Genomic DNA, 55,853 nt, shown 5'->3' on the forward strand with positions numbered 1-55,853 from the left:
ACCAGGCGCCGGTGGCGGGCGTGGTCGACTTGACCTACCGCTGCTGGGCGGCGGGCTCCCGGCGCGCAACCCCGACTTCACCGGCCGCGACGCCCTGCTCCGCGACATCCGGGCGGAACTGTCCGGCGCGGTGACCTCCCTGCTGCCCGCGGACCCGCGGCGGCTCGGCGGGCAGGGCAAGTCGCAGCTCGCCGTCGAGTACGCCCACCGCCACGCGGGCGACTACGACCTCGTCTGGTGGGTGCCCGCCGAGCGGACCACGCTCGCCAGGTCGTCGCTCGCCGAGCTGGCCCGGCGGCTCGGCACGCCGCTCAGCGACGAGGTCAACCGGACCGTCGAGCACCTCCTGGACGCGCTGCGCGCGGGCCCGGGGCGCCGGCGCTGGCTGCTCATCTACGACAACGCCGCCGACCCCGACGAGATCGTCCCGCTGATGCCGGTGCGCCGGGGGGAGCCCGGCGGGCGGCTGACGACCGCCGTCCCGGGAGGGCACGTCCTGGTCACCTCCCGGGACCACCGCTGGACGGAGCTCACCGCCGGCAAGGAGGTGGGCGTGTTCGAGCGCGCGGAGAGCATCGCGCTGCTGTGCCGCCGCGTGCCCGGCCTCACGCCCGCCGACGCCGACCGGCTCGCCCGGCGGATCGGCGACCTGCCGCTGGCGGTCGAGCAGGCCGCGGCGTGGCACGCCGTGACCGGCCGGACGACCGCGGAGTACCTGCGGCTCCTCGACCGCCGGCTCCGCGAGAAGGCCCGGCCGGCCCTCCCGCCGGACTATCCGGCCGAGCTGGCCGCGACGCTGACCCTGGCGTTCGAGCGGCTGCTGGAGGACGCGCCCGCCGCGGGGCGGCTGCTGGAGCTGTGGGCCTTCTTCGGCCCCGAGCCCGTCACCCGGAACCTGCTGTCGGCGGGCGCCGCGGACGGCCTCCCCCCGGAACTGGCGGAGACGCTGGGAGACGCCGGCCTGCTCCGGACGGCGATGGCCGACATCAGCCGCTACGCCCTCGGCCGGTTCGACCCGGATCCGTGCAGCCTCCAGGTCCACCGGCTCGTGCGGACGATGCTGCAGACCAGGCTCTCCGAGACCGACCGCCGGACCGTGCGGGACCGGGTGCACCGGATCCTCGCCGCCGCGACGCCGCAGGCGACGCCGGAGGACGAGACCACCTGGGGGATCCGAGCGGAGATCGCCCCGCACGTGGTGCCGTCGGGCGTCATCGGCGGCGCGTCCACCGAGGTCCGCGGGGTCGCGCTCGACCAGATGCGCTACCTGTACCTGCTCGGCGACTTCGAGGGCAGCCGCGTCCTCGCCGAGCTCGCGCTGGAGCGGTGGCAGCGAGAGCTCGGCCCCTACGACGAGTCGGTGCTCATCGCGGGCCGCGAGCTCGGCACCGTGCTGCGCGCGCTCGGGGAGGTGGCCGCGGCGAACCGGCAGAACGCCGACATCCACCGGCGGACGACCGAGCGCTTCGGGCCCGGCCACTCGCTCACCATGCGCGCCGCCCGCAACGTCGCCGCCGACCTGCGGCTGAAGGGCGACTTCCGGGCCGCCCTCGCCCTCGACCAGGACACGCTGCGCCGCACGGTCCGGCTGTTCGGCAACGGCCACGTCGAGACGCTCGTCGTCGCCAACAACGTCGGCATCGACCTGCGCCTGCTGGGCGAGTTCGAGCGGGCGCGGGCGATCGACGCCGGCTCGGTCGAGCAGCTCCGCGCGAGCCTCGGCCCGCGCCACCGCAACACCCTGCTGGCCATCAGCCAGCTCGCCCGCGACCTGCACGGGCTGGGCGACTACCGCGAGGCCGCCGCGCTGCAGCGGGAGGTCCTGACGACCATGCGGGAGACGCCCGTGTCCGAGCACGCGTTCGTGCTGCACACGGAGATGAGCCACGCCGTCACCCTGCGGAAGCTGGGCCGCCACGGCGAGGCGATGGCGCGGGCGGAGGCGACGCTGCGGCTCCACACGCAACGCTACGGCGAGCGGCATCCCGACACCCTCGCCGCCCGGCGCGTGCTGGTGGCGGCCTGCCTGGCGGCCGGCGACGCCGGGAGGGCCCGCGCGCTCGGAGAGGCGGCCCTCGCCGAGCACCGCCGGGTCATGGGCATGGACCATCCGTTCTCCCACGCCTGCGCCGCGGACCTCGCCATGGCGCTGCGGGGCCTGGGCGACCACGAGGCGGCGCGCGTCCTCGACGACACGTCCGTCCGGGAGCTGCGCGCCGCGCTGGGCGCCGACCACTACTTCTCGCTCTGCTGCTCGGTCGGGCTCGTCCACGACCTGTTCCACATGGGCAGGCTGGAGGCGGCCCGCATCCGCTCCAACGAGACCTGGGAGCGGTTCGGCGGCCGGTACGGCCCGGACCACGTCTACACGCTCGCGTGCGCCCACAACCACCGGGTGATCTGCGACGCGCTCGGCCTGGAAGGCCCGGCCGGCGACCCCGTCGGCGCCCTGGCGGACGTCCTCGGGGACGGGCACCCCGACGTGAGGCAGGCCGGGGAGGGACGTCTACTCGACTGCGACATCGCGCCGACCTCGCTCTGAGCCGGATGGAACGGGGCTCGGCGCACGGAACTGAGGAGGGGCAGCGAACATGCTTCCCGATTTCGACGCCACCGGCCCTCTCTGGCGCCCCTCGGGGCCCTGCGTCATCGTCGGCTGCGACATCGCGGGTTTCGGCGACGCGACCCGGACCGACGACGTGCGACGGCACATGCGCGACGCGCTGTACCGGCATCTGGACGTGAGCCTCGCCGCCGCGGGGGTCCTCCTGGCCGACTGCTACTGGGAGGACCGCGGCGACGGAGCGATGATCGCCCTGCGGCCCCATCTGGAGGTGGAGTCGGTCCTGGTGGACGTCGCCGACACGCTGCGGGCCGAACTGGGCCGCCACAACCGGGTCGCCTCCGAGATCGCCCGGATCCGGCTGCGGATGGCGGTGCACACCGGGGAGGCCGTGTTCGACGGCCACGGGCTGGTGGGAACGGCCGTGAACCACACGTTCCGCATCCTCGACGCCCCCGCCTTCAAGGAGGCGCTCGGCGCGTCCGGGGCGTGGTTCGGGCTGGTCGTCTCCGAGCGCGTCCATTCCGACGTCGTCCGGCACGCCAGGGGGAGGATCATCCCGGAGGACTACCGGCGGATCGAGGTGGCGGTCAAGGAGACCGACGCCTCGGCGTGGATCAGGCTGCCGGGCGCGGACGCCGGCCGCCCGGACGCGCACCGGAACCCGGCCACCGCGGTCTCACCGCGGCCCTCGGTCTTCGCGCCGCCGCCGGACGCGCCGGACCGGCCGGCGGTCTTCGAACTGGTCGACCGCATGCTGGAGGTGCCGCTGCTGTCGTCCCCGCAGGGCCGCGACCAGGTGGTCGGCGCCCTCCGGCGGGACGTCGCCGCCGCGGTCACCCGTCACGCGGGCGCCCGGATGGACTGCTTCGCCATCCTCACCACGTGCCTGGACTACCCCGGCGGGCTGAAGGAGCTCGTCGACGTCACCCGGGGGCTGGCCGGAGAGTCGCTCTCCGTCCACCGTCTGGAACAGGCCATGGCCCGGATCCTGTGAGCCCCGCCCGGATCTCCTTCTCCGGGCCCGGGACGCGTCAGGCGTGCTCGGTGCGGAGGTGGTGCTTGAGGGTCGCCAGCTCAAGGTGCGGCGCGTGGCAGCGGTCGCAGGCCCAGACTCCGCTGGGTATCGTGACGCCGCGCGCCGACGCGTCCTCGCGCGCGCACAGCAGGTTGTAGGACTGGACGAGGCGTCGCCACGTCCTCCGGACCGCCGATGACATTCCCGCTCCCCCTCCGAGCCCGGTTCGGTGCTCTTGGGCTCAGCATAGGGTAACGGGAATGTCAAGGCGAAACGCCGGAGATCACTGCCCGATCTTCAGGCCCGGTTCGCCCTGCCGGTACTCCAGGGGCCGGACCCCCCGGCCGCCGGGCACGTTGGCGCCCCGGCGCATCATGCCGGTGGGCAGGATCGTCCGCCCGAAGCTGTTCGCGAACATCATCGCGGCGGCCGCGTACAGGGCGACCACCGAGGCGGCGACGAACAGCCAGCCGCCGACGTCCAGCGCCCAGGTCGTCCCCACCCAGAATCCGGCGGCCGTGAAGCCCGCGCCGACCGCCAGGCAGGCCCAGACCAGGGACGTCATCAGGTTCTCGCCGAGCGCGGCGAGCGCGCCCAGTCCGGTGATCACCGCGAGCGGGATGAACCAGAACGCGAATCCCTGATAGGCCGTGCCGAGGACCGGCGCCAGTGCCACCGGCGCCGCGCCGATGCTCACCAGCAGGAACAGCAGCCCCCAGCCGATGAAGAACGTGCCCCACATGCCGTGCATGGCGGTGGCCACGCCGTCCCGCGCCCGGTAGCCCCACAGGCCGGCCAGCAGCTGCGCGATGCCGCCGAAGGTCAGCACGAAGGGCCACAGGATGAGCGGGGTGCCGACGCCGCCGTACCAGCCGGCCTGCCACGCGCCCACCATCATGGCCGCGGCGGCGAGCCCGAACAGCCCGAGGATCGACGGCGCCGCGATCGGCTGCAGGAAGACGCGGGTGCGGTCCTCCCAGAGCGCGTGCTCGCCGGCCTGGTCCGCGCCCCTCGGGGGCGCCATCGCCGCGCCCTGTGCCGGTGCGGCCGCGCCGTGCGCCGGGGTGGCCGTGCCCTCCGCGGGCATCGCCTGTCCCGTGTGCTCGCCGGGCATCGGCGCGGATTGGTGCTCTCTACGCCTTGCCATGAGATCCCCCTCTGAATCGGAGAGCTGTAAACCCCTCCTAACCGTGTTCAACCAGGTCAAACGGCATATGACGGTTTCCTGAAGAGGTTCGCGTTTGCACCCGGCACCCTTTGCCGCACGCTGACGCGGGCATGGTGATCCGGTGGCTCAGCGGCTCGGGTGGCTCAGCGGGCGAGCGGCCGCGGCGGGCAGTGGATCTCCAGGCCGGGGGTGGCGTTCCAGCCGATCAGCGTGAACAGCCGCTCGATGTGCGGGGGGACCCCGTGCAGGACGAGGAGGCAGTCGCGCTCGTGCAGGGCGCGGGCGGCCTCGCTGAAGGCGCGCAGGCCCGCGACGTCCATGAACTCCACCCCCGACAGGTCGGCGTGCAGGTCGCCGGACACGCGGTCCTGGACGGCGCGCAGGGCGCGCGCGACCGCGGCGGTGTTGGAGACGTCGACCTCCCCGGCGAGCAGGACCCGGGGCACGCCCGACGCGGCCGTGATGCGCAGCAGCGCGGAGTCGTGCTCGACGATGTCGTAGCGGGGAGCCTCCCGCGCACCGGGGTCGGGGGCGCCCTCGCCGCCGGTGATCCGCCAGACCGTCATCTGCTCCTCACCCTCAACGGGGCGCCGCCGCTACCGTGCGCGGCCCCGTATATGCAAGGCTCTCACCTGTCGGGACCTTCTGGACCCCACCAGAGCGGAAAACCACGATCGGAAGCCATTTCATGGACGAGAAGGCGATCCTGGAACGTATCAACGATTTCATCGAGGAGGAACACTCTCTCCGGCAGGCGCACGAGCGGGCCGAGGCCTCCAACGCCGAGGTCCAGACGCGGCTGCGGGACCTGGAGGTGGCGCTCGACCAGTGCTGGGATCTGCTGCGGCAGCGGAGGGCCCGCCTCTCGGCGGGACAGAACCCGGAAGACGCCCAGGTCCGTCCCGCCGGCGAGGTGGAGGGCTACTGGCAGTAGCCCCCTCGCGGCCGGCCCCTCACGGGACCATCCAGCCGAGCACCGCGGTGGACTGCAGGCCGGACAGCACGCACATCCCGGCCAGGAACAGCAGGCTCCACAGCACCACGCGGCGGAAGATGTCGCCCTCGCGCCCGTCCAGGCCGACGGCCGCGGCGGCGATGGCGAGGTTCTGCGGCGACACCATCTTGCCGAGGACGCCGCCGGAGCTGTTGGTCGCGGCCATCAGGACCGTCGACAGGTCGGCCTTGTTCGCGGCGGTGACCTGCAGGGAGCCGAACAGCGAGTTGGACGAGGTGTCCGATCCGGTGACGGCGGTGCCGAGCCAGCCGAGGATCGGCGACAGCAGCGCGAACGCGCCGCCCGCCCCCGCCATCCACGTCCCGAGCGTCACGGTCTGCCCCGACGCGTTCATCACGAACGCCAGCGCCAGGACGGCCATCACCGTGATGATCGCCCACCTGAGCTGGACGAGCGTCGTCCCGTAGGCGCGCAGGGCCCGGCCGGCGCCGACGCCGAGGGCGGCCATGGTGATCAGCCCGGCGGCGAGCATCTGCGTGCCGGGCGTGGTCAGGTAGTTGAAGGTGAAGGTCGGCAGGGCCAGCGGCTTGCCGGTGGGGCCCGTGAGGTGCAGCCCCGGCCAGGAGAACGTCCGGGTCGCCCGGTCCAGGAGGTCCTTGACCGGCCCGATCTGGCAGACGACGAAGACCGCGATGATGATCGCGTAAGGCGCGTAGGCGCGGGCGACCTCGGCGCGGGAGTCCCCGGCCCGTCCCCCGTCCCGGCCCCCGGCGTCCCGGCCCTCGACGCGGGCGGCGAACTCCGGGGTCGGCTCGTCCGCCGCGCCGCCGGCGACCGGGGCGGGCTTCGCCGGCGCCGCCGACGGGCGCACCCGGACGGCCAGGACGACGGCCGCCGCGGAGACCAGCGACGCCACGACGTCGGCGAGCGGCACCGAGACGAAGTTCGCGGTGACGTACTGCGCGGCCCCGAACGCGGCGCCGCACAGCAGGGCGACGGGCCAGGTCTCGCGCAGCCCGCGCCGCCCGTCCACGATGGCGACGAGGACGAGCGGGACGAACACGGCGAGGATCGGGGTCTGCCGCCCCACCATGGCGCCGAGCGTGTCGCTGGACTCGCCGGTGACCTTGCCGAGCGTGAGGATCGGCGTCGCCATCGCGCCGAACGCGACGGGCGCGGTGTTGGCGGTGAGGGCGAGGACGGCGGCCTTGAGCGGCGGGAAGCCGAGCGCGATCAGCATGACGGAGGTGACCGCGACCGGCGTGCCGAATCCGGCCAGGGCCTCCAGCAGCGCGCCGAACGAGAACGCGATCAGCACCGCCTGGAGCCTGCTGTCGTCGCTGACCCGCGCGAACGACCGGCGCAGCACGTCGAAGTGCCCGGTGGCGACGGTGATGTTGTAGACCCAGAGGGCGTTGATGACGATCCACAGGATCGGGTAGAAGCCGAACGCCGCGCCCTCGGAGCCGGCGAGGAGCGCCTGGTCGGCGGGCATCCCGTACGTCCAGACCGCGACGGCCAGCGCGACCGCCAGCGCGATCAGGGACGCGAGCCACGCGCGCATGCGGACGCCGCCGAGCAGGACGAACAGCACGGCCAGCGGCAGCGCGGCGACCAGGGAGCTCCAGCCGAGCGAGTCGGCGACGGGATCGAGGACCTGCTGGTACACGGCGATCACCTCGCGGGGTAGTGGTCGCCCCCGAGTACGTCATCCCTACCCGGCCCGGTGACGGAGATCACCTTGATAGTGAACTTTTCAACCGGTCAGAGCTCCCGGAGGAGCCGGGCCGGGGTGATGGGCAGGTCGCGAACGCGGATCCCGGTGGCGTGGTGGACGGCGTTGCCGACGGCCGCCGCCGCGCCGACGATGCCGATCTCGCCGATGCCCTTGGCTCCCATCGGGTTCAGGTGCGGGTCGGACTCCTCCACCCACGCGGCGTCGACGTCGCGGATGTCGGCGCAGGCCGGGACGTGGTACTGGGCGAGGTCGCGGTTCAGGTAGTCGCCGAACTCCCGGTCCATGACGCTCTGCTCCATCAGCGCCATCCCGACGCCCATCGTCATCCCGCCGATGAACTGGGACCGGGCCGTCGTGGGGTTGATGATCCGCCCGGCGGCGAACACGCCGAGCATCCGGCGGACGCGGACCTCGCCGGTGTCGGCGTCCACCTCCACCTCGGCGAACTGCGCGCCGAACGCGTGCCGGGCGTACTCGGCGCGGGCCTTGAGCTCCTCGCCGGTGTCGGCCGACGCCTCCACGCCCTCCGGCGGGACGGCGCCGTTCAGCTTCCCGCGCAGGGCCTCGCAGGCGCGCACGACGGCCGTCCCCCAGCCGGCCGTCCCTCCGGATCCGCCCGCCACCGACGCCCGGGGGAACGAGCTGTCGCCGATCTCCATCCGGATGTCGGCGAGGTCCTCCTTGAGCGTCTCGGCCGCGATCAGGGCGAGGGCGGTGCGGGCGCCGGTGCCGATGTCGGCGGCGGCGATCCGGATGGTGAACGTCCCGTCGGGCTCGGCCCGGGCCGAGGCCTGGTTGGGCCGCTGGTAGGCGGGATAGGTGGACGCGGCGACGCCCGTGCCCACGAGCTTGCGGCCCTCCCTGCGGACGCCGGGACGGGGGTCGCGCCCGGCCCACCCGAAGCGTTCGGCGCCCTCGCGGAGGCAGGCGACCAGGTTCCGCGAGCTGAACGGAAGCCCGCTCTCCGGCTCGTGATCGGTGTCGTTGCGCACGCGGAGCTCGACCGGGTCGATGCCCGTGGCGACGGCCAGCTCGTCCATCGCCGATTCGAGCGCGTACATGCCGGGCGTCTCGCCCGGGGCGCGCATCCAGGACGGCGTGGGGACGTCGAGCGGCACCACCCGGTGCGAGGTGAGGCGGTGCGGGGCCCGGTACATCATGCGCGTGGGCGTCGCGGTCTGCTCGGCGAACTCCTTGACGGTCGAGGTCTGCTCGGCCACCTCGTGCAGGATCGCGTTCAGCCGCCCGTCCTCGCCGGCGCCGAGGCGCAGGCGCTGGACGGTCGGGGTCCGGTAGCCGGTGGTGGCGAACATCTGCTGGCGCGGGACGGCGAACTTCACGGGACGTCCCGCGACGCGGGCGGCCATCGCGGCGAGCACGACGTTCGGCCGGGGCGTGCCCTTGGAGCCGAACCCGCCGCCGACGTGCGGCGACACGACGCGCACCCGGGAGGGGTCGAGCCCGAAGACCTTCGCGATCGTGGACTGGACGGTCGACGCGCCCTGGTTGGAGTCGTACAGCGTGAGAGTGCCGTCGTCGTCCCACCGGGCGATCGTGGCGTGCGGCTCCATCGGGTTGTTGTGTTCGGCCGGGGTCGTGTAGACGGCGTCCACCCGCACGGCCGAGTCGGCGAACGCCTTCTCGGGCTCGCCCTGCCCGGTGTCCGCGGGGAACACCGGGTTCACCTTGTCCGGCTTGTAGAGGCCCGGATGGTCGGCGCGCAGACGCACGTCCGGCGCCTCCTCGGCGTACTCGACGCGCAGCAGGCGGGCCGCCTCCCGGGCGGTCTCCAGGGTCTCCGCGACCACGGCGGCCACGAACTGGCCGCGGTAGGAGACCGTCCGCGACTGGAACAGGGCCAGCTCGCCGTCCGAGGTGTCGTCGAGCTCGGGGGCGTTCTCGCAGGACAGGACGGCGAGCACCCCGGGCAGCCGCAGCGCGGCCTCGGTCCCGACCGACGCGATCCGGCCCTTGCCCACGCTCGCCTGGACGGCCGCGGCGTAGGCGGCGCCCTCCACGGGGTACTCGAACGCGTAGCGCGCCGTCCCGGTGACCTTCTCGCGGCCCTCCAGCCGGTCGGTCATGACTCCTCCCCCAGCTCGGTCAGCGTCCGGACGATCAGGTTGCGCGCCATCGGCACCTTGTAGGCGTTGTCGCGCAGCGGCTCGGCGGCCTCCATCTCGGCCTCGGCGGCGCGCAGGAAGGACTCCTCCGTCGCCTCCGCGCCGCGCAGGGCCTCCTCGGCGCGGCGCGCCCGCCACGGCTTGTGGGCGACGCCGCCGAGGGCCAGCCGGACGTCCCGAACCCGGCCGTCGGCGACGTCCAGCGCCGCCGCTATGGAGACCAGCGCGAACGCGAACGACGCGCGCTCGCGGACCTTGCGGTAGCGGGACGGGACGCCCAGCGCGGGGACCTCCACGGCGGTGATCAGGTCGCCCGGTTCGAGGGTGGTGTCGCGCTGGGGCTCGTCCCCGGGGAGCCTGTACAGGTCCTCGATGGGGACGGTCCTCTCTCCGCCGCGCCCCCGCACGCGCACGGACGCGTCCAGGGCGGCCAGCGCCACGGCCATGTCCGACGGGTGCGTCGCCACGCAGGCGTCGGAATGGCCCAGGATCGCCAGGTTGTGGTGCTCGCCCTCCCGCGCCGGGCACCCGCTGCCCGGGGTGCGCTTGTTGCAGGGCTTGGAGGTGTCCTGGAAGTAGGAGCAGCGGGTCCGCTGGAGCAGGTTGCCGCCGACGGTGGCGAGGTTGCGGATCTGGCCGGACGCCCCCGCGAGGACGGCCTGCGCCAGGAGGGAGTGGCCCTCGCGCACGGTCCGGTCGGCGGCGACGGCGCTGTTGGTCACCGCCGACCCGATGGCGAGGCTTCCGTCCGGTCGCAGCTCGATCTGGTCGTAGGGGAGATGCGCGACGTCGACGAGCCTGCTCGGCTCCTCCACCCCGAGCCGCATCAGGTCGACGAGGTTGGTTCCGCCGCCCAGGTAGACGGCTCCGTCCTGGTGGCGCTGGAGGGCGTCCTCGGCGCTGGTGGCGCGCTCGTACGCGAAGGGTCTCATGCCTCTGCCCCCTCCCTGCGCTGCGCAGCCTGCTTGAGGGCCGCGACGATGCCGACGTAGGCGCCGCAGCGGCACAGGTTGCCGCTCATCCGCTCGCGTATCTCGTCGTCGTCCAGAACGGGATCGGCCCCCAGGTCGCCGGTGACCGCGCTGGGCCAGCCGCGTTCGGCCTCGTCCAGCATCCCGGTGGCGGAGCAGAGCTGGCCGGGCGTGCAGTACCCGCACTGGAAGGCGTCGTTCTCGATGAACGCCTGCTGGACGGGACTCAGCTCTCCGTCCCGCGCCAGCCCTTCGACCGTGACGACGTCCGCTCCGTCATGGGCGACGGCCAAGGCCAGGCACCCGTTCGCCCTGCGCCCGTCGAGGAGGACGGTGCAGGCTCCGCACTGGCCGTGGTCGCAGCCCTTCTTCGACCCGGTCAGGCCGAGATCCTCACGCAGGACGTCCAGCAGGGACGCTCGGGTGTCGACGTTGAGCCGGTGCTCTGTCCCGTTCACGACGAGGGTGACGTCGGCGTGCACGGGCGTGGCTTCGCTGTCCATGCCGGGGTGCCTACCCCGGATCTTCCGTCGGTCACCGAACCTCGGCGGCCGCGTCGGGGCTCTTCCCCGGCCCTCGCCTCAGTCGTTGTCGGTGAGGATCTCCACGACCTGCCGGGCCGTGTCGGTCGGCAGCGGCGGCGGAAGCCCCTTCCACTTGCGGGACGCGGCCATCGCCGCGGCCCCCGCCCCTCCCCCGTACACGGCGGCGGTGATGAACGACGCCAGCTCGGGAGGGAGCTTCCGCTCCAGCAGCAGCACGTTCATGCGGTAGGTGGCGGCGGTCGCCATGACCCCGAACGCCCCGGCCACGGCCCCCAGGCGCAGCGCCGGGATGCGCTGCCGGGCCTTATCGATCATCTCCTGCTGCGCCGCCTCGACCACACGCCGGGCGAGCACGAGGTTCTGCTCCAGCGGGTCGTTGGCCGCGGCAGGTTCGCGCGACTTCGACATGACCTCGGCTTACCCGCAGTTTGACCGGAGATTCCGGCAAGCAATGTGTCACTTTCCGTGACATCTCCTGTGCTGTAGGTTGCCGAACCGGACCCGACAGGAAGGCCGGTTCATGCAACCCTTCGAGCTGCCCGACTTCTACGTCCCGTATCCCGCGCGGCTCAACCCGAACCTGGAGGGCGCGCGGCGGCACACCATGGCGTGGGCGCGCGAGATGAAGATGCTGGACGCCGACCGGGACCCCGGGACCCCCGACATCTGGGACGAGCGCGCGCTCGAAGCGATGGACTACGCCCTCCTGTGCGCCTACACGCACCCCGACTGCGCCGCCCCCGAACTCGACCTCGTCACCGACTGGTACGTCTGGGTCTTCTACTTCGACGACCACTTCCTGGAGGTCTTCAAGAAGCCGCAGGACCAGGAGGGCGCACGGTCCTACCTCGACCGGCTGCCGCTGTTCATGTCGCTGGACCCGCCCGACCCGGTGAACGCCGTCGAGCGCGGGCTCGCCGACCTGTGGGCGCGGACCGTCCCGGCGCGGTCGGACGCCTGGCGGCGCCGCTTCTCGGTGAGCACCCTGAACCTGCTGCGCGAATCGCTGTGGGAGCTGTCCAACATCAGCACCGGGCGGATCCCGAACCCGGTCGAGTACATCGAGATGCGCCGCAAGGTCGGCGGGGCGCCGTGGTCGGCCGACCTCGCCGAGCACGCCGCGGGCGTCGAGATCCCCGAACGCGTGGTGGCGACGCGGCCGCTGCGCGTCCTGAAGGACACCTTCTCCGACGCCGTCCACCTGCGCAACGACATCTTCTCCTACCAGCGCGAGACCGAGTCCGAGGGCGAGGTCAACAACTCGGTGCTGGTGATGGAGCGGTTCCTGTCGGTCGCGCCGCAGGTCGCCGCCGACACCGTCAACGACCTGCTCACCTCGCGGCTGCGCCAGTTCGAGAACACCGCGGTGACCGAGCTGCCGCACGTCTTCGAGGACCACGCCCTCGACCCGGCGGAGCGGGCGAGCGTCGCGGCCTACGTCAAGGCCCTCCAGGACTGGCAGTCCGGCGGCCACGAATGGCACCTGCGGTCCAGCAGGTACATGAACGACAGGTCGCTCGGCATGTCCGCCGCCCGCATCCCCGCCCTGCTGAAGTCGGCGCGGATCAGCCTCCCCCACGTCCCGTTCCAGAAAGTGGGGCCGACGCCGCTGCCCGCGTTCGACATCCCGTACACAGCGCGCGTCAACCCGCACTGCGAGCGCGCGGGGCGCAACCTGCTCGCCTGGGCGCGGGAGATGGGCATGCTCTCCCCCCACCCCCGCACGCCCGTCCCCGTGTGGAGCGCCGACCGGCTCACCGGGATGGCACTGGAGGTCTGCGGCGCGTCCCTCGCCCCCGACGCCGACCCGGACGCGCTCGACCTCGCCGTCCAGTGGCTGGGGTGCGGCACCTTCGGCGACGACTTCTTCCCGGCCGTCTTCAACCGCGACCGCGACATGGCGGGAGCGAAGGCGTTCAACGCCCGCGTCCCCCGGTTCATGCCGCTGGACTGCGGTCCCGTCCCCGCCCCGGAGAACCCGTTCGAGGCCGGGCTGGCGGACCTGTGGCCCCGCACCGCCGGGCCGATGGACGACCGGGGCCGCCGCGAGTTCCGCGCGGCCGTCGAGCACATGGTCGAGAGCTGGGTGTGGGAGCTGAACAACCACCTCCAGTCGCGCGTCCCCGACCCCGTCGACTACGTCGAGATGCGCCGCCGCACGTTCGGCTCCGAGCTGACGATGAGCCTGGCGCGCATCGGGCGCGCGGACGAGGTCCCTCCGCACGTCTTCGAGACCCGCACCCTCCGCGAGCTCGAAGCCTCCGCGATGGACGTCGCGTGCCTGCTCAACGACTGCTACTCCTACCAGAAGGAGATCGAGTACGAGGGCGAGCTGAACAACGGCGTCCTCGCCGTCGAGAACTTCTTCGGCTGCGGCCGCGACGAGGCGCTGCCCATCGTGGGCGACCTCATCGCCTCCCGCCGCCGCCAGTTCGAGCACCTCGCCGGCGGCGAGCTCCCCGCCCTCTGCGACCACCTCGGCCTGGACGACGCCGCCCGGGCCGCCGTCTCCTCGTTCGTCGGGGAACTGCGCGACTGGATGGCCGGCATCCTCAGGTGGCACCGCGAGACCGACCGCTACGACGAGCGCGAGCCCGTCTTCCGGCTTCCCGAGCCCGCCGGCCTGGGAACGTCGGCCTTCCGCCTCTTCGCGCGCGCCGCCCGCTGAGCGGCGCCCTCCTCAGGTCGCCGCCCCGGCTCCCCGCACCGGGGCGGCGGTCTGGGGGGGCAAGGCGCGAAGCTGGACGGCGCTCAGCTGAAATGCTCTGCGATGTGCGGACATGTGCCCTGCGTCCGGTGAGAACACCGCGACGAGAGGAGAGGGCTTGCCATCCCCATCGCGACCACTGCACCCGCGGGAACCCCGCCCGCCCGACGACCGGCGGCGCCGCTTCGAGGACGTCTACGCGGCCAACCGCGCCCCGATCCTCGGATACGCGCTGCGCCGCACGAACGACCCGCAGGACGCCGCCGACGTCCTGGCCGAGACGTTCCTCACCGCCTGGCGGCGGCTCGACGACGTCCCGCCCGGCGACCAGACCCGGCTGTGGCTGTACGGGGTGGCCCGGCGCGTCCTGGCCAACCACCACCGCGGCGAGCGCCGCAGGTCCGCGCTGGCCGCCGACCTCGGGTCCCGGCTGCGTGACGGCCTGGCCGTCCAGGACCCGCCCGGCGGCGACCTGACCGGCGTCGGCGCCGCGTTCCGCGGCCTGCCCGAATCCGACCGCGAGCTGCTGGCCCTCGTCGGCTGGGAGGGCCTCGGCCACGGCGAGATCGCGACCGTCCTGGGCTGCTCCCGCAACGCGGTGCGGATCCGCCTGCACCGCGCCCGCCGCCGCTTCGCCCGCGCCCTGGCCCGCGTGGACACGGACACCCCCGCCGCCCCGGCGCCCGCCGGCCCGGGACCCGCCACTTCCCTGCACGCCGCGTCCCTGCCCGCCACGGGGCGGCGGATCCCGAACGGAGACCCCACATGAAGCGCGACATCGACCCGCTGATCGGAGGGCTCGCCTCCGTCACCGACCGGCAGGCCGCGGGCCTGCTGCCCGAGGACGCGGCCGCCGCCCTCGCCGACCGCATCACCGCGACCGCGTCCCTCTCGACGGTGGACGGGTCACCCGCCCCGCACCGGCGGCGCTCGCCGGTCATGCGCATCGGCCTCCCGCTGGCCGCGGCGGGTGTCGCCTGCGCGGCCGTCACGGCGGTCGTCGCGACCCGCGACGGCGGCCCCGGCGACGCCCCGGGCGCCACCCCGGGCGTCACCGCGACGAGCCCGCGCGTCTCGCTGGTCTCGGCGCTGTCGTTCACCCGCAGGGGCGGCTACATCGACGTCCGCGTCCGCGACCCGCTGGCCGACCCGAAGCGCTACAAGGAGGAGTTCGCCGCCCACGGCCTCGACGTCACGCTGTCGATGGTCCCGGCGTCCCCGTCCATCGTCGGCACCGTCGTCATGATGGAGACCAGCGAGAACACCGGCGAGCGCGACGTCACCACGATCACCGCCAAGGGCGAGTGCGTGACCGGCGGCGGAGGCGACGTCTGCCCGGTCGGCGTCCGGATCCGCACCGGCTACAAGGGCACCGCCCAGATCGTCTTCGGGCGGGACGCCCGCCCGGGCGAGCAGTACGACAGCACCGCGCCCGCCTCGGCTCCGGGCGAGGTCATGCACGGCATGACCTACCGCAGGCACCGCGTGGGCGAGGTGCTGGCCGCCCTGCGCGAACGCCACGTCACGGTGCCGGAGTACCGCGCCATGGAGGGCAACGTCAGCAAGGCGCTGAAGCCCGGCCAGGTCCCGCCCACGTGGTACGTCCACGACGCGGTTCCCTGGGCCAAGAACCAGGTCCTCCTTTTCGTGGGCCCCGGGCCCACCGAGCAGGCGAGCGGCCAGCCGCCCTCGGCGCCTCCCGGCGTCCCCTCGCCGACCCCGACCGGGTGAGCGGCGGCGGACCGCCCCGACCGGGGCGGTCCGCTTCCTCACGGACCGGTCATCCCCGTCCGCGACGGGAGAGCGCCCGGTCGAGGAGGACGGCCGGCACGACGGCCGCCGCCAGGACGGCGCCGATCCAGGCGACGGAGGTCAGACCCGCGCCGGCGTTCATGGCGGCGCCGGCGAGCGCCGGCACGAGGCTGATGCCGAGCTGGAACGCCGAGACGGTGGCGGCCCCGGCGAGCGTCGGCGCCTCCGACGCGATCGCGAACACCCGCCCGTAGATGGCCGGATTCAGCACGAATCCGGCGATCCCGAGCAGCAGGACGAGCGGGACGACGGCCGCCGCGTGCCCGGCCAGGACCGCGAGCAGCACGGAACAGGCCGAGATCCCCAGGGCCCCCGCCAGGAGCGCGTGCGTGGGCCGCCGGTCGGCGATCCTGCCCCCGGCGGACAGGCCGATGAAGGCGCCGACCCCGAACAGCGCGAGGATCGCGGGGACCCACACGCCCGGAACGCCGGTGACGTCGGTCAGCAGCGCCGCGAGGTAGTTGAACGAGATCATGTAGGCGGCGGTGCTCAAAATGGTCGCGGCGTAGACGACCCAGAGCTGCGGCCGCCTCATCGTGCGCAGCTCCCGCCGCACGCTCGGCTCCGCGTCCGCGCCGGTCGCGGGGATCGCGACCAGGCTCAGGACCGCGCCCGCCGCGGTCAGGGCCACCACGCCCCAGAACCCGCCCCGCCACCCGGTGAAGTAGCTGAGCAGCGCGCCCGCCGGACCACCGGCGATCATCGCCAGGCCGAGGCCGCTGACGACCACTCCGGAGGCCCGCGCGGTGCGGTCGGACGTGACGAGACCGATCGCGGTGACCGCCGCGACGGCCCAGTAACCCGCGTAGGCCAGCCCGCACAGGAAGCGGGTCGCCACCAGCACGGCGTAACCGTCGGCCAGAAGGCCGACCGCCACCGAGACCGCGAAGACGACCTGCGTGGCCACCAGCGTGGTACGCCGCGGCCAGCGCAGCGTCAGGACGGCGAAGGGAGGCCCGCCGACGACCACCCCGACGGCGAACGCCGAGATCAGCGCACCCGCGGAGGACAGGCTGATCCCGAGGTCGTCGGCGATCTCCGGCAGGACCCCGGCCAGCAGGAACTCCGCGCTGCCCATCGCGAACAGGCTGAACGCCAGCAGGTAGACCCCGAGCGGCAGCCGCCTCCCAGAAGAACCCACCCGCCGCGAAGCGGTCTCGACACTCATCGCCCCCCACCCCCGGCGCCTTCCGCCCGCGCCATCACCAGCGCGGCGTTCGGCCCCGCGGCCCCCGCACCGACCACCACGACGTCGTACTCCGCATCGCTCATCGCGATCACCTCCGCCGCGGACGGTGCCCTCCCCGGCGGCCGTACGGCAAACCTTGTTGCCATTTCCGGGACGTCCGCAGTGGAATGGGGGTATGCAGCACGCAACCGCGATCGCCGACGCGCTCGCCGAGGTCGGCCCGCGCCTCAAGCGGCTCCGCAACGAGCGCAACGTGACCCTGTCCGAGCTCTCCGAGGCCACCGGGATCTCCAAGAGCACGCTGTCGCGCCTGGAGTCCGGCCAGCGCCGCCCCAGCCTGGAGCTGCTGCTGCCCATCTCGCAGGCCCACCAGGTTCCGCTGGACGAGCTGGTGGGCGCCCCCGAGGTCGGCGACCCCCGCGTCCGGCTGACTCCACGGCGCGTGAACGGCAACACCGTCCTCCCCCTGACGCGCCAGCCCGGCCCGATCCAGTCGTACAAGATGGTGCTCCCCGCGGCCCGGCGCGTGCCCGACCTGTGCACCCATGAGGGCTACGAGTGGCTTTACGTACTGTCGGGACGTCTGCGCCTCGTGCTGGCCGATCACGACCTGGTACTGGGCCCGGGCGAGGTGGCCGAGTTCGACACCCGGCTGCCGCACTGGTTCGGCACGACCGGCGAGGGTCCGGTCGAGGTCCTCAGCCTCTTCGGCCGTCAGGGAGAGCGCATCCACATCCGCGCCAGACCGCGTCCCCGCCAGACGCAGGCGCCCTGAACGCGCCGGCTTGCCCACGGCGGCCCGTGCTATCTCCGCCCGTCTCAAGCGGTCCGATGTTCGAGCCCTCGGCCCCGGTACCCCGGCGCGGCTTCCGGTGGGAGACCGACGCCGAGGAGGGCGGTCAGGAGGAGAGCGTTTCGCGGACGGTCATCAGGGCGAAGCCCAGGAGGTTCTCGCCCTGCCAGGAGGCGGGGTGCTCGGCCCGGGGGTCGTCGGCGGTCATGCCGATGCCCCAGACGCGGTCCAGCGGGCTCGCTTCCACGAGGATGCGGTCGCGGGTGCCGGCAAGATAGTCGCGGAGATCTTTGTTCTGGGCGAACTTGGCCTCATTGCCCTTTGTGACAATGGTCACACGATTGTCGCGCCACGTCTGCTCGTCGAAGTCGCGGACGCGGCGGCCGAGGTCTTTCGCGCGTCGGGGATGGGACGCGGCGATGACGGCGGCGGCCGTTTCCTCGTCGCCGAAGAGGCGGGCCTTTTCCGCCATCATGTAGTGCTCGGCGGTCGCGTACGTGACTCCGCCGACGGCGAAGGGGGACGGCCACCACTGGCTGAGGTAGCCGCGACCTAGGGTCTGGTGGCCCCAGAAGAACAGGAACCTCAGGTGCGTGCCCTGCTCCTGGAGGCGGGTCAGCTCGGCGACGTCCATGACCGAGAGCGTGCCAGGGACGGCCGCCGCGGTCCATCCGGTTTCCGCCGGGAATGGATGATCGATTGGCGTTGTTGTGAGGTTTGCCGCGGCCCTGGGTGGGAACCGCGGTCTAGACCATTTTGCGGACCCGGCATCTCGCCGGGACCATCTATTGATCCGGCCCGGCCTTGAACAGGAGGACTGCGGTAACAATGGACAACGCCCTGGCGAACCCCCGGCGGACCAAGATCGACGCGTGGCCCGAATGGCGGCCCGCGGAACCGGACTCCGAGCGCCCCGCGGAGGCCGATGTGTCCGAGGACGAGCTCGCCGCGCACTGACGGCCCTCCGGCCGATAGATGAGAACCCGCCCGGCCCCCGGGCGGGTTCTTCGCGTCCGGCCCCGGGCGCCGCGCCGGAGCCGCCCGTCGGTCGGCTCGGGCGGTCAGAGGACGTTGACCGCCAGTTCGCGGACGGTCCGCTCGTCCACCTCGACGCCGAGGCCGGGGGCGTCGGGGACGTGGGCGGTGCCGTCGCGGATCTCGACGGTCGGCCCCGCGTACGGGGACTCGATGAACTGGCGTCCGTTGAGGTCGACCGGGGTGTCGACGCCGAAGGCCGAGAAGAGGTGCAGGGACGCGGCGAGGCCGAGGTCGGAGTCGGTGAGGCCGGAGCCCATGAGCGCGACGCCGCAGTCCTCGGCGAGGGAGCACAGGCGGCGCGACAGGGTCAGCCCGCCGGTGCGCTGGACCTTCGCGATGGCGACGTCGACCGCGTCCAGGCGGACGAAGGTCGCCAGGTCGGACGGGTGGCGGAGGCTCTCGTCGAGGGCGACCGGAATCGGGCAGGCGTCGCGGAGGCGGCGCAGGCCCGCGATGTCGTTGGCCGGGAGGGGCTGCTCGAACGCGGTCACGCCGAGGTCCTCCAGGCGGCGCGCCAGCGTGAGGGCCGAGCGGACGGTGTAGCCCTGGTTCGCGTCCACCCAGAGCGCCGCGGCGTCGCCCGCGTGCAGGCGGACGGCCTCCACGACGTCGGCGTCCTCGGGGCCGAGGCCGACCTTCACCTTGAACGCCCGGTAGCCGAGGTCGCGGCCCTCGGCGACGCTGTCGGCGACCTCGGCGGAGGTCCGGCCGGAGACGATCCACCCGAGGTCGATCGTCTCGCGGCGGCGCCGGCCCCACAGGACGCCCAGCGGGACCCCGGCGGCGCGGCCGAGGAGGTCGTGGAGGGCGACGTCCACGGCCGACTTGGCCAGGGGCGCGCCGATGCTGAAGCCCCGGTTGATCGCGCGGTCGAAGGCGGTCGTCACGCCGTCGAGGTCCCAGGCGGGACGGCCGGTGATCGCGGGCGCGAGGTACCGGTCGATCGTGGTGACGATGGACTCGGCGGTCTCGTACGTCCAGGCCGGGATGGGGGTCGCCTCTCCCCAGCCGTGCGCGCCCTCGGCGCTGACCTTCACCAGGACGCGCAGGCTGGGCCGCCCGGCGACGGCGACCGCGCCGCCGGACACCCCGAACGAGCGCCGGGTGGGCAGCGCGACGCAGAACGTCTCGATTTTCTCGATCTTCATTCACGCCTCCGGGAAGCGGGCGCCCGCGGGTCAGCCGGGCGGTGCGGTGCTGCCGCGCAGCACCACCTCGCCCGCGACGCGCTCGATGCGGCTGCGGCGGGTGGCGGGCTCGCGCAGGGCCAGGCCCATGACGCGCTCCCCCATCGCGTTCAGCGGCAGCGCGACGGTGGTGAGGGCCGGGGTCAGGTCGCGGACGATCGAGATGTCGTCGAATCCGGCGAGCGACATCTCCTCCGGCACTAACACGCCGTTGTCGCGCAGCGCGGCGAGCGCGCCGACCGCCATCACGTCCGTGACGGCGAACACGCAGGTCGGACGGTTCTCGCGGCGGAGCAGCTCGGTCGCCGCCCGGTAGCCGCCGTCGCGTGTGAAGGGGGCCTCGACGATGTGCTCGGGCGCGACCCGGACGCCCGCCTCGGCGAGCGCCTCGGTGAATCCGCCGAGCCGGTCGTGGACGGTCGTCAGGGCGCGGGGGCCGGTCAGCACGCCGAAGCTGCGGTGGCCGAGGTCGAGCAGGGCGCGGGCCAGGGCGGCGGCGCCCTCCCGGTTCTGCGGCAGGATGGCGTCGACCTTGAGGCTGCGGTGCCGGCTGAGGACGGCGACGCGGCCGCCGGTGCGCTGGTAGGGGTCGAGCTCGGCGGCCATCGCCCGCTCCCAGTCGCGGTCCTCGAAGCCGGAGCCGATGAGCAGGATCGCGCGGGCGCGCTGGGCGCGCAGCATCGCCACGTACTCGACCTCGCGCGCCGGGTCGCGGAAGGTGCTGGCGAGCATCACCAGCATCCCGTGCTCGGCGGCGGTGCGCATGACGCCGCGGGCGATGGCGGCGAAGTAGGGGTCGCTGACGTCGTGGCAGACCACCCCGACGGACTTGCTGGAGGAGCTGGCGAGCGCCTGGGCGTGCGCGTTCGGGGTGTAGCTCAGCTCGGCCGCCGCGGCCAGGACGCGTTCCCGCAGGTCGGCGCGCACCTGCGAGGTGCCGTTCAGGACGCGGGACGCGGTCGCCAGCGAGACGCTCGCCTCCTTCGCGACGTCCTGCAGGGTCACGTACGCCCGGTCGCCGGTGCGCTCCCCTTCGGCCGCTTCCGTCATCACCGCCCCCTCGGCCGGCACGGGCCCTCGCGGCGGGTTCCTGGCGAAGACCCTCTTGACCGCGGCGCGCGCCGCTTCTTACGGTACATCAGAAAGCGCTTTCTGAACGCGCTTTCCAAACCACCCCGTCCGGAGGAACCCATGGTGAGTCAGGGTACGACGGCCGCCCCGCCCTCGGCGGACGCGGCGGGCGTCGTGGAACGCGCCAGGCCCGGCGCGGGCGAACGGATCCGCGACGGCCTGGAACGGTCGTGGCGGCCCGTCGCCCTGCTGGTGGCCTGCTTCGCCGCGTGGTGGGCGATCAGCGCCTTCAAGCTGGTCGAGGCCTACCTCGTCCCCTCGCCCGGCGCGACGCTGCGGCTGATGGGCGACAAGTGGGGCTACATCTGGCACCACACGTGGGTCACCACGTACGAGACCCTGATCGGCTTCGCGCTCGCGGTGCTCATCGGCGTCGCGTCCGCGGTGATCATGGTGTACTCGTCGACGGTCGAGCGCACCCTCTACCCGATCCTGCTGTTCGCGCAGGTCGTCCCGAAGATCGCGATCGCCCCGCTGTTCGTGGTGTGGCTCGGCTTCGGCATCGGTCCCAAGATCGTCGTGGCGGTGCTGATCGCCTTCTTCCCGGTGGTGATCTCGATGGTCGCCGGGCTGAAGGCGGTGGATCCGGAGATGCTGCAGCTGTCGGCCACGATGGGCGCGAGCCCGATGGCCACGTTCTCCAAGATCCGGCTGCCGGCGTCGCTCCCGCACCTGTTCTCCGGCCTGAAGGTCGCGGTCACCCTGGCCGTCACCGGCGCCGTGGTCGGCGAGTTCGTCGGCGCGAACGAGGGGCTCGGCTACGTGATCCTGCAGGCCAACGGCAATCTCGACACCCCGATGCTGTTCGCCGGGCTGCTGGTCATGTCGGCCATCGGCGTGGTGCTGTTCGTCGTCGTCGAGGTCGCGGAGAAGCTGCTGCTGCCGTGGCACGCGAGCCGCCGCGGCGACGCCGTCACCACGACGTACTGACGGCGCCGCCCGGCGGTGCGCCGGCGCGCCCCCCGCCACCCGAACCGCCCGCCCGGAATCCGCCGGACGGGACGTCCCGACAGTCCAACGGCCGAGCACGACCCACCCCATCTACGGAGAGCCGTCCAATGAAACTCCGCACCCTCGCCATCGCCGTCATGGCGCCGGCCCTCGCACTCGCCGGCACCGCCTGCGGCGGTGACTCGGGCGACAGCACGAGCGCCTCGGGCAAGAAGCTGACCAAGGTCACCCTGACCCTGAACTGGTACCCCTACGGCGAGCACGCGCCGTTCTACTACGGCAAGAAGAAGGGCATCTTCGAGAAGCACGGCATCGACCTGGAGATCAAGGCGGGCCAGGGCTCGCAGAAGACCGTCCAGGCCACCGGCGCCGGGCAGACCGACTTCGGCTGGGCCGACACGCCCGCGCTGCTCGCCGCCGTCGACAAGGGCATGCCGGTCAAGAGCATCGGCGTGTTCCTGCAGACGACGCCCGCGTCCGTGCAGTCGTTCACCTCGGCCGGGATCAAGAAGCCCGCCGACCTGAAGGGCAAGAAGATCGCCGGAACGGCCGGGGACGCGCTGGCGCGCACCTTCCCCGTCTTCCTGCAGAAGAACGGGATGAGCGCGAGCGACGTCCCCGTCCAGAACACCGACCCGGCCGGGAAGATGGCCGCGGTGCTGGCCGGCAAGACCGAGGGCCTCATGGGCTTCGCGAACGACCAGGGCCCGACGATGGCCGCCAAGTCCGGCAAGGAGGTCTCGTACCTGCGGTACTCCGACTTCGGGCTGAACTTCTTCTCCAACGGCCTGCTGGCCGGCGAGCGGAAGCTGAAGAGCGACGCCAAGCTCGTCAAGGAGATGGTCGCGGCGACGAGCGAGTCGTGGACGGCCGCGGAGGGCGACCAGGCGGGCGCCGTCGCGAGCATGGCGGGCGCGTCCGAGCAGCTGCCGCCCGAGAAGGTGCTCACCGAGCAGTTCAAGACCACGCTGACGCTGCTGCACACCCCCGCGACGCAGGGCAAGGCGCCCGGCGTCAACTCCGAGGACGACTGGAAGCAGACGATCGCCACCTTCCAGCAGGCCGGGGTCATCGGCAAGGCGCAGGCGCCGTCGGAGTACTGGCAGGCGTCGGCCGCTCCGCAGACGTGACGGGACGAGCGATGAGGATCATGAGCGAGAAATCCACCGCGAAGCCGGACACCGGCCGGGAGACGGGCCGGGAGAACGCCGTCAGCCTCAATGAGGTCGCCGTCCGGTTCCGCACCCGCAAGCGCGACGTCACCGCCCTGCGCGAGGTGTCGCTGGAAGTCCCGATGGGCGAGTTCGTCGCGATCGTCGGTCCGTCCGGCTGCGGCAAGTCCACGATGCTGAAGCTGGTCGCGGGGCTGCTGAAGCCCTCGACCGGGGACGTGCGGCTGCGCGGCGACAAGGTCACGGCGCCGCGCCCGGACATCGGCTACGTGTTCCAGCGGGCCGCGCTGCTGGAGTGGCGCAGCGCCCGCAAGAACATCCTGCTCCAGGCGGAGATGCGCAAGATGCCGGCCGAGCAGGCCCGCAAGCGGACCGCCGAGCTGATCGAGATGACCGGCCTGAAGGGCTTCGAGGACGCGCTGCCGCACGAGCTGTCGGGCGGCATGCAGCAGCGGGTCGCGCTGTGCCGGGCGCTGCTGCACGAGCCGCGCGTCCTGCTGATGGACGAGCCGTTCGGCGCGCTCGACGCCCTCACCCGCGAGCAGCTCAACATCGAGATGAACCGGATCTGGCGGGAGACGGGCACCACCGTCCTGCTGGTCACGCACTCCATCGCGGAGGCCGCCTACCTGGCCAACCGCGTCGTGGTGATGACCGACAGGCCCGGGTCGATCGCCGAGATCATCGACGTCGACCTGCCCGCGGAGCGCGACTACGCCGCCACGATGGCCCGCCCGGAGTTCGCCCGCGTCACCAACCGCGTCCGGGGACTTCTCGGCGCGGGCGCCGCGGCGGACTGACCGGCGCCGACCGACCGGGCGCGCCACCGACCGGCGCGCCCTGCTCGGCACGCCGGAGGGCGCGCCGCACTGGACACACGACAGGCTAGGAAGGAACGGGATGGCACGCAGGTCCATCGGGATCGTCATGAACGGCGTCACCGGCCGGATGGGGTACCGCCAGCATCTTCTGCGCTCGATCCTCGCGATCAGGGAGCAGGGCGGGGTCCGCACGGCCGAGGGCACCGTGCTGTGGCCGGAGCCGGTGCTGGTGGGACGCAGCGAGACCAAGCTGCGCGAACTGGCCGAACGGCACGGGCTGACGGCGTGGACGACCGACCTGGCCGAGGCGCTGGCGCGTCCGGACACCGACGTCTACTTCGACGCCCAGGTCACCTCCGCGCGGGTCGAGGCGATCCGCGCGGCGGTGGCCGCCGGCAAGCACGTCTACACCGAGAAGCCCATCTCGGAGGATCTCGACGAGGCGCTCGCCCTGGCGCGCCTGGCCGACGAGGCCGGCATCAAGCACGGCGTGGTGCAGGACAAGCTGTTCCTGCCGGGGTTGCTCAAGCTCAAGCGGCTGGTGGACGGCGGGTTCTTCGGCCGGATCCTGTCGGTGCGCGGCGAGTTCGGGTACTGGGTGTTCGAGGGCGACTGGCAGGAGGCCCAGCGGCCCAGCTGGAACTACCGCGCCGAGGACGGCGGCGGCATCATCCTGGACATGTTCTGCCACTGGCGGTACGTGCTGGACGGGGTGATCGCGCCGGTCCGGTCGGTGCAGGCGCTGGGCGCGACCCACATCGGCGAGCGGGTGGACGAGCACGGCAAGCCCTACGAGGCCACCGCCGACGACGCCGCCTACGGGATCTTCGAACTGGAGGGCGGGATCGTCGCCCAGATCAACTCCTCGTGGGCCACCCGGGTGTTCCGCGACGAGCTGGTCGAGTTCCAGGTCGACGGCACGGAGGGGTCGGCCGTCGCGGGGCTGCGGCGGTGCCGCGTCCAGCACCGGTCGATGACGCCGAAGCCGGTGTGGAACCCCGACCTGCCCGCCACCGAGGACTTCCGCTCGCAGTGGCAGGAGATCCCCGACAACACCGAGTTCGACAACGGCTTCAAGACCCAGTGGGAGATGTTCCTGCGCCACGTCGCCGACGACGGCCCCTTCCCCTGGGACTTCTACGCCGGAGCGCGCGGCGTCCAGCTCGCCGAGCTGGGCCTGCGGGCGTGGCGGGAGGGCCGCCGCCTCGACGTCCCGGAGCTGACCCGATGAGGATCGACCTGCCCGGGGCGCCCGGCCACGTGATGAGCGAGCCGCGCACCTACAAGCCGCCCGCGGGACCCGCCGCGTCGCGCGTCGCGTACGCGGCCGCGCACGTGGTGGCCGGGGACGGGGCGGCGGGCGACGCGGGCCTGGACTGGGACGCGACGCTGGCGTTCCGCCGGCACCTGTGGTCCTACGGGCTGGGCGTCGCCGAGGCGATGGACACCGCCCAGCGCGGCATGGGCCTGGACTGGGCGACGACCCGCGAGCTCATCGTGCGGAGCGGTGAGGAAGCGCTTTCAGCAGGGGGCCGGATCGTCTGCGGGGCGGGCACCGACCAGCTGCCCGCGGGGCCCGCGTCGCTGGAGCAGATCGCCGCCGCCTACGAGGAGCAGCTCGCCGTCATCGAGTCCGTCGGCGCGGTGCCGGTGCTGATGGCGAGCCGGCACCTGGCCGCCGCGGCGAGCGGCCCGGAGGACTACGCCGCCGTGTACGGGCGGCTGCTGGCCCAGGTCAGGCGGCCGGTCGTGCTGCACTGGCTGGGCCCGATGTTCGACCCGGCGCTGGAGGGCTACTGGGGCTCGGCCGACCTGGACGTGGCGTCCGGCGCGCTGCTCGCGCTGATCGGCGAGCACGCGTCCAGGATCGACGGGGTGAAGATCTCGCTGCTGGACGCGGCGCGGGAGATCGACCTGCGCCGCCGGCTGCCGGCCGGGGTCCGGCTCTACACCGGCGACGACTTCAACTATCCGGAGCTGATCCGGGGCGACTCCGAGGGGCACAGCGACGCGCTGCTCGGCGTCTTCGACCCCATCGCGCCCGCCGCCGCGGCCGCCCTGCACGCGCTGGACGGCGGCGACACCGCGTCCTACGAGGAGATCTTCGCCCCCACGGTGCCGCTGGCCCGGCACCTCTTCGAGACGCCCACCTACTACTACAAGACGGGAGTGGTGTTCCTGGCCTGGCTGACCGGCCACCAGCGGCATTTCCGGATGGTCGGCGGGCTGGAGACCGCGCGTTCGGTGACGCACATGGCCGGCCTCTTCCGGCTGGCCGACGCCGCCGGCCTCTTCCCCGACCCCGACCTCGCGGCGCACCGGATGCGCGCCTGGCTGACCGTCCAGGGAGCCGCGTGATGGGGGCGGGCGCGTGAAGAGGTTCAGCCTGAACCAGTGGACGACCAGGCACTGGCCCCTGGAGGAGCTGGCCGCCGGCTGCGCGTCCGCCGGGGTGACGGGTGTCGGGCTGTGGCGCGAGCCCGTCGCCGAGTACGGCCTGGCCCGCACCGGCGCGCTCATGCGCGACCACGGGCTGGCGGTCACGTCCCTGTGCCGGGGCGGCTTCTTCCAGGAGCCGGACGCGCTGGAGAACAACCGCCGCGCCGTCGAGGAGGCGGCCGAGCTGGGCGCGCCCTCCCTGTGCCTGGTCAGCGGCGGCCTTCCGGACGGGTCCCGCGACCTGGACGGGGCGCGCTCGCGCGTCGCCGACGTCCTGGCCGAGCTCGCGCCCTACGCGGGCGAGCACGGCGTCCAGCTCGCGATCGAGCCCCTGCACCCGATGTTCTGCTCGGACCGCTGCGTCGTCTCCACCCTCGGGCAGGCGCTCGACCTCGCGGCGCCCTTCCCGTCCTCCCAGGTGGGCGTCATGGTCGACACCTATCACCTGTGGTGGGACCCGGCGGTGTGGGACGGTATCGCCCGCGCGGGCGCCGAGGGCCGGATCTCGCTGTTCCAGGTCGCCGACTGGGTGACGCCGCTGCCCGAGGGCGTCCTCACCGGGCGCGGCATGCTCGGTGACGGGCGCATCGAGCTGCGCCGCTTCCGCGAGGCGGTGGACGCCACCGGCTACACCGGCCCGATCGAGGTGGAGATCTTCAACGACGCGCTGTGGGCCATGCCGGGCCCCGAGGCCCTCGCCCTGACGATGGCGCGTTACGAGGAACACGTCCTCAAGGAAGACGGGGCGTGACGTCCGCTCCGGCGCGCCCGCGCGCGTCCGGCCCCGGCGGGGGGCGGACGTGGCGGGCGGCGGCCGGGGCGTGGCTCGGGATCGGGACGGCGCCGGGCGCGCTCGTCCTCGGGGCGCAGGTCGGCGGGCGGCACGGCGGCGCGCTGCCCGTCCCGGTCCTGGTGGTCGGCGGGGCGGTCATGGCCGCGCTGCTCGCCGCGCAGGGACGTCTCGGCCTGCGGGAGCCGGCCGGCGAGAACGCCGCCATGGCCGACCTCGCGCCCCGCTACCTCCCCCCGGTCGCCGAGCGCGCCTTCACCGCCCTGCTCGCGGTCGCGATGGCCGGCTGGTTCGGGTTCAACGTCGGCCTCGGCGGGGCGGCCGCCGCGGCGCTCGGCGGAGTCCCGGACGCGGCCGGGGTCGCGGCGCTGACCGTCCCGACGGTCGCGGTGCTGGTGGCGGGCGGCGGGCGGTGGAACGCGGTCGCGGTCGCCACCACCCTCACCGCGGTCGCGCTGATCGGCATCGTCGCGGTGAGGCTCGCGCCGCCCGCGTCGCCGGTCTCGCTCTCCCGCGACGGGCCGCCGGGCGTCCTCGCCGCGGACCTCGCCGGGTACATCGGGTACGTGTCGGTGTTCGCCGTGCGGGCCCCCGACTTCACCGTCGGCCTGCGCGGCCGCCGCGACCTCGCGGCCTGCGTCGCGCTGCTGGTCGTCCCCGCCCTGGCGGCCTCCGTCGTCGGGGCCGGGGTCGCGGCGGCCAGCGGCTCCACCGACGTGGTCGCGGTCCTCGCCGGGCCGGGCGGGCTGCCGGCCGCGAACCTGTTCGTCGCCGCGTCGGTCATCGCCCCGACCCTCGCCGCCGTCCACTCCGGCGCCCTCGCCGTCGACCGCTTCCTCCCCCGCCCCACCGTCCCGCGAGAGGATGCGGGTTCGGGGGACGGGAGGACGCTCGGCCGGTTCCGGCCGCGGGTGGAGGGGCGGCGGGTCGCGGCGGTGCTGGCGATCGCGGTGCCCGGGGCCGTGCTCGCGGCGCTGCGGGTCGACCGGATGCTGCTCGAATGGCTGACGGTGCTCGCGGCGGCGCTGCCGGCGCTCGTTCCGCCGATGGCGGCGGAGTTCGGGCGGAGGCGGCGCGGGCGCGCGGGACGGCCCGTGGCGACGTGGATCTGGGCGCCCGGTGCGGCGGTGGCCGTGGGGCTGACCCTGGCCGGGCACGCGGCCGCCGCCCCCGTCGGTCTCGTCGTCTCCACGGCCGCGACGCTGGTCCACGCGTGGTTCCCCCGGAGCGGTCGCGACGAGATGACCACATCCGGCTCGTCCGAAATTCGTCCTTGACGTCGGCCGAGCCCAGTCGTACCTTCTGGAAAGCGCTTCCAGAAAGCGCTTTCCTGCCACCGATCCCCACCCTAGGACGGCTGGAATGCGAAGTAAGCTCACCTGGTGTCTCCTCGCGATCGCGGCGCTGATGCTGCCGCTGCTCAGCGTGCCGCCCGCGGCGCTGGCCCGGGACGACGCCCCGATCCTCGACCCGATCCCCGAAGACCCCGCACCGTCCGGCCTCGGCCTCGTCCTCCAGGAGGTCGCGCAGCTGCCGAAGTCGACCCCGACGGGCACCCCCACCGACCCGCGGCTGCTGCGGTGGAACCGCATCAACTACGTCGGCGAGGTCCCCGACAACTCGGGGCGCCTGTACGTGCCGGACCTGAACGGCAACCTGTACATGCTCGACAAGAAGACCCGCACCCCCCACGTCTACCTGGACGTCGCCGCCACGTTCGCGCCCGACTTCTTCTCCCAGGCCGGACTCGGGCAGGGCTTCGGCTTCGTCGCGTTCCACCCTGACTTCCGGAAGAACGGGAAGTTCTACACCACGCACGTCGAGGCGGGCGAGGCGCTCAAGACCAAGACACCCGACCTCACCGCGCAGCCGAAGACCGGCTACCACGGCGTCGTCGACGAGTGGACGGCCAAGGACCCGAAGGCCGGCACCTTCTCCGGGACGCACCGCGAGATCCTGCGCATCGGGTTCGCCGGGCGCATCCACAACCTCCAGCAGATCGACTTCAACCCGAACGCCCGTCCCGGCGACGCCGACTACGGCAAGCTCTACCTGTCGGTCGGCGACGGCGGCAACGGCAACGTCGGCGACAACGGCGGCGACCCGCAGAACCTCGGCGTGCCGCAGGGCAAGATCCTGCGGATCGACCCCGCCGGGAAGAACAGTGCCAACGGCAAGTACGGCGTTCCGGCCGACAACCCGTTCGCCGGGCAGGCGGGCAAGCTCGGCGAGATCTACGCCTACGGCATGCGCGACCCGCACCGGTTCAGCTGGGACACCGGCGGCACCCACCGGCTGTTCCTCGCGCACATCGGCGAGCACGAGATCGAGTCGATCCACGAGCTCTACCCCGGCGCGAACATCGGGTGGAGCGAGCGGGAGGGCGCGTTCACGTTCCGCAAGGACGACCGCTGCCACCTCTACCCGCTGCCGGCCGACGACGCCAAGTACGACTACGAGTACCCGCTCGCGGCCTACGACCACGACCCGCCCGCCGACTGGAACTGCTCCAGCGACGTCGGCCGCGCCATCTCCGGCGGCTACGTGTACCGCGGTGCGAAGCTGCCCGCACTGCGCGGCAAGTACCTGTTCACCGACATCGTGAGCGGCCGGCTCATGTACACCGAAGAGTCGGAGATGAAGCACGACTCGACCGGCACCAACCGCGCCCAGATCTACGACCTGGCGGCCTTCGACACCTCCGGCAAGCCCGTCACGATGCAGCAGCTGGCCGGCGACCAGCGCGTCGACCTGCGGTACGGCTCGGACGGCAAGGGCGAGCCGTACCTGCTCGCCAAGGCCAACGGCAAGATCTGGAAGGTCGTCGGGACGAAGCGGGTCGCGGCCGGCGCGGCCGGTCCGGTCCGCGTCGGGAACGCGATGGGCGCCGAGAACTGGACGCCCGTCACGCCGTCCAAGTGGCAGTTCCCTGGCGACCAGGTGGTCCTGGCCGAGGCCGGGGTGCAGCGCCCGGGTCCGCGCCGCCCGTTCGAGTACGCGGTGCTGAACAAGGGCCCCGCCCTCACCTCGGCGCGGATCGACGCGGAGGTGCGGCTGGACACTCCGGTGTCGGTCAGCAACCGGGACGTGATCGTCGTCTTCGGCTACCAGGACGACACGCACTTCTACTACGCCCACCTGTCCAGCGACAACACCATCTACCCGCACAACGGGATCTTCCTGGTGAACGGCGCCGACCGGCTGCGCATCGACCAGCAGTGGAACGCCACCCGGTCGCACGGCGCCCCGCCGGCCATCACCGACGAGGCGTGGCACCGCGTCCGGGTGGACCGCCGGGCGGACACCGGTGAGATCGCCGTGTACGTGGACGGGGCGTCCAAGCCCGTCTTCACGGCCCTCGACAAGACCCTCGGCTCCGGCCGGGTGGGCTTCGGCTCGTTCGACAACATCGGCCGGCTCCGCGACCTGACGGTCCGCGGAACCCCGGCGCAGTAACGGCCTCCTCCGGGCGGGCGCCGCGAGCCTGCGCCCGCCCGGAGGGCCCCAAGGAGTCGACATGATGATTCGCCGCGGCACCGCCGCACTCACCACCGCACTGCTGGGCGCGTCGCTGTGCGTCGCCGCAGCCCCGGCCGACGCCTCGACCGGCGGCGTCTTCCCGCCGCTCCGGCAGAACCTGATCTCCTACTACGACTTCGAGCACCCCGTCCCGGGCGACCCGTCCCGCGAGGCCGACAGCGGACGCTCCGGAACGACGATCAACCTCATCAACGGCGGCGCGGCCATGCGGGTGCGGGACGGCGAGCGCCGGCACGCCATCCAGCTCGGGCAGGTCAACCCGTCCGCGAAGGGCAACGACGACTGGAAGGCGGGGCTCTACTCCGCGTCCGGCGTCCCGTCCCTGCACGCGTTCAGCTCCGCCAAGGGCGCGACCCTCGCGGGCTGGTTCAAGATGACCGGGACGAACCCGAGCCCCAACACCGAGACGTCCAACCCGAGCGACGTCTACAACGCGGTCGGCCTGTCCGGCCTGCTCACCGGCGACTCCGACGGCCACGCCGTGCGCGCCCTGCTGGAGATCATCGAGGTCTCCGGCAAGCTCCACGTCGTCGCGCTGGGCCGCCGCGTGGACGGCTCGAAGTCGCAGACGTTCGCGGCGAGCGAGGACTGGCAGAGCATCCTCCCCCAGAACACCTGGGTGCACCTCGCCGCGACGTTCGACTACGACACCGGCGAGATGGCGCTCTACAAGGACGGGCGGCCGCTGGACGGCTTCTACACCACGGCCGGGGACCCGTGGGGGCTCGAAGGCGCCCCCGAGCCCGACGTCACGTCCGCCACGGACCCCCGCGGCATCAAGATCGGCGGCAGCTACCCGCAGAACACCGCGGAGAAGAACCCCTGCAACTGCCGCATGGACGGCCTGATGTTCCTCGACCGCCCCCTCACCCCGAAGGAAGCGGCCATCCAGTACAAGTTCGCCAACCGCTGACCTCCCACCCCCACCGCCGGCGTCCTACGGGCGCCGGCGGTGCCTTTTCATGTGCGGAGGCAGGCCGTGTAGAGGGCGGTGTCCGTGGCGGCCAGGAGGGTGCCGTCGGGGGCCAGGGACAGGTCGTTGGCGGGGGCGGGGAGCCTGACACGGTGGGACGGGGCCGGGGAGGCGGCGTTCCAGGCGAGGAGGGTGTGGGGAGCGTCCTGGAGAGCGGCGGCCACCAGGAGGTGTCCGTCGACCAGGGCCGCGGCCACATGGTCGCAGGGGGCCGGAGTGGACAGGGTCGCGAGGCGGTCGCCGTCGAGGCCGTGCACGCCCAGGCCCTCAGGGGCCGGGTAGAGGAGCACGAGGCCGTCCGGGGACGGGGTGAGGGCCGTGGCGGGGGGCAGGGACGCGGACGGGGCGCGCGACGGGGCCGTGGCGATCTCCTCGCCGCGTTCGAGGTCGAGGAGCGTGACCGCGGAGTCGCCGGTCAGGCCGGTGATGGGACCCGTGGCGGGCGTCGCGTGCAGGAGCCGGCGGCCGATCGCGCTGCGGTGGCCGAGCCAGAGGTGGAAGCTCGCGAGGCGGTCGCCCGTGAGCGCGTCCCACACGGCGACCTCGGCGTCGTTCGCGGGGCCGAAGACGGCCACGACGGCGCCGCGGCCGTGGTGGACGGTGAGGCCGACCAGGTCGGGCTGGGCGTCCAGGGTGAGTTCGCGGCCCGTGCCGAGGTCGTGGACGTGGAGGCGGTCGCGGTGCGTCCAGGCGACGGTCGGGGACCCAGCGGGGAGCCCGAACGCCCAGTCGGCCCGGTCGGCCGGGAAGTCGGGGATCGGCGGGCCGAGCGGCGCGCCGGCCGCCAGGTCCCACGCCTGGCCGATGTTCACTCCCTGCCCGACGCGGGAGGCGAACGCGAGCGACGGGCGCTCGGCGGTGGCGGCGACGCCGTCGAAGGACCCCCGCGCCAACGGGTCCGCCAGCACGCTTTCCGGCATGCGTCGGAGCGTAGGCCACGCGGCGGAGATCGTTCCAGACAGTCGCGAAATCGGGAGGGTCAAGCCCGAGTCAACCGGGCGGGAGTGGACGGCGGGCGCGCGTCAGCCGAGGGCGCGCAGGCGCGCGGCGACGTCCTCCGGCGGGACGTCGTTGATCCAGGCGGCCATGCCCGACTCCGAGCCCGCCAGGTATTTGATCTTGTCGGCGGCGCGCCGGATCGAGAACAGCTCCAGGTGCAGGCGGAGCAGCTCGCGGCCCTCGCCGACGGGCGCCTGGTGCCAGCCCGCGACGTAGGGCAGCGGGGTCTCGTAGAGGGCGTCGCAGCGGCGCAGCAGGTCGCGGTAGAGGACGGCCAGCTCGTCGCGCTCCCCCGCGTCGAGGGCGGCCATGTCGGGGACGTGGCGGTGCGGCGTCAGGTGCACCTCGACCGGCCAGCGGGCGGCGGCGGGGACGTAGGCCGTCCAGTGCTCGCCGGCCAGCACGACGCGGCCGCCGGCGCGCTCGGCCTTCAGGACGTCGCCGAACAGGTCGGGGTTCGCGGACGCGGACGCCAGCATCCGCTCGGTGCGGGGGGTGAGGAACGGGTAGGCGTAGATCTGGCCGTGCGGGTGGTGCAGGGTCACGCCGATCTCGACGCCGCGGTTCTCGAACGCGAAGACCTGCGCGACGCCGGGGATCGCCGACAGCTCGGCGGTGCGGTCGGCCCACGCGTCGACGACCGTCCGGACGCGGGAGACGGGCAGCTGCGCCATCGAGGCGGAGTGGTCGTCGGTGAAGCACACGACCTCGCAGCGCCCGGCGCCGCGGGACCGTTCCACCCCGTCGATCGAGCCCGCGCCGTCGACCGAGCCCGGCACCGGCGGGGTGCGGACGTCGAAGGACGGGAAGCGGTTCTCGAACACGGCGACGTCGTAGGACGGGTCGGGGATCTCCGAGGCCGGGCCGCCGGGGCACAGCGGGCACTGGTCGGCGGGCGGCAGGAACGTCCGCGTGTTGCGGTGCCTGGTGATCGTGACGTGGTCGCCGGTCAGCGGGTCGCGGCGGACCTCGCACACCGGCTCGACCGGCGGCAGGCCGCGCGGGTCCGCGACGGGGGCCCGGCCGGGGGCCTCGTCGTAGTAGACGATCTCGCGGCCGTCCGAGAGCCGCGCGCGTGTCCGGTTCATCTCGTCCGGCAGCCTACAGCGCCGGGGCGTCCGCCCGCGTCGTCTTCTCGTGCACCGTCAGCAGGTACTTGACCAGCGCCGTCAGCACCTCCTTGCCGGACGTGCGCTCCCGTACGTCGCACATCACGACCGGGGTCCCCTCGCTGAGGTCGAGCGCCTCCCGGATCTCGTCGGGCGTGTAGTCGTAGCCGTCGTCGAAGCGGTTCACCGCGATGACGAACGGCAGGCCCCGGTTCTCGAAGTAGTCCACGGCGGGGAAGCAGTCCGAGAGGCGGCGGGTGTCGGCGAGCACGACCGCGCCGAGCGCCCCGAAGGACAGCTCGTCCCACATGAACCAGAACCGGTCCTGGCCGGGCGTGCCGAACAGGTAGAGCACGAGGCCGTCGCGGATCGTGATGCGGCCGAAGTCCATCGCGACCGTGGTGGTGGTCTTCTGCTCGACGCCCTCGGTGTCGTCGACGCCGACGCCCCGGTCGGTGAGCAGCTCCTCGGTCTGCAGCGGGCGGATCTCGCTGACGGAGCCGACGAGCGTCGTCTTGCCGACGCCGAAGCCCCCGGCGACGAGGATCTTCACCGCGACCGGGGTCGCCGGGCCGACCCCCTCCGGGGACGGCCCCGCGCTCCCTCCGGCGGCCGCACCGGCGTTCTCAGAGGGCTTGAAGACCATGGAGCACTTCCCTCAGCAGACGTTCCTTGGAGAGCGCGCTCTCCTGTTGGGGACGGGTGGCGGTGATCAGTCTGTGGTGGAGCAGATCGCCGAGCAGCACCCGCACGACGACGAGCGGCAGCCCGACCCGCGCCGCGACCTCGGCCACCGGCAGCGGTTGCAGGCACATCTCCAGAATGTCGAGATGCTCGGGACCGATGCCGGGTGAGCCCGACCGCGGCCGCGCCGCGGTCGAGATTATCGTGATCATGTCGAAGGCCTCGCCGGTCGCGGGCCTGGCGCGCCCGCGGGTGAGCGCGTACGACCGCACGATCGGGCCGGCCTCGTCATCGAGCCATTCGCTGCCAGGACCGGTCATGGTCCGTCACGATTCCTCGGTGTCGAGGGACTCGGCGCGGCCGCGCCGGGTGCCCTGCTGGATGGACGACATCATCGACCGCAGCTGCTCGGGCGACCGGTCGGCGCGGGCGGAGGGCGCGGGACCGGCCGGCGCGGAGTTCTCCTCCCGCAGCTGCGAGGCCATGTTCTCCTGCCTGACCCGCTTCGGCAGCGAGGGCCGGTCGGCGCCGGGCGACTTGCCCGGGGGCCGGCGCCGCACCTCGCGGGGCGAGCGCGGCACGCTCGGCGGGGGCGGCGACGGCGCGGGCTCGGCCTCGGGCGGCGGGTCGCCCCACGGCGACGGGGCCGCCCGGGGCGTCGGCGCCGGGCCCTGGATCGGCTCCTCGAACACCGGGAGGGGCCCGGTCAGCGCGTCCGCCTCCGCGAGCGGCTCCCCGGGCGCGGGCACGGGGGTGGCCGGGGGGATGAACGGGCGGGCGGGCTGGGCGAGCGGCTCCCGCGGCGGAGGGGGCGCCGGGGACGGGGCCGCGGACGGGGCGGCGTGCCGTCCGGACGGCAGGTGCAGCACGGAGCCGCCCTCGCCCAGGACCGGCTGGGGGCCGCTGCGGACGCTCGCGCCGCCGTTCACGACCGTGCCGACGGGGACGAGGGCGTCCTCGGCGCGGCGGGTGGTCAGAGCGGGTGCGCTGTGCACCGGCGCGCCCTCGTCGGGGACGACGAGCTCCTCGGGCAGCAGCACGATCGCGGTCATGCCGCCGTAGGGGGACGTCCGCAGGGTGACCTTGATGTTGTGCCGGCGGGCCAGCCGGCCGACGACGAACAGGCCGAGCTGCGCGCTGTCGGACAGGTCGAACTCGGCGGCGGTGGCGAGCCGCTCGTTGGCGGCGGCGAGGCTGGGCTCGTCCATGCTGAGGCCGCGGTCCTCGACCTCCAGCGTGAAGCCGTGCGAGACGGCCTGCCCGTGCACCTGGACGGTCGTGTGCGGCGGCGAGAACGTCGCGGCGTTCTCGATCAGCTCGGCGAGCAGGTGGATGACGTCGGCGACGGCCGGGCCGACGATGGCGGCGCGGGTCATCGGGGCGACGTTGACGCGGGTGTAGTCCTCGACCTCGGACGCGGCGGCGCGGGCGACGTCCACGATCGCGACGGGGCTGCGCCAGCCGCGGCCGGGCGCCTGCCCGGACAGGATGATCAGGCCCTCGGCGTGCCGGCGCATGCGGGTGGCGAGGTGGTCGACCCGGAACAGGTCCTCCAGGTCGTCGGGGGTCTCGATGCGCCGCTCCATCGAGTCCAGCAGCTTGAGCTGGCGGTGCAGCAGCGTCTGGCTGCGGCGGGCGAGGTTGACGAACACGTCGCTGACGTTGCGGCGCAGCGTCGCCTCCTCGACGGCGCTCTGGATCGCGGTGCGGCGGGCGGCGTTGAACGCCTCGCCGACCTGGTCGATCTCGCGGGTGCCGAACGCCAGCGGCGGCGCCTCGGCGGCCACGTCGACCTCCTCGCCGAGGCGCAGCCGGCGGATCACGCCGGGCAGCCGGACGTCGGCCAGGTCGATCGCCTCGCGGCGCAGCCCGCGCAGCTCGCGGATGATGGACCGGGCGACCCAGACCGCGAGGACGAGGGTGGCGACGACCGCGACCAGTCCGAGCGCGCCCGCGAGGACGACGCGGGTGATGATGCCCTCGGAGATCGGCTGGGCGCGCTTCTCGGCGCCCGCCGACACCGACAGTTCGAGCCCGCGGAGCCGGGTGAGGTTGGAGTCGGCGGTGGTCTTCCACAGCGCCCCCGCGGCGCCGGTGGCGTTGACCAGCCGGGGGGAGGCGACGAAGCGGTCCTCCAGCGCGCGGAGCCGGCCGTACTCGGGCATGCCGACGATGCGCTCGTAGTAGGACTGGTCGGGCGAGCGCAGCTCGGCCGCCGTGTAGGTGTAGAGGGTGCGCTGGGTGCCGACGAGCTTGACGTACTGGGCGTGCTCGCCGGGCGTGATCCTGCCGGCGGCGAGGGCGCCCGCCAGCAGCGCGTCCTCCTGCGCGAGGACCTCGCGGGCCCGGGTCAGCGACGCCTCGTTGCGGGCGTCCTTGGCGACCTCGGAGTTGTCCAGCGTCGCGAGGGAGCCCTGGAGCGCGCCGACGTCGCCGAGCAGGGCCGTGTAGTCGGCGAACGCGCGGGCCCGGTCCAGGCGGCCGGCGTCGATGGCGCGGCGCCGGTCCGCCAGGCCGTCCAGCTCGGTGAGGATCTTGCCCGCGATGCGCTGGGCGTCCTCCGGCGCGGCGCCGTCGACGGCCTCGGCCTCGGCGAGCTTGCGGAACAGGTCGGCCTGCCGGTCGGTGACCAGGCGGCCGGACTCCATGGCGGCGCGGTCGCCCTCCGCGCGGCCGCCGAGGTACACCATCGACAGCCGGCGTTCGGCCTGCAGGGCGCTGCCGAGCGCGCCCGACGGGTAGCCGTAGTGGTCCTGGACGGTCTTGACGTGGCGGAGGTTGAGCCCCTCGCCGAGCGCGATGCTCGCGGCGAACGCCCACAGGACGCCCAGGGAGACCACCGAGACGGTGACCATCAGGACGACCTTGAAGCGGATGGAGCGGAAACGCGCGGCCTTGGGAGCCCGCCGGTGTCCGGCGGACGAGTCCGTTGTGCGGCCTCGAATTGGCACTGCGGCAGAACCTTCACTCGATCGGACGACTGACATCGACTGGTCTGGACGGCTGGCATCGATTGCGTGCGGAGCGGCTCACGCGGAACGCAGGAGAGCCTAGGGCGGTCCGCCGCCATGTGTCGACAGTTTCCAGTTCATCACGTTTTGTGGCGGCGGACAGCCCAAAATACCCCTACGATGCCTCAGCGTGATGGCTCGTACCCCAGAAGCGACGACGACCGTGCGCTCACCCGCCCGCGTCCGCCGGACCCTGCTCGCCACGGGGGCGCTGGTCGCGGCGGTGCTGACCGGCGCCTGCAGCGGCGACTCCGGCGGGACCGCCGCGCCGCCAGACGTCCCGATGCTGCAGGAACTCGGCACCCCGGAAGGCCGGCTCGACCTCGTCGCCTGGGCCGGATACGCCGAGAACGGCTCGAACGACCCGAAGGTCGACTGGGTCAAGCCGTTCACGAAGGCGACCGGCTGCAAGGTGTACACGAAGGTCGCCGACACCTCCGACTCGATGGTCGCGCTCATGAAGACGGGGCGGTACGACGGCGTGTCGGCGTCCGGCGACGCGAGCCTGCGGCTCATCTACGGCGGGACGGTCGCACCCGTCAACACCGGCCTGATCAGCAGCTGGGACGACATCGCCAAGTACCTGAAGAACCAGCCGTACAACTCCGCCGCCGGGCGGATGTACGGCGTCCCGCACGGCTACGGCGCCAACATGCTGATGTATCGTACGGACAAGATCACGCAGCGTCCGACGTCGTGGAGCGTGGTGTGGGACAAGGAGTCCCCCGCCGCCGGGCACGTCGTCGCCTACGACTCCCCCATCTACATCGCGGACGCCGCGCTGTACCTGAAGACGCACCGCCCCGAACTGAAGATCAACGACGTCTACGAGCTGGACGAGAAGCAGTTCGACGCCGCGGTGAACCTGCTCAAGCAGCAGCGCCCGAACGTGAACCAGTACTGGGCGAACTACCTGGACGAACTCCAGTCGTTCAAGAGCGGCTACAACTACGCCGGCACCGCCTGGCAGGTGACCGCGAACCTGGCCATGGCCGAGAAGGCGCCGGTCGCCACGACGATCCCCGACGAGGGGGCGACCGGCTGGTCCGACACCTGGATGATCTCCTCCAAGGCCCAGCATCCGACCTGCATGTACAAGTGGATGAACTGGATCACCATGCCCAAGGTGCAGGCGGAGGTCGCGCAGTGGTTCGGCGAGGCGCCCGCCAACCCCAAGGCGTGCAAGTACACCGCCAAGGGCTTCTGCTCGACCTACCACGTCGGCGACCCGGAGTTCTACAAGCGACTGGCGTTCTGGAAGACCCCCGTGAAGGAATGCGGGGACGACCGCGGCAGCAAATGCGTGGACTACTCCCGCTGGGCGCAGGCCTGGACGCAGATCAAGGGCTGACCCGCGCCTGACCAGGGGACCCGTACTGACCGCCGGCCGCACGTCAGGGCCAGCGGTACTCCGCGCCTGCGGACGGGACGTGGTGGGGCAGGTAGCACTTGGTCGTGACGTGCTCGTCCTTGCAGTCGAGGCACAGGTAGGTGCGGTGGCCGCGCAGGCCGCGGCCCCGCCTGTCGCAGGGCGGGCAGACGCACGGCGACCAGCCGACGATGACCCGGCCCGGGTCGAGCCGGTGCCCGGCCGGGCACAGGAACGGGACGTGTTCGGGAGCCTGCACGACTCCACACCCTACTCGAACATATGATCGATCCAGAAGGGCCCCGGTGGGGGTCAGCGGTCGCGGTGGGTCATCAGGCGGGCGAGCGCCCGCAGTTCGGCGTCGGCGGCCGGGGCGACTCCGGCGGCGTCGAGGTCGGCGAGGGCGTCGGTGAGGAGTTCGTCGGCGCGGGCGGCGGCCCAGGCGCGCCCGCCCGCCGCGTCGACGAGACCGGCGGCGAGGACCGCCTCCTCGTCGGTGAGCGGCTCCTCGCGCAGGTAGAGGGCGGCGAGGTCGCCGCCGGCGGCGCTGCCCGAGGTGAGGGCCGCGACGACGGGCAGCGACTTCTTCCGGCGGCGCAGGTCGGCGTGGACGGGCTTGCCGGTGACCGCCGGCTCGCCCCAGATGCCGAGCAGGTCGTCGACGAGCTGGAAGGCCAGGCCGAGGCGCTCGCCGAAGACGCGCAGCCGGGAGACCTGCCCGGCGGTGCCGCCGCCGTACACGGCGCCGAGCGCGCACGACGCGCCGAGCAGCGCGCCGGTCTTGCCGGCGGCCATGGCCAGGCACTCGTCGAGCGTGACGTCGGCGCGCTCCTCGAAGGCCAGGTCGGCGCGCTGGCCCTCGACCAGTTCCAGCACGGCCCGGGCGAGGATGCGCACGCCGCGGGCGACCACCGCGGAGGGCTCCTCGGCGAGGAGCTCGTAGGCGGCGGCGAGGAGGGCGTCCCCGGAAAGGATGGCGGCGTTCGCGCCGAAGACCGCCCACGCGGTGGGGCGGTGCCGGCGGGTGAGGTCGCCGTCCATCACGTCGTCGTGCATGAGGGAGAAGTTGTGCGCGAGCTCGACCGCCACGGCGGCCGGCAGGGCGGCCTGGACCGTCCCGCCGACCGCCTCCGCGGCCAGCAGCGTCAGCGCGGGCCGGATCGCCTTGCCGCCCGCCCCGGCGGCAGGGCGGCCGCGCTCGTCGCGCCAGCCGAAGTGGAAGCCCGCGGTGGAGCGCGACGCCTCCGGCATGGCCTCGACCACGTGGCGCAGCGCGGGGTCGAGCAGGCGGCGGCTCCAGGTGAGCACCTCCGCCGCCGTCCGGGGGCGGAGCCGCGGCTCCGTCCGATGGTCGCAGCCGACCACGGCCGGGTCGTCACTCCAGGCGGGCATGGCGGGTCCCCTCTCGTCAGCGGGCGATCTCGACGTTCTCCAGGACGCCGAGGGCGTCGGGGACCAGCACGGCGGCCGAGTGGTAGGCGCTGACGAGGTAGGTCAGCAGCCCCTTGTCGTCGATGCCGGTGAAACGGACCGTGAGGCCCGGCCGGACCTCGCCCTCCAGCCCGGTGCGGTGCAGGCCGACGACGCCCTGGTCGTCCTCGCCGGTGCGCAGCGCGAGGATCGAGCTGGTCCCGGTCGGGGAGATCGGGATCTTGTCGCAGGGGAGGATCGGGACGCCGCGCCAGGCGTGCGCGCGGCGGCCCTCGACCTCGACGGGCGCGGGGTACACGCCGCGCCGCGTGCACTCCCGGCCGATCGCCGCGATCGTCTTCGGGTGGGCGAGGAAGAACCGGGTCTTGCGGCGCCGCGCCAGCAGCTCGTCCATGTCGGCGGGGGTCGGCGGGCCCCCGAGGGTCTGGATGCGCTGGCGCAGGTCGGCATTGTGCAGCAGGCCGAAGTCGCGGTTGTTGACCAGTTCGTGCTCCTGGCGCTCCCTGATCTCCTCGATCGTCAGCCTGAGCTGCTGCTCGACCTGGTCCATCGGATCGCTGTAGAGGTCGGCGACCCGGGAGTGGACGCGCAGGACCGTCTGGGTGACGGCCAGCTCGTACTCGCGGGGCGAGGCCTCGTAGTCGACGAACGTGCTCGGCAGGACGGGTTCGCCGCCGTGCCCGGACGCCACCTCGATCGCCGCCTCGCCGTGCCTGGTCCGCGGCGGGGCGGGCGCGGCCCGGTACTCCTCCAGGTGCGCGCGCAGCGCCTCGGACCGCTCGGTCAGCTCCTCGACCGCCTGCCGCGGCAGCGACAGGACGATCACGGGGGTGAGCGCGCGGAACGTGTGCGCCCACTCCGCCGGCTCGCCGAGCAGGGCCTCGGCGCCGAAGAACCCGCCGCCGTCGCGGACGCCGACCCTGCCGGCGGCGTCGTAGGCGCCGGGGACGCTCTCCTCGACCTTGCCGTGGGCGATCAGGTGGACCGCGTCGAGGGGCCCGCCCGACTCCGCGATCACCTCGCCGGGCCGGTACTCGCGCTGCTCGAACCGCGCGGCGAGGGCGTCGAGGATCTCGGGGTCGGACAGGCCGCGCAGCGGCGGCAGCTCGGCGAGCTCGGGCGGGACGACCCGGATCGCCGCGCCGTCGTTGACGAACGTCACGAGACCGTCGCCGAGCCGGTAGGTGAGCCGGCGGTTCACCCGGTAGGCGCCGCCGGCGGCCTCCACCCACGGCAGCCGCGACAGCAGCCACCGCGGGGTGATGCCCTGCGTCTGCGGAACGGTCTTGGTCGTCGAGGCGAGGTTGCGTGCGGCGCGGGTGGAGAGGGCCAGCCGTTCCTCCGTCACGCGCCGGCACCGCCGTGCGCGACCTCGACCGACTCCAGCATGCCGAGCGCGTCGGGCACCAGGACGGCCGCCGAGTAGTACGCGCTGACCAGGTAGTTGAGGAGCGCCTTGTCGTCGATGCCCATGTACCGGACCGACAGCCCCGGCTGGTACTCGTCCGGCAGGCCGACCTGGTGGAGCCCGACGACGCCCTGCGCCGCCTCGCCGGTCCGCATCAGCAGGATCGAGCTGGTCAGCGTCGGCGAGACCGGGATCTTGTTGCACGGGAAGATGGGCACGCCGCGCCAGCCGGGCACCTTGTGGCCGCCGACGTCGACGCTGTCGGGGTAGATGCCGCGGGCGCTGCACTCGCGGCCGAACGCGGCGATCGCCTTCGGGTGCGCGAGGAAGAACGCCGGGTCCTTCCAGACGAGGGTGAGCAGATCGTCCATGTCGTCGGGCGTGGGCGGGCCGGAGCGGGTGTGGATGCGCTGCGACAGGTCGGTGTTGTGCAGCAGGCCGAAGTCGCGGTTGTTGACGATCTCCTGCTCCTGGCGCTCGCGCAGCGCCTCGATGGTCAGCCTGAGCTGCTGCTCGATCTGGTCCATCGGCTGGTTGTAGAGGTCGGCGACGCGGGTGTGGACGCGCAGCACGGTCTGCGCGACGCTCAGCTCGTACTCGCGGGGGGACGCCTCGTAGTCGACGAACGTGCTCGGCAGGACGGGTTCCCCGGCGTGCCCGGACACCACCTCGATCGCCGCCTCGCCGTGCGCGTTGTGCGCGCGGCGCGGGCTCGCCCGGTACTCCTCCAGGTGGGCCTGGAGGGAGGAGGACTGGCCGAGCGTCTCCTGGAAGTCGGCCTGGCTCATGCTGAGGATCGTGCAGGTGGTCACCGCCTTGACGGTGTGCTCCCACGTCGGCGGCTCCTGTCCCTCCTCGGTCCCGAGGAGGGCCTGCTCGCCGAAGAAGTCGCCGTTGGCGAGCGTCCCGAGGACGGCGTCGGAGCCGTACTCGCCCGCGCCGATCCTGCTGAGCTTGCCGTGCGCGACGAGGACGACGCGGTCGACGGGGCGGCCCCGCTCGACGACGACGTCGCCGGGCGCGTACTCCTGCTGGGTGAAGCGCCCCGCGATGGCGTCCAGGGTCAGGTCGTCGTCGTAGCCGCGCAGCGGGGCCAGCTCGCCGAGCTCGCGCGGGATGACGCGGACGTCGGCGCCGGTCGTCACGAACGTGACCCGGCCGTCGCCCAGCGTGTAGGTGAGCCGCCGGTTGACGCGGTAGGTGCCGCCGGACGCCTGCACCCAGGGAAGCAGCTTCAGCAGCCACCGCGACGTGATGCCCTGCATCTGCGGGACGGTCTTGGTCGTGGTCGCCAGGTTCCGCGCGGCCGCGGTGCTCAGGCTGTGCTGGTGGTCCTGTTGCTGCTGTTCCTGAAGCTGCTGTTCCGTCACGTCCACACCACCGATTCGTCGTGGTCTTGCGGGGAAGTTGCGGCCTTTGGCCACCCGTGACGCTACAGACGGTAATGAGACGGTCGCAAGGAGCCATTGGCAGCACCTCTGATTTGCCCTCGCGCCACACAACTCGCACCCGGGCGCGATATCGGCTGCTCAGCCGGAGGGCGTGGGGCAGATCACTCAGCCGCGCCGCGCCCCGGAGCCCACCGGTTCCGGGGCGTTCTCCTCCCCGGCCCGGTCGATCGGCACCCCGGCCGTCTCCGGGATCTTGATGATCGGCAGCAGCGCGACCAGGGCGACGATCATCAGGTAGTAGGCCGGGACGAAGTTGGAGCCCGTGGCGTCGATCAGCGAGCCCACGAGCACGGCCGCCGTCCCGCCGAACAGGGACGTCGAGATGTTGTAGCCGATCGCGAAGGCCCCGTACCGCACCTTCGTCGGGAACATCGCCGGGAACGTCGCGCCGATCACCGCCAGCATCAGCACCAGCAGCCCGCCGATGACCGCGTAGCCGACCGCGACCCCGGCCGGGTCGTGGGTCTGCATGAGCGCGAACGCCGGCCAGGACAGCACGAGGAACCCGACCGCGGTGGCGATCAGCAGCGGCTTGCGGCCGATCCGGTCCGACAGCGCGCCGAGCGGCAGGATCACCGTCATCATCGCCGCCTCCACGCCGATCGTGGTGAGCTGCGACGTGGTGTCGTTCATGTCCAGGAAGTCGACCAGGTAGGACGGCATGAACGTCAGCAGCGTGTAGACCGCGACGTTCAGCAGGATCACGATCCCGATGAGCCTCAGGATGGTGCGCCAGTGGTACTCCACGGTCTCCTTGAGCGGCGACCGCGCCTTCCGGCCCTCCGCCTCCATGTGCTGGAACGTCGGGGTGTCCTCGATCCGCGTCCGGACGTAGAGCCCGACGGCGCCGAGCGGCAGCGCGATCAGGAACGGGATGCGCCAGCCCCACCCCTGCATCGCGCTCTCGCTGAGGGACAGGTCGATGAGCAGCACGAGCCCGGCGCCCAGGATGTAGCCGCCGAGGGTGCCGAACTCCAGGAACGCCCCGTAGAACCCGCGCCGGTTCGTGGGCGCGTACTCGGCGATCATCGTGGCGGCGCCGCCGTACTCGCCGCCCGTCGAGAAGCCCTGGACGAGCCGGACGCCGAGCAGCAGCAGCGGCGCGGCGATCCCGATCGTGGCGTAGCCGGGCAGGACGCCGATCACGAACGTCGAGCCCGACATCAGGATGATGGTGGCGGCCAGGATCCGCTTGCGGCCGAGCCGGTCCCCCATCGGACCGAAGAACATGCCGCCGAACGGGCGGGCGAGGAACGCCGCCGCGACCAGCGCGAACGAGCGCAGCGTGGCGCTGCCGCCCGCGTCCTCGGGGAAGAACACCGTGCCGATGATCGAGGTCATCACGCCGGCGCTGAACACGCCGAAGTCGAACCACTCGATGCAGTTGCCCATCGCCGAGGCGATCACGGCCTTGCGGACGGCGCCCTCGCCGGGCCCGGCGCCCTCGGGCGGTCCCGCGCCCTCGCCGCCGCGTCCCGGATCCGCTCCCCGCCGCGCGTTCGTCGAGTCGTCCACGGCATGCCCCTGCCCGAAGATCAGCAAAAGTAACGGGGGGTTGGGGCTCCGATGACTCTGCGGCAGGAGGCCTGCTCAGGCCCCTGGACGAGCCCCGGTCAGGACCTGCGGGACCGCCGGCGGGGCGTCCGCGCGGTGTCCCTGTCCTCGTCGGCGCCGCCGAGGACGTCGTCCGGCAGCGCGGGCAGGACGGTGGTGCGCAGCGGGTCGCCGTCCAGGGGGCCAGCGGCGGGGGGCGGGGTCTCGTCCCGTCCGGGAAGCTCATCGGTGGACAGGGGGTCGCCGGTGACCTCGGGGGCTTCGGCGTTCTCGGGGTCTTCGGCGGCCTGCGGGTCGTCCGGCAGCTCGTTGGTGCTCAGCGGGTCGCCGTCCAGCAGCTCGTCGAGGGACACGGTGGCCTGCGGGTCGTCCGGCGCGTCCAGCAGGTCGTCCTCGGGGATGGAGACGAGCGCCTGCGTCTCCTGCGCACCGCGCGTGATCACTCCGCTGGCGAGGACGGTGTTGCGGTGCCGCAGCGCACCGTTCTCGCGGAGCAGGTTGTCGATGTCGGAGCGGGCGCGGGCGACGCGGCGGCTCATCCGCAGGTGCACGACGAGGCCCCCGGCGGCGGCGCCGAGGACGAACCCGGCGACGGGCAGGCCGACGGCCGACGGCGCGAGCGTGGCGACCAGCGCGACGACGACCAGCGCGACGACCACCGCGAGCGCGAGCAGGTGCTCTTCCACCCAGTCCAGGACGGTGTTGACGCGCTTGGGGATCCTCACTCGCCTTCTCCTCCACTCGGCTCGGAACGGGGACAACGACCGGGCCGAGGCGTGATGTTCCAGCGCCGCGGCTCCGCCGTTCCAGGGGACGCCGCCGGGCTCCGCGGCCGGGACGGCTCCGGGCTCGCGCCCCTGCGCGCCGCCCTGTCAGTCGACGGGCTCCCACGGATCGTGATCGGAGGGAGACCTTGCCGAAACCCTAACAGGACGTGACGGCCGCGTCCGACCCGGCGCCCCGCGTGCGCTCCGCCAGGATGCGAACACATGGCCGTGGCGAATATCGTCCTTGGATATGAGCGAACACTTTGACGTCGTGGTCCTGGGCGCGGGCCCGGGTGGATATGTCGCCGCGATCCGGGCGGCGCAGCTTGGGCTGAAGACGGCGATCATCGAGGAGAGGTACTGGGGCGGGGTGTGCCTCAACGTCGGCTGCATCCCCTCGAAGGCGCTGCTGCGCAACGCCGAGCTGGCGCACATCTTCACCCACGAGCAGAAGACGTTCGGGATCAACGTCGAGGGCAGCGTGTCCTTCGACTACGGCGTCGCCTACGAGCGCAGCCGCCAGGTGTCGGACAAGCTCGTCAAGGGCGTCCAGTTCCTGATGAAGAAGAACAAGATCACGTCCTACGACGGGCGGGGCACGTTCACCGACCCGAACACCCTCCAGGTGGCCAGGCAGGACGGGTCGAGCGAGACGGTCACGTTCGACAACTGCATCATCGCGGCCGGGGCGCACACCAAGCTGCTGCCGGGCACGTCGCTGTCGGAGCGCGTGGTCACCTACGAGGAGCAGATCCTCAGCTCCGAGCTGCCGGACAGCATCGTCATCGCGGGCGCCGGCGCGATCGGCGTCGAGTTCGCCTACGTGCTGCACAACTACGGGGTGAAGGTCACGATCGTCGAGTTCCTCGACCGGATGGTCCCGAACGAGGACGCCGACGTGTCGAAGGAGCTGGCCAAGCGCTACCGCAAGCTCGGCGTGGACGTCCTCACCTCGACCCGGGTCGACGCGATCGACGACTCCGGCGAGAAGGTCAAGGTCACCGTCACCGGCAAGGACGGCGCACAGCAGGTGCTGGAGGCCGACAAGGTGCTCCAGGCGATCGGGTTCCAGCCGAACGTCGAGGGCTACGGGCTGGAGAAGACCGGCGTCGCGCTGACCGACCGCGGCGCGATCGACGTGGACGGCCGCTGCCGCACGTCCGTCCCGCACATCTACGCCATCGGCGACGTCACCGCGAAGCTGATGCTCGCGCACGCCGCCGAGGCCATGGGCATCGTCGCGGCCGAGACCATCGGCGACGCCGAGACGATGGAGCTCGACTACGTGATGATCCCCCGCGCCACCTACTGCCAGCCGCAGGTCGCCTCGTTCGGCTGGACGGAGGCGCAGGCGAAGGAGCAGGGCTTCGAGGTCAAGACCGCGAAGTTCCCGTTCAGCGCCAACGGCAAGGCGCTCGGCCTCGGCGAGGGCGACGGCTTCGTCAAGGTGATCAGCGACGCGAAGTACGGGGAGATCCTCGGCGCGCACATGATCGGCCCCGAGGTGACCGAGCTGCTGCCCGAGCTGACCCTGGCGCAGCAGTGGGACCTCACCGTCAACGAGGTCGCGCGCAACGTGCACGCCCACCCCTCCCTGGGCGAGGCCATGAAGGAGGCCGTGCACGGCCTGGCCGGGCACATGATCAACCTCTGATCCGCGGGACGGCACGAGGCCGCCGCCACGGTCCGTCCGTGGCGGCGGCCTCGCCGTCTCCGCCGGTCAGGCCGTCGGCCAGCGCTTCAGCGCCCGGTAGGCGGGCTGCCACTGCGTCTCGAACGCGGTGCGGGCGGGCTCCGGCAGGACGGACAGCGTGGCCGCGGCCGTCGCGTCGTCCACTCCGTCGAGGAGCCACGGCAGCACGCGCGGCGCGTTCGGGCCGACGTGGCGGCCGTGGACCTGGCCGAAGTTCTGGAACTGCTCCGCCTTCAGAGTGGCGTCGATCAGCGGGATCGCCTCCTTCTCCTCGTGCGCGAGGTGCGCGGTGAGGGCGGTGGCGAGGGCGTCGACGATCTCGCCGACGGGCTCGGCGCCGGTGTCGACGGCCTCGATGAGGGGGTCGACGGCGGCGTGCTCGGCCTCCATCGCGTCCAGCAGCGCCAGGTCGTCGGCGCGGCCGGCGAGGGTCTCCCGGACGACCGGCCAGAGCGCCTCGTCCTCGGCGGTGTGGTGGGCGTGCAGGGACAGTTTGAACAGCTCCCACCCCGCCGCCGCGGCCAGCAGGCGGCGGGGGTCGTCGTCCTCGCGCGCGGTCACCTCGGCGAGGTGCTCCAGCTCCCTCCTCAGCGCGTCGTGCATGACGTACATCAGGGTCCAGTCGTATTCGCTCATCGCTCCTCCTTCTTCACCGCACTGACGGAGCGGCCGGAGGAAAGGTGACGGCGAGAGGCGACGGCCCGGGGCGGAGAGCGCGGATCGTCAGCGGAGCGGGTCGAACGGGTCCAGCTCGCCCGGACGGCGCCCGGTGGCGATCATCTCCGCGAGGAGGCTCCCGGTGGCCGGTCCGAGCGTGATGCCCCACATGCCGTGGCCGCCCGCGGCGAAGACCCGCGGCGACCGGGTGGCGCCGATCAGCGGGAGGCCGTCGCGGGTGCAGGGGCGCGATCCGACCCACTCGTCCTGCCGGGCGCCGAGGTCGGCGCCGCGCAGCAGCGGGCGCGCGGCCTCGACGATCGCCCGGATCCGGCGCGGGTCGAGCGGCGCCTCGGGACGGCGGAACTCCATCATCCCGGCGACGCGGAGCCGGTCGCCGAGCGGTGTGCAGGCGACCCGCTGCGCGGGGAAGTACACCGGCGCGTCGGGGACCCGCTCCATCGGCACGCTGAAGCTGTACCCGCGACCCGCCTGGACGAGCGCGCCGACGCCGAACCGCCGGGCGAGGTCGCCGAGCCACACGCCGCTCGCCAGCACCACCGCGTCGAACGTCTCGAAGTCGCTGCCGCCCGTGCGGACCGCCACGCCGCCCGGCTCGTCGCGGACGTCCGTCACGTCCGCACCCGCACGGATCTTGCCGCCGCGGTCGCGGACGGAGTCGGCGAGCGCGTGCACGAACACGCCCGGGTTGATGAACCGCTGGCCGCGCAGCAGGATCGCCGCGCCGATCTCGTCGGAGAGGGCGGGCTCCACCCCGCGCGCCTCGTCGCCGGTCAGGACCTCGTACTCCAGCTCCTGCCCGGCGGCGCGGATGTGCTCGATCTCCTCCAGCAGGACGCGCCGCTCCCCCTCCGTCCGGTACGCGGCGAGGAAGGACCCGGCCTCGCTCGTCTCCGCGCGGACGCCGCCGTCCAGCAGCGCGTCGAAGCTCGGCAGCGCCCGGCCGTTGATCGGCACCAGCGCCTCCATCGCGCGCCGCCACCGCGCGGCCGTGCTGTTGCGGGCGAAGCCCGCGAGGAACCGCAGCAGGCGCGGGTTCGCGCTCGGCGGGACGTAGACCGGCGAGGACGGGCTGAGCACCGCGCGCACGCCGTAGGAGAGGACGGCCGGTTCGGGCAGCGGGGTCGCCAGCCCGGGGGTCAGCCACCCGGCGTTGCCCCAGGACGCTCCGGCCGCGACGTCCCGCCGGTCGAAGACGGTGACGTCGTCGCCGTGCTCCTGCAGGAACCACGCCGTGGACAGACCGACCATCCCGGCCCCCACGACGGCGACTCGGCGCGCCATGGCCTCTCCTCTCCTCGTGAAACGTGTCACCTCGATGGTGAGGCGTCCGCGAGCCGATGCCCCTGTCGAGTTCGGCCAATCAGGAGGCCCACCATGGTGCGAAGCGCACAATGGAGGGAAGGAGGCAGATCGAATGATCAGTGTGAGCGGCCTGGTCGACGCGCTGGGCCCGGGGCTGCTGCGCCTGGTCGCCCCCGGCCGGGACGCGCAGGTGCACGACGTCGTCCTGGCCGAGCCCGGCGAGGCCGCCGGGCAGCCGGGAGAGATCGTCCTCGGCGCCGGCGTGACCGGCCCGGCCGGTGCCGTCGCGCTCCTGGAGCGCGCCGACGCGGCGGGGGCGAGCGGCGTGGTGCTCAAGTCGCCCCTCGCCGGGGCCGCCGAGGTGGCCGCCGCCGCGCGCCGCCTGGCCCCGGCCCTCGTCGAACTCCAGCGGGACGCGTCCTGGACGCACGTCATCTGGCTGGTCCGCGGCGCCGTCGACCGCGCCCACGCCCCGCTCCCCGGGCCGTCCGGCCCGCAGGACGACCTGTTCGCCCTGGCCGACACGGCGGCGGAGATCGCCGACGCCCCGGTGACGCTGGAGGACGCGCGCTCCCGCGTCCTCGCCTACTCGGGCCGCCAGGACAGCACCGACCCGGCCCGCGTCTCCACGATCGTCGGCCGCCGCGTCCCGCCGCAGGTCATCGCCCACCTGCGGGCCTCGGGAGTGTTCCGCAAGCTGGCCCGGTCGAGCGACCCGGTCCTCGTCCCCGCGGGCCCGGACGGAATGCTGCCCCGCCTCGTCATCCCGGTCCGCGCCGGCGGCGAATGGCTCGGCTCGATCTGGGTGGTGGCGCGCACGGCGGTTCCCCCCGACCGGGTCCGGCGCCTGGCCGACCTGGCCTCCGTCCTGGCCCTGCACCTGCTCCGCCTCCGAGCCGAGGCCGGCGTCGCGCGCCGCGTCACGGCGGACGAGGTGCGCGCCGCGCTCCAGGACGGCTCCCGGCCCGTCCCGGCTCCCCCGCCCTGGCGCGTGGTCGCGCTCGGCGACCAGGCCGGGACCGACGACGTCCGCCGCCGCCTCGACCTCTGGGACGCGATCACCCGCCGCTACGGCTGGCGCCGCCCCCTCCTCACCGACCTCGCCGGCACGATCTTCGCGGTCCTGAGCGAGCCCGGCCGCGACACCGCCGAATCCGGGACGACGCCCTGGCTGCGCCACGTCCTCACCCGCGTCCGCGCCCACGACCGCACCCTGTACGCGGCGGCGGGCGGCCTCGCCCGCTCCCCCGCCGACCTCCCCCGCTCCCGCGCCGAGGCGTCCGAACTCGCGGCCCTGGTCGGCTCCGGCGGCCTCGCCCCCGGGGCCGTCCTCCTGGAGGACGCCTGGGACGAGGTGGTCGTCGAACGCGCCCGCAAGGCGGTCGGCGCCGACCTGCTGGGCGGCCCCCTCCCCGCCCTCCGCGCCCACGACGAGAAGCACGGAACGTCCTACCTCCCGACCCTCGCCGCGTGGCTGGACCACTACGGCGACACCAAAGGCACGGCCCAGGCCCTGGCCGTCCACCCCAACACCCTCCGCCACCGCCTGCGCCGCATGACCGAGACAACCCCGCTCGACCTCACGAGGCCCCAGACCCGCCTGGCCCTCCGCCTCCAACTCGCCGCCCTGGGAGTTCGGCCATAGCCCGCGGCGCCCGCCGTTCCTCAGCCGACGGCGCGTTCCGCGTAGGGGCGCAAGGCCTTGCGCAGCTTGGCCGCGTCCGGCGGCTGCCCGATGGAGGCCCGGTCGTCGAGCTTGACGCTCCCTGGGCACGCCGCGTCGCCGGGCACCGTGAAGCGGCCCAGCGGCCTGGCGGTCTTCGCCTCGTAGATCTCGAAGACGTAGGAGGCCTTCAGGAGCGAGATCTTGGTCGTGCCCAGCGCCCCGGTGCGCTCCGACAGCTGCCAGTCCAGCCGCGCAACGGCTTCGGGGACGTACTCGCAGACCCGGGTCTCCCGTCCCGTGTCCTGGTAGCCACAGGCGACGAGCTGGACCTTGGGCTTCGCGCCGGCGTCGCTCCCCCCGTCGTCCGCCGTCCAGCGGGCGGGAAGCTCGTCGGCGTCCTCACCGGTGTTGGCGTTCACGTACAGCAGCCTCACGGCGTGCGGGCCGTTGCCCCGGTAAGGTTCGGCGACCTCTTTGAAATACGTGTCGCCCCGCGCCTTGCCGACCGGTTCCCGGGGGCAGAACAGGTTCACGGTGTCCGGGGAGGGCGGCTCCGGGGGAGGCGGATCGGCCAGCATGCCGACCACGCCGATACCACCGAAGATCACGACGATGCCGATGCCGAACGTCCACCATGCGATCCGATCCGACCTTCGCATGCCACGATTCTGAACGATCGCCCCGCACGCCTCCACCAGATCGCGCCCCGGCGCCTCCGGCACGCCGAGCGGCCAGAGCCGAACGAGCACTGACGATCAGCATGGAACCGCCGGCATCGGACTCGCCCGCCTGGGATAAGGCGATATTCCCCGACATGGGGGAGAAGAATTTCTCCGGCACAAAGGTCGACCACGGGACGCTCGACTTCACCGAGTCTCGCGGATCGCCATTCCTCCCTGTAGCGATTCCATGATCTTCGCTCGCGTTCACGCTTGCCCGCGTCAGGGGAGAGCTTGGAACGAACGGGGGGAAAATTCATGATCATAATCAGTTCATCGGAAACGACGCGACGCAGGGCCCTCGGCCGGTTCTGCGGCGCCGCCGCGCTTCTCGCGGGCCTGGTCGCGACCGGGGTGGCGGCGCCCGCCGGCGCCGCCACGGCGGCGGCCCCGGACCCGGCGAGTCCACGGGCGGCGACGTCCCAGACCAGAACCGAGAACGGCCGGCTTCCGGTCAAGGCGATCGAGAAGATTCTGCAGGCCGACGGCCACGTCAGCAAAAGCGGGGTTCTCGAAGTCGACATCGACCGCACGGACCTCCATGTCATCGGGGGCAATCCCCCGGTGAGATTCAAGGACGGCTTCCAGATCCAGCACGAGCTGTTCTTCCAGTCGCTCGGGCACGGAAAGGCGATCCTCAACGGCGACCTGGCGCTGCGGCCCCAGGAGATCCAGCCGGTCATCGACTCGTTCATCGCGCACGGGCTCACGTTCCAGGCGCAGCACCAGCACCTGTACGACCTGCGGCCGATGGTGTGGTTCCTGCACTTCCGCGCGATCGGCGACCCGCTCCGGCTCGCCGGCGCCGCACGCGCCGCCATCGCCAAGACGTCCACGCCGCTGCCGCAGCACTCGCCGCCGCATCCCACGACCCCGCTTCCCGTGCGGAAGCTGGAGAGGATCCTCGGCGGGGACGCGACGGTCGGGGAGAACGGGATCGTCACGGTGACCGTGCAGCGCACCGACAGGATCAGGCTCGGCGGCGTGGTCGTCGACCCGGACCTCGGGGTGTCGACCAGCATCCAGTTCCAGCCGCTCAGGAAGGGCCGGGCGGCCGTCGTTCCGGACTTCTCGATGACGGCGAAGGAGACGCAGCCGGTCATCACGGTCATGCGCCGCCATCGCTGGGAGGTGGGCTGCCTCTACAACCAGGAGACCGACGAGCACCCGCAGCTGTACTTCTCGCACATGTACCGCGTCGGTGACCCCGTCACCCTCGCCCGGCAGATCCGCGAGGGGCTCGACCGCACGGCCGCCAAGCGCGCCTGACCGGCGGGCCACGGCATCCACGCTGAGAGCGCGGCCGGCGGCGGAACCTCCGCCGGCCGCGAGGTCCCTGGCGAGCGCGGTATGCAGCACCGGGCCCGGTCAGTCGGTCTTCTGCGGGATGAGCTGAAGGCGGATGTCGCCGTCATACGCGACGACGAACGTTGAGATCCGGGCCGTGCGAGCGTCGGGTCTCCAGGTCAACGGGACGAGGAAGAGGCGCCCGCCCGAGGCCAGAAGAAGTCGCAGGTTCTGGTAGCGGTGGCGGTAGGTGACCGATCTGCCGAAATCGGCGTGCAGCGTTTCGGGCGGAGCGTCGCTCAGCGGCTCCTTGGTGTAGAGGACGACCTCGGGAAGCTCGGCGAAGTCGCGGGCGTCGTCGTAGGCGCGGGCGACACCGACCTCGCCGGCAAGGCTGTTGGCCGCCCAGAACAGGCCCATCGCGACCACCGCGAACGCCACGTACCGTCCGCCGCGCTCCACGTCGGTCAGAGCCGGACGTTCTCGCCAACCGCCGTCCCCCGCTTGGCGGAACAGCCAGAACGCGTAGACCAGCGAAGGTACGCCGGCCGTCAGGCAGAGCGGCGTCACGCCGGGTGTCTCGTTCGCGGCGACCTTCGCCGACAGGACTCCGACCAGCGCCCTGCCGGTGAGCGCGAGCCCGGCCAGCGCCACGGTCAGCGCGATCCGGCGGGCGGCGCGCACCCGGTCCGGGAGCACCACGCCGCGCACGACCGCATGTCCGCCGAGACTCGCGAGCACGATCAGGAGGAGGAGCACTGCCGCCGGGTACGCCACCTCCACGCCGTAGAGCAGGAGTGTCTGGTTCCCGAGGTCGGTGAGTTGCAGATCAACGCCGAAGTAGCGGAACCGCTGGAGCGTGGCGACATAGCCGTACCAGATCAGGACGGCCGCGACGAGCGACGTCGGCGGGCCGAAGGTGCCGAGTGCGGAGAGTCGCTGCGTCCAGTCCGGCGCCGGTCCGGGATCGGGCTCCGGAGGGAGAGGCCTGCGCGCCCTCGCCAGCCGTTCGGATCGGCTCCTAGCACTGGCCGAGATTGCCCTCGCCTCCGTTCGGCGCCTCGGGGAAGGGCGTCCACTTGGTGCAGGCGTTCAGCGTCAGCGTCGTCTGCCAGGTCGCGCGCACCGGACGGTCGCCGGTCGCCCCGAGACCACCGCACGGCCCGGAAGAATCCGTGCACAGCTTCGAGAGCCGCCACGTGACCAGCACCGTATAGCGGGCGGGTCGTGGAATCTCTGGCCGGTCGGTGTACACGGGGGTGATCGCGCACGGGTCCGTGGGCGCGACCACCGTGTCCGGCGCACAGGGCTTGCGCGCCTGGATGCCCACCCCCGCGGCGCCCGTGCAGCTCGGAGCCGTCTCGTAGGTGACGGTCCCGAACCGGGACCGCGCCAGAACATCGTCGGACATGCCGCTGTCGGCGATCTGCACGGGCTCGCCCGACTGCGCGGCCGTGAAGCCCTCGATCCGCACGGGGTAAGGGCTCCAGACCATCTGGCACAGCGCGTCCGGTGTCCGGTTCTGGAGGGACGCTCCACTGCCGGTGCTCACCCGCGGCGTCGTCCAGGCGCGCGGCGACGGACCCACCGACGGCGGCCCGGTCGTGCCGCCGGTCGGCTGATCGGTCGCCGCCCCGGTCGCCGCCCCCGTCGCTGAGGGGGCGAGCGTCACGGGGTCGGCCCTTGGTCCTTTGTGCGATGAGCCGCCGCACGCCGTCAGCGTGGCCAGGCCGAACACCAGTGACACCACGGCTAAGGGACGCGAACCCATTTCCCCATTGTCGGAGAGTTCCCCCTGCTGGAGGAGGCCTTCATGCAGGCCGGACGCGGCCACCGCGCGCCATGCGCGCGTGAACCGGAGCCGCCCAGCCGGCCGGGAGGACCTCGCCTTTCTCATGCCGGTCGATCCGGGTCCGGGCGGCGGCACAACGGTGTGGTGGGCGCAGGTCCTGGAGGGCCGGGGATCGGCGGCCCGAGACCGGCGCGAGGGGGCCGACGCACGCAACGAATAGCGCGAATGAGACGGAAACGCGCAACGAACCGCCAGGTCAGAGCAACATCGGCGCATTGGATTGCGCGTGTCTGGTTCCTAGGCTTTCGCTGAGTCGTTTCCCCTTCGGATGTCCCTGGAGACACCTATGACCGTCATGCCGGCGATGGAGCCGACCGCCGTCCGGACCGCGCTGCGGCGGCACTACCTGATGTGCCGTCCGGACCACTTCGCCGTCACGTACGCGATCAACCCGTGGATGGACCCGGCGGCCGGGGCCGAGGCGGCGAAGGCCGTGGCGCAGTGGGAGGAACTGCGGGCGGCGTACCTCGCCCTCGGGCACGAGGTGAGCCTCATCGACCCGATCGAGGGGCTGCCCGACATGGTGTTCGCGGCCAACGGGGCCCTGGTGGTCGGCGGACGGGTGTACGGGGCGAAGTTCACGCACCCGGAGCGGTACGCGGAGGGTCCCGCGTACGCGAAGTGGATGCTGGAGAACGGCTTCTCCGAGCTGCTTGAGCCGCAGCACACGAACGAGGGCGAGGGCGACTTCCTCACGCTCGACCACGTCATCCTGGCCGGGACGGGGTTCCGCACGGAGATCGCCGCGCACCAGGAGGCGCAGGAGTTCCTCCGCCGCCCGGTGGTGACGCTCCGGCTCGTCGACCCGCGCTTCTACCACCTGGACACGGCGCTGTTCCCCCTCGGCGGCGACAACGTCGCCTACTTCCCCGGCGCGTTCTCCCCCGGCAGCCGGGCGGTGCTCAGGCGGCTGTTCCCGGACGCGATCCTCGCGAGCGAGGCGGACGCGGCGGTCCTCGGGCTCAACGCCGTCTGCGACGGGCGCAACGTCGTCATCAACGCCGAGGCGGTCGGGCTGATCGAGACGCTGCGGGAGCACGGGTACGAGCCGCTGCCGGTCGACCTGTCGGAGCTGCGCAAGGCGGGCGGCGGGCCGAAGTGCTGCACGCTGGAGCTCCGCTCCTGATCGGTGGAGAGCTCCGCTCCTGATCGGTGGGGAACCGCGTTCCTAGTCGGCCGGGGCGAGGCGGCGGCGGGCCAGGGCGCGGGTGCGCAGGACGCCCGTCACGCCGATCGCCCAGATGCC

The 55,853-nt window shown here is 73.0% G+C and carries 51 protein-coding genes (1 of these 51 running past the window's edge); 22 read left to right on the plus strand and 29 right to left on the minus strand.

Annotation, left to right across the window (positions count from 1 at the left end; genetic code table 11):
* The coding region (gene fxsT, locus ABWI04_RS05430) for an FxSxx-COOH system tetratricopeptide repeat protein (protein WP_353831644.1) at positions 1–2,542 on the plus strand (2,542 nt) is incomplete at its 5' end.
* Between the two features lie 49 nt (positions 2,543–2,591).
* Complete coding sequence (locus ABWI04_RS05435; RefSeq protein WP_353831645.1) at positions 2,592–3,560, plus strand: effector-associated domain 2-containing protein; 969 nt, start codon at positions 2,592–2,594, stop codon at positions 3,558–3,560.
* 37 nt (positions 3,561–3,597) lie between these two features.
* Here ABWI04_RS05435 and ABWI04_RS05440 read toward each other — a convergent pair whose 3' ends face one another.
* From ABWI04_RS05440 to ABWI04_RS05450, 3 genes are all read right to left on the minus strand, one after another.
* Positions 3,598–3,783 (minus strand): hypothetical protein, encoded by a 186-nt coding sequence (locus ABWI04_RS05440; protein WP_345182692.1) that lies wholly within the window; start codon positions 3,781–3,783, stop codon positions 3,598–3,600.
* 81 nt (positions 3,784–3,864) lie between these two features.
* Entirely contained in the window at positions 3,865–4,728 is an 864-nt protein-coding gene (locus tag ABWI04_RS05445; protein ID WP_345182693.1) for an acetate uptake transporter family protein, read from the minus strand.
* Positions 4,729–4,892: 164 nt separating this feature from the next.
* Positions 4,893–5,315, minus strand: a complete 423-nt coding sequence (locus ABWI04_RS05450; protein WP_353831646.1) for an STAS domain-containing protein — start codon at positions 5,313–5,315, stop codon at positions 4,893–4,895.
* 122 nt (positions 5,316–5,437) lie between these two features.
* On the opposite strand from ABWI04_RS05450, the gene ABWI04_RS05455 reads away from it, so the two are divergent.
* Positions 5,438–5,683 carry a DUF2630 family protein gene (locus ABWI04_RS05455; RefSeq protein ID WP_345182696.1) on the plus strand — a complete coding sequence of 82 codons (246 nt, stop codon included), beginning with the start codon at positions 5,438–5,440 and terminating at the stop codon, positions 5,681–5,683.
* A 19-nt stretch (positions 5,684–5,702) separates the two neighbouring features.
* On the opposite strand, the gene ABWI04_RS05460 is transcribed toward ABWI04_RS05455, so the two are convergent.
* The 5 genes from ABWI04_RS05460 to ABWI04_RS05480 form a co-directional block, all read right to left on the minus strand.
* Positions 5,703–7,373, minus strand: a complete 1,671-nt coding sequence (locus ABWI04_RS05460; RefSeq protein ID WP_353831647.1) for an L-lactate permease — start codon at positions 7,371–7,373, stop codon at positions 5,703–5,705.
* Between the two features lie 95 nt (positions 7,374–7,468).
* On the minus strand, positions 7,469–9,526 hold the full coding sequence (locus tag ABWI04_RS05465; protein WP_353831648.1) for a xanthine dehydrogenase family protein molybdopterin-binding subunit: 2,058 nt from the start codon (positions 9,524–9,526) through the stop codon (positions 7,469–7,471).
* A complete protein-coding gene (locus ABWI04_RS05470; RefSeq protein WP_345182699.1) occupies positions 9,523–10,497 on the minus strand; it encodes an FAD binding domain-containing protein in 975 nt (324 codons plus the stop codon). Before ABWI04_RS05470 ends, ABWI04_RS05465 begins: the two co-directional genes overlap by 4 nt.
* A complete protein-coding gene (locus tag ABWI04_RS05475; RefSeq protein ID WP_345182700.1) occupies positions 10,494–11,039 on the minus strand; it encodes a (2Fe-2S)-binding protein in 546 nt (181 codons plus the stop codon). The genes ABWI04_RS05470 and ABWI04_RS05475 overlap by 4 nt, the downstream gene beginning before the upstream one ends.
* A gap of 78 nt (positions 11,040–11,117) precedes the next feature.
* Positions 11,118–11,489 (minus strand): phage holin family protein, encoded by a 372-nt coding sequence (locus ABWI04_RS05480; protein ID WP_345182701.1) that lies wholly within the window; start codon positions 11,487–11,489, stop codon positions 11,118–11,120.
* Between the two features lie 112 nt (positions 11,490–11,601).
* On the opposite strand from ABWI04_RS05480, the gene ABWI04_RS05485 reads away from it, so the two are divergent.
* From ABWI04_RS05485 to ABWI04_RS05495, 3 genes are all read left to right on the plus strand, one after another.
* Positions 11,602–13,749, plus strand: a complete 2,148-nt coding sequence (locus tag ABWI04_RS05485) for a terpene synthase family protein (protein ID WP_353831649.1) — start codon at positions 11,602–11,604, stop codon at positions 13,747–13,749.
* 157 nt (positions 13,750–13,906) lie between these two features.
* A complete protein-coding gene (locus ABWI04_RS05490; protein WP_345182703.1) occupies positions 13,907–14,557 on the plus strand; it encodes an RNA polymerase sigma factor in 651 nt (216 codons plus the stop codon).
* On the plus strand, positions 14,554–15,519 hold the full coding sequence (locus ABWI04_RS05495) for a hypothetical protein (protein ID WP_353831650.1): 966 nt from the start codon (positions 14,554–14,556) through the stop codon (positions 15,517–15,519). Before ABWI04_RS05490 ends, ABWI04_RS05495 begins: the two co-directional genes overlap by 4 nt.
* A 49-nt stretch (positions 15,520–15,568) precedes the next feature.
* Here ABWI04_RS05495 and ABWI04_RS05500 read toward each other — a convergent pair whose 3' ends face one another.
* Positions 15,569–16,768, minus strand: coding sequence for an MFS transporter (locus ABWI04_RS05500; protein WP_345182706.1), 1,200 nt, complete (start codon positions 16,766–16,768; stop codon positions 15,569–15,571).
* Positions 16,769–16,964: 196 nt separating this feature from the next.
* On the opposite strand from ABWI04_RS05500, the gene ABWI04_RS05505 reads away from it, so the two are divergent.
* Positions 16,965–17,564: a helix-turn-helix domain-containing protein gene (locus ABWI04_RS05505; RefSeq protein ID WP_345182707.1), complete on the plus strand. Its 600-nt coding sequence runs from the start codon at positions 16,965–16,967 to the stop codon at positions 17,562–17,564.
* Between the two features lie 124 nt (positions 17,565–17,688).
* Here the strand turns inward: ABWI04_RS05505 and ybiA are convergent, their stop codons facing one another.
* Positions 17,689–18,216 carry a riboflavin biosynthesis intermediates N-glycosidase gene (gene ybiA / locus ABWI04_RS05510; RefSeq protein ID WP_353831651.1) on the minus strand — a complete coding sequence of 176 codons (528 nt, stop codon included), beginning with the start codon at positions 18,214–18,216 and terminating at the stop codon, positions 17,689–17,691.
* Positions 18,217–18,410: 194 nt separating this feature from the next.
* Here ybiA and ABWI04_RS05515 point away from each other — a divergent pair, with 194 nt between their 5' ends.
* Positions 18,411–18,539, plus strand: a complete 129-nt coding sequence (locus tag ABWI04_RS05515; RefSeq protein WP_268247751.1) for a hypothetical protein — start codon at positions 18,411–18,413, stop codon at positions 18,537–18,539.
* Between the two features lie 104 nt (positions 18,540–18,643).
* On the opposite strand, the gene ABWI04_RS05520 is transcribed toward ABWI04_RS05515, so the two are convergent.
* Positions 18,644–19,768, minus strand: coding sequence for a mandelate racemase/muconate lactonizing enzyme family protein (locus ABWI04_RS05520; RefSeq protein WP_345182710.1), 1,125 nt, complete (start codon positions 19,766–19,768; stop codon positions 18,644–18,646).
* Positions 19,769–19,798: 30 nt separating this feature from the next.
* The gene (locus ABWI04_RS05525; protein WP_345182711.1) at positions 19,799–20,857 is read right to left on the minus strand and encodes a LacI family DNA-binding transcriptional regulator; all 1,059 of its coding nucleotides are present in this window, start codon (positions 20,855–20,857) and stop codon (positions 19,799–19,801) included.
* 141 nt (positions 20,858–20,998) lie between these two features.
* On the opposite strand from ABWI04_RS05525, the gene ABWI04_RS05530 reads away from it, so the two are divergent.
* From ABWI04_RS05530 to ABWI04_RS05570, 9 genes are all read left to right on the plus strand, one after another.
* A complete protein-coding gene (locus ABWI04_RS05530) occupies positions 20,999–21,868 on the plus strand; it encodes an ABC transporter permease (RefSeq protein ID WP_345182712.1) in 870 nt (289 codons plus the stop codon).
* 128 nt (positions 21,869–21,996) lie between these two features.
* On the plus strand, positions 21,997–23,019 hold the full coding sequence (locus ABWI04_RS05535) for an ABC transporter substrate-binding protein (RefSeq protein WP_345182713.1): 1,023 nt from the start codon (positions 21,997–21,999) through the stop codon (positions 23,017–23,019).
* Positions 23,020–23,039: 20 nt separating this feature from the next.
* Positions 23,040–23,861, plus strand: a complete 822-nt coding sequence (locus tag ABWI04_RS05540; protein WP_345182714.1) for an ABC transporter ATP-binding protein — start codon at positions 23,040–23,042, stop codon at positions 23,859–23,861.
* 100 nt (positions 23,862–23,961) lie between these two features.
* Positions 23,962–25,113 carry a Gfo/Idh/MocA family protein gene (locus tag ABWI04_RS05545; protein WP_345182715.1) on the plus strand — a complete coding sequence of 384 codons (1,152 nt, stop codon included), beginning with the start codon at positions 23,962–23,964 and terminating at the stop codon, positions 25,111–25,113.
* Positions 25,110–26,240: a dihydrodipicolinate synthase family protein gene (locus ABWI04_RS05550; RefSeq protein ID WP_378190408.1), complete on the plus strand. Its 1,131-nt coding sequence runs from the start codon at positions 25,110–25,112 to the stop codon at positions 26,238–26,240. The genes ABWI04_RS05545 and ABWI04_RS05550 overlap by 4 nt, the downstream gene beginning before the upstream one ends.
* 13 nt (positions 26,241–26,253) lie before the next feature.
* Positions 26,254–27,072: a sugar phosphate isomerase/epimerase family protein gene (locus ABWI04_RS05555; RefSeq protein WP_345182717.1), complete on the plus strand. Its 819-nt coding sequence runs from the start codon at positions 26,254–26,256 to the stop codon at positions 27,070–27,072.
* Positions 27,069–28,388: an SLC5/6 family protein gene (locus ABWI04_RS05560; protein ID WP_353831652.1), complete on the plus strand. Its 1,320-nt coding sequence runs from the start codon at positions 27,069–27,071 to the stop codon at positions 28,386–28,388. Before ABWI04_RS05555 ends, ABWI04_RS05560 begins: the two co-directional genes overlap by 4 nt.
* Before the next feature lie 85 nt (positions 28,389–28,473).
* On the plus strand, positions 28,474–30,567 hold the full coding sequence (locus ABWI04_RS05565) for a PQQ-dependent sugar dehydrogenase (RefSeq protein WP_345182719.1): 2,094 nt from the start codon (positions 28,474–28,476) through the stop codon (positions 30,565–30,567).
* Between the two features lie 61 nt (positions 30,568–30,628).
* Positions 30,629–31,564 carry a LamG-like jellyroll fold domain-containing protein gene (locus ABWI04_RS05570; protein ID WP_345182720.1) on the plus strand — a complete coding sequence of 312 codons (936 nt, stop codon included), beginning with the start codon at positions 30,629–30,631 and terminating at the stop codon, positions 31,562–31,564.
* A gap of 47 nt (positions 31,565–31,611) precedes the next feature.
* Here ABWI04_RS05570 and ABWI04_RS05575 read toward each other — a convergent pair whose 3' ends face one another.
* The 5 genes from ABWI04_RS05575 to ABWI04_RS05595 all read right to left on the minus strand — a co-directional run bounded on the left by ABWI04_RS05575 (position 31,612) and on the right by ABWI04_RS05595 (position 37,271).
* Entirely contained in the window at positions 31,612–32,544 is a 933-nt protein-coding gene (locus ABWI04_RS05575; protein ID WP_353831653.1) for a WD40 repeat domain-containing protein, read from the minus strand.
* A 102-nt stretch (positions 32,545–32,646) separates the two neighbouring features.
* Entirely contained in the window at positions 32,647–33,711 is a 1,065-nt protein-coding gene (gene galT / locus ABWI04_RS05580; protein ID WP_353831654.1) for a galactose-1-phosphate uridylyltransferase, read from the minus strand.
* 13 nt (positions 33,712–33,724) lie between these two features.
* Positions 33,725–34,378: a GTP-binding protein gene (locus ABWI04_RS05585; RefSeq protein ID WP_345182723.1), complete on the minus strand. Its 654-nt coding sequence runs from the start codon at positions 34,376–34,378 to the stop codon at positions 33,725–33,727.
* Complete coding sequence (locus ABWI04_RS05590; protein ID WP_185027345.1) at positions 34,359–34,736, minus strand: DUF742 domain-containing protein; 378 nt, start codon at positions 34,734–34,736, stop codon at positions 34,359–34,361. The genes ABWI04_RS05585 and ABWI04_RS05590 overlap by 20 nt, the downstream gene beginning before the upstream one ends.
* Before the next feature lie 6 nt (positions 34,737–34,742).
* Positions 34,743–37,271 (minus strand): sensor histidine kinase, encoded by a 2,529-nt coding sequence (locus ABWI04_RS05595; protein WP_353831655.1) that lies wholly within the window; start codon positions 37,269–37,271, stop codon positions 34,743–34,745.
* A gap of 289 nt (positions 37,272–37,560) precedes the next feature.
* Between ABWI04_RS05595 and ABWI04_RS05600 the strand changes: the two genes are divergently transcribed.
* Positions 37,561–38,778 carry an ABC transporter substrate-binding protein gene (locus tag ABWI04_RS05600; protein ID WP_345182785.1) on the plus strand — a complete coding sequence of 406 codons (1,218 nt, stop codon included), beginning with the start codon at positions 37,561–37,563 and terminating at the stop codon, positions 38,776–38,778.
* A gap of 43 nt (positions 38,779–38,821) precedes the next feature.
* Here the strand turns inward: ABWI04_RS05600 and ABWI04_RS05605 are convergent, their stop codons facing one another.
* From ABWI04_RS05605 to ABWI04_RS05630, 6 genes are all read right to left on the minus strand, one after another.
* Positions 38,822–39,055: a hypothetical protein gene (locus ABWI04_RS05605; protein ID WP_185027349.1), complete on the minus strand. Its 234-nt coding sequence runs from the start codon at positions 39,053–39,055 to the stop codon at positions 38,822–38,824.
* Between the two features lie 53 nt (positions 39,056–39,108).
* On the minus strand, positions 39,109–40,188 hold the full coding sequence (locus ABWI04_RS05610; protein ID WP_345182726.1) for a family 2 encapsulin nanocompartment cargo protein polyprenyl transferase: 1,080 nt from the start codon (positions 40,186–40,188) through the stop codon (positions 39,109–39,111).
* Between the two features lie 16 nt (positions 40,189–40,204).
* Positions 40,205–41,575: a family 2B encapsulin nanocompartment shell protein gene (locus ABWI04_RS05615; RefSeq protein ID WP_345182727.1), complete on the minus strand. Its 1,371-nt coding sequence runs from the start codon at positions 41,573–41,575 to the stop codon at positions 40,205–40,207.
* Positions 41,572–43,005 (minus strand): family 2B encapsulin nanocompartment shell protein, encoded by a 1,434-nt coding sequence (locus ABWI04_RS05620; RefSeq protein WP_345182728.1) that lies wholly within the window; start codon positions 43,003–43,005, stop codon positions 41,572–41,574. The genes ABWI04_RS05615 and ABWI04_RS05620 overlap by 4 nt, the downstream gene beginning before the upstream one ends.
* 186 nt (positions 43,006–43,191) lie before the next feature.
* Entirely contained in the window at positions 43,192–44,601 is a 1,410-nt protein-coding gene (locus tag ABWI04_RS05625; RefSeq protein ID WP_353831656.1) for an MFS transporter, read from the minus strand.
* 98 nt (positions 44,602–44,699) lie between these two features.
* Positions 44,700–45,365, minus strand: coding sequence for a hypothetical protein (locus ABWI04_RS05630; protein ID WP_353831657.1), 666 nt, complete (start codon positions 45,363–45,365; stop codon positions 44,700–44,702).
* 292 nt (positions 45,366–45,657) lie between these two features.
* Here ABWI04_RS05630 and lpdA point away from each other — a divergent pair, with 292 nt between their 5' ends.
* Positions 45,658–47,061 carry a dihydrolipoyl dehydrogenase gene (gene lpdA / locus ABWI04_RS05635; RefSeq protein WP_345182732.1) on the plus strand — a complete coding sequence of 468 codons (1,404 nt, stop codon included), beginning with the start codon at positions 45,658–45,660 and terminating at the stop codon, positions 47,059–47,061.
* A gap of 66 nt (positions 47,062–47,127) precedes the next feature.
* On the opposite strand, the gene ABWI04_RS05640 is transcribed toward lpdA, so the two are convergent.
* Both ABWI04_RS05640 and ABWI04_RS05645 read right to left on the minus strand, forming a co-directional pair.
* Entirely contained in the window at positions 47,128–47,736 is a 609-nt protein-coding gene (locus ABWI04_RS05640) for a hemerythrin domain-containing protein (RefSeq protein WP_353831658.1), read from the minus strand.
* Positions 47,737–47,823: 87 nt separating this feature from the next.
* Positions 47,824–49,062 carry an NAD(P)/FAD-dependent oxidoreductase gene (locus tag ABWI04_RS05645; protein ID WP_353831659.1) on the minus strand — a complete coding sequence of 413 codons (1,239 nt, stop codon included), beginning with the start codon at positions 49,060–49,062 and terminating at the stop codon, positions 47,824–47,826.
* 133 nt (positions 49,063–49,195) lie between these two features.
* Here ABWI04_RS05645 and ABWI04_RS05650 point away from each other — a divergent pair, with 133 nt between their 5' ends.
* A complete protein-coding gene (locus ABWI04_RS05650) occupies positions 49,196–50,728 on the plus strand; it encodes a PucR family transcriptional regulator (RefSeq protein WP_353831660.1) in 1,533 nt (510 codons plus the stop codon).
* Positions 50,729–50,748: 20 nt separating this feature from the next.
* Here ABWI04_RS05650 and ABWI04_RS05655 read toward each other — a convergent pair whose 3' ends face one another.
* Positions 50,749–51,408, minus strand: coding sequence for a hypothetical protein (locus ABWI04_RS05655; RefSeq protein ID WP_345182737.1), 660 nt, complete (start codon positions 51,406–51,408; stop codon positions 50,749–50,751).
* A 318-nt stretch (positions 51,409–51,726) separates the two neighbouring features.
* Between ABWI04_RS05655 and ABWI04_RS05660 the strand changes: the two genes are divergently transcribed.
* Positions 51,727–52,737: a DUF1259 domain-containing protein gene (locus tag ABWI04_RS05660; protein ID WP_353831661.1), complete on the plus strand. Its 1,011-nt coding sequence runs from the start codon at positions 51,727–51,729 to the stop codon at positions 52,735–52,737.
* A gap of 99 nt (positions 52,738–52,836) precedes the next feature.
* Here the strand turns inward: ABWI04_RS05660 and ABWI04_RS05665 are convergent, their stop codons facing one another.
* Entirely contained in the window at positions 52,837–53,514 is a 678-nt protein-coding gene (locus ABWI04_RS05665; RefSeq protein WP_353831662.1) for a hypothetical protein, read from the minus strand.
* Between the two features lie 262 nt (positions 53,515–53,776).
* A complete protein-coding gene (locus ABWI04_RS05670; protein ID WP_353831663.1) occupies positions 53,777–54,526 on the minus strand; it encodes a hypothetical protein in 750 nt (249 codons plus the stop codon).
* Positions 54,527–54,893: 367 nt separating this feature from the next.
* Between ABWI04_RS05670 and ddaH the strand changes: the two genes are divergently transcribed.
* Positions 54,894–55,733 carry a dimethylargininase gene (gene ddaH, locus ABWI04_RS05675; RefSeq protein ID WP_345182742.1) on the plus strand — a complete coding sequence of 280 codons (840 nt, stop codon included), beginning with the start codon at positions 54,894–54,896 and terminating at the stop codon, positions 55,731–55,733.
* A 42-nt stretch (positions 55,734–55,775) separates the two neighbouring features.
* Here ddaH and ABWI04_RS05680 read toward each other — a convergent pair whose 3' ends face one another.
* A protein-coding gene (locus ABWI04_RS05680; RefSeq protein WP_353831664.1) for an MFS transporter crosses the window boundary here: on the minus strand, positions 55,776–55,853 show its 3' portion. The gene runs 1,197 nt beyond the window's last position; the window shows 78 of its 1,275 coding nt (coding positions 1,198–1,275); its start codon lies beyond the right edge, outside the window — the gene reads right to left on this strand; its stop codon occupies positions 55,776–55,778.

Origin of the sequence: Actinomadura sp. NPDC000929, assembly GCF_040492065.1 — a bacterium.
In the GTDB taxonomy this organism is placed as follows: domain Bacteria; phylum Actinomycetota; class Actinomycetes; order Streptosporangiales; family Streptosporangiaceae; genus Spirillospora; species Spirillospora verrucosospora.

Excerpts from the sequence above, each read along its gene's own strand:
- ABWI04_RS05640 (WP_353831658.1), bottom strand. The coding sequence starts at position 47,736 with ATGAGCGAATACGACTGGACCCTGATGTACGTCATGCACGACGCGCTG.
- lpdA (WP_345182732.1), top strand. The coding sequence starts at position 45,658 with ATGAGCGAACACTTTGACGTCGTGGTCCTGGGCGCGGGCCCGGGTGGA.
- ABWI04_RS05540 (WP_345182714.1), top strand. The coding sequence starts at position 23,040 with ATGAGCGAGAAATCCACCGCGAAGCCGGACACCGGCCGGGAGACGGGC.
- ABWI04_RS05435 (WP_353831645.1), top strand. The coding sequence starts at position 2,592 with ATGCTTCCCGATTTCGACGCCACCGGCCCTCTCTGGCGCCCCTCGGGG.
- ABWI04_RS05545 (WP_345182715.1), top strand. The coding sequence starts at position 23,962 with ATGGCACGCAGGTCCATCGGGATCGTCATGAACGGCGTCACCGGCCGG.
- ybiA (WP_353831651.1), bottom strand. The coding sequence starts at position 18,216 with ATGGACGTCGCCGAGCTGACCCGCCTCCAGGAGCAGGGCACGCACCTG.
- ABWI04_RS05570 (WP_345182720.1), top strand. The coding sequence starts at position 30,629 with ATGATGATTCGCCGCGGCACCGCCGCACTCACCACCGCACTGCTGGGC.
- ABWI04_RS05445 (WP_345182693.1), bottom strand. The coding sequence starts at position 4,728 with ATGGCAAGGCGTAGAGAGCACCAATCCGCGCCGATGCCCGGCGAGCAC.
- ABWI04_RS05505 (WP_345182707.1), top strand. The coding sequence starts at position 16,965 with ATGCAGCACGCAACCGCGATCGCCGACGCGCTCGCCGAGGTCGGCCCG.
- ABWI04_RS05495 (WP_353831650.1), top strand. The coding sequence starts at position 14,554 with ATGAAGCGCGACATCGACCCGCTGATCGGAGGGCTCGCCTCCGTCACC.
- ABWI04_RS05650 (WP_353831660.1), top strand. The coding sequence starts at position 49,196 with ATGATCAGTGTGAGCGGCCTGGTCGACGCGCTGGGCCCGGGGCTGCTG.
- ABWI04_RS05575 (WP_353831653.1), bottom strand. The coding sequence starts at position 32,544 with ATGCCGGAAAGCGTGCTGGCGGACCCGTTGGCGCGGGGGTCCTTCGAC.
- ABWI04_RS05645 (WP_353831659.1), bottom strand. The coding sequence starts at position 49,062 with ATGGCGCGCCGAGTCGCCGTCGTGGGGGCCGGGATGGTCGGTCTGTCC.
- ABWI04_RS05670 (WP_353831663.1), bottom strand. The coding sequence starts at position 54,526 with ATGGGTTCGCGTCCCTTAGCCGTGGTGTCACTGGTGTTCGGCCTGGCC.
- ABWI04_RS05600 (WP_345182785.1), top strand. The coding sequence starts at position 37,561 with ATGGCTCGTACCCCAGAAGCGACGACGACCGTGCGCTCACCCGCCCGC.
- ABWI04_RS05475 (WP_345182700.1), bottom strand. The coding sequence starts at position 11,039 with ATGGACAGCGAAGCCACGCCCGTGCACGCCGACGTCACCCTCGTCGTG.
- ABWI04_RS05500 (WP_345182706.1), bottom strand. The coding sequence starts at position 16,768 with ATGAGTGTCGAGACCGCTTCGCGGCGGGTGGGTTCTTCTGGGAGGCGG.
- ABWI04_RS05455 (WP_345182696.1), top strand. The coding sequence starts at position 5,438 with ATGGACGAGAAGGCGATCCTGGAACGTATCAACGATTTCATCGAGGAG.
- ABWI04_RS05530 (WP_345182712.1), top strand. The coding sequence starts at position 20,999 with ATGGTGAGTCAGGGTACGACGGCCGCCCCGCCCTCGGCGGACGCGGCG.
- ABWI04_RS05660 (WP_353831661.1), top strand. The coding sequence starts at position 51,727 with ATGATCATAATCAGTTCATCGGAAACGACGCGACGCAGGGCCCTCGGC.
- ABWI04_RS05655 (WP_345182737.1), bottom strand. The coding sequence starts at position 51,408 with ATGCGAAGGTCGGATCGGATCGCATGGTGGACGTTCGGCATCGGCATC.
- ABWI04_RS05610 (WP_345182726.1), bottom strand. The coding sequence starts at position 40,188 with ATGCCCGCCTGGAGTGACGACCCGGCCGTGGTCGGCTGCGACCATCGG.
- ABWI04_RS05550 (WP_378190408.1), top strand. The coding sequence starts at position 25,110 with ATGAGGATCGACCTGCCCGGGGCGCCCGGCCACGTGATGAGCGAGCCG.
- ABWI04_RS05450 (WP_353831646.1), bottom strand. The coding sequence starts at position 5,315 with ATGACGGTCTGGCGGATCACCGGCGGCGAGGGCGCCCCCGACCCCGGT.
- ABWI04_RS05535 (WP_345182713.1), top strand. The coding sequence starts at position 21,997 with ATGAAACTCCGCACCCTCGCCATCGCCGTCATGGCGCCGGCCCTCGCA.
- ABWI04_RS05470 (WP_345182699.1), bottom strand. The coding sequence starts at position 10,497 with ATGAGACCCTTCGCGTACGAGCGCGCCACCAGCGCCGAGGACGCCCTC.
- ABWI04_RS05585 (WP_345182723.1), bottom strand. The coding sequence starts at position 34,378 with ATGGTCTTCAAGCCCTCTGAGAACGCCGGTGCGGCCGCCGGAGGGAGC.
- ABWI04_RS05525 (WP_345182711.1), bottom strand. The coding sequence starts at position 20,857 with ATGACGGAAGCGGCCGAAGGGGAGCGCACCGGCGACCGGGCGTACGTG.
- ABWI04_RS05595 (WP_353831655.1), bottom strand. The coding sequence starts at position 37,271 with ATGGTCACCGTCTCGGTGGTCTCCCTGGGCGTCCTGTGGGCGTTCGCC.
- ABWI04_RS05590 (WP_185027345.1), bottom strand. The coding sequence starts at position 34,736 with ATGACCGGTCCTGGCAGCGAATGGCTCGATGACGAGGCCGGCCCGATC.
- galT (WP_353831654.1), bottom strand. The coding sequence starts at position 33,711 with ATGAACCGGACACGCGCGCGGCTCTCGGACGGCCGCGAGATCGTCTAC.
- ABWI04_RS05515 (WP_268247751.1), top strand. The coding sequence starts at position 18,411 with ATGGACAACGCCCTGGCGAACCCCCGGCGGACCAAGATCGACGCGTGG.
- ABWI04_RS05480 (WP_345182701.1), bottom strand. The coding sequence starts at position 11,489 with ATGTCGAAGTCGCGCGAACCTGCCGCGGCCAACGACCCGCTGGAGCAG.
- ABWI04_RS05440 (WP_345182692.1), bottom strand. The coding sequence starts at position 3,783 with ATGTCATCGGCGGTCCGGAGGACGTGGCGACGCCTCGTCCAGTCCTAC.
- ABWI04_RS05465 (WP_353831648.1), bottom strand. The coding sequence starts at position 9,526 with ATGACCGACCGGCTGGAGGGCCGCGAGAAGGTCACCGGGACGGCGCGC.
- ABWI04_RS05565 (WP_345182719.1), top strand. The coding sequence starts at position 28,474 with ATGCGAAGTAAGCTCACCTGGTGTCTCCTCGCGATCGCGGCGCTGATG.
- ABWI04_RS05485 (WP_353831649.1), top strand. The coding sequence starts at position 11,602 with ATGCAACCCTTCGAGCTGCCCGACTTCTACGTCCCGTATCCCGCGCGG.
- ddaH (WP_345182742.1), top strand. The coding sequence starts at position 54,894 with ATGACCGTCATGCCGGCGATGGAGCCGACCGCCGTCCGGACCGCGCTG.
- ABWI04_RS05520 (WP_345182710.1), bottom strand. The coding sequence starts at position 19,768 with ATGAAGATCGAGAAAATCGAGACGTTCTGCGTCGCGCTGCCCACCCGG.